The organism is Streptomyces nojiriensis (assembly GCF_017639205.1).
GTDB lineage: Bacteria > Actinomycetota > Actinomycetes > Streptomycetales > Streptomycetaceae > Streptomyces > Streptomyces nojiriensis.
Genome location: NZ_CP071139.1, coordinates 5,140,346 through 5,196,130 on the forward strand (window position 1 = coordinate 5,140,346; position 55,785 = coordinate 5,196,130).

The 55,785-nt window shown below is 72.3% G+C and carries 55 protein-coding genes (2 of these 55 only partly in view); 27 read left to right on the forward strand and 28 right to left on the reverse strand.

Annotated elements, in window-relative coordinates; all coding sequences use genetic code 11:
- Positions 1 to 39 carry the 3' end of an alpha/beta hydrolase gene (locus tag JYK04_RS23980; RefSeq protein WP_189744026.1) on the forward strand. The gene continues 1,071 nt to the left of window position 1, outside the view, so only the last 39 of its 1,110 coding nucleotides appear in the window; its start codon lies off the left edge, out of view; its stop codon occupies positions 37 to 39.
- Between the two features lie 90 nt (positions 40 to 129).
- Here JYK04_RS23980 and JYK04_RS23985 read toward each other — a convergent pair whose 3' ends face one another.
- Complete coding sequence (locus JYK04_RS23985; protein ID WP_189744028.1) at positions 130 to 1,092, reverse strand: ABC transporter ATP-binding protein; 963 nt, start codon at positions 1,090 to 1,092, stop codon at positions 130 to 132.
- A 153-nt stretch (positions 1,093 to 1,245) separates the two neighbouring features.
- On the opposite strand from JYK04_RS23985, the gene JYK04_RS23990 reads away from it, so the two are divergent.
- The 4 genes from JYK04_RS23990 to JYK04_RS24005 all read left to right on the forward strand — a co-directional run bounded on the left by JYK04_RS23990 (position 1,246) and on the right by JYK04_RS24005 (position 4,763).
- Entirely contained in the window at positions 1,246 to 1,962 is a 717-nt protein-coding gene (locus JYK04_RS23990; RefSeq protein ID WP_189744030.1) for an ABC transporter permease, read from the forward strand.
- A 4-nt stretch (positions 1,963 to 1,966) separates the two neighbouring features.
- Positions 1,967 to 2,638 carry an ABC transporter permease gene (locus tag JYK04_RS23995; RefSeq protein WP_189744032.1) on the forward strand — a complete coding sequence of 224 codons (672 nt, stop codon included), beginning with the start codon at positions 1,967 to 1,969 and terminating at the stop codon, positions 2,636 to 2,638.
- Positions 2,639 to 2,670: 32 nt separating this feature from the next.
- A complete protein-coding gene (locus tag JYK04_RS24000; protein ID WP_189744034.1) occupies positions 2,671 to 3,663 on the forward strand; it encodes an ABC transporter substrate-binding protein in 993 nt (330 codons plus the stop codon).
- A gap of 98 nt (positions 3,664 to 3,761) precedes the next feature.
- Positions 3,762 to 4,763 (forward strand): hypothetical protein, encoded by a 1,002-nt coding sequence (locus JYK04_RS24005; protein WP_189744036.1) that lies wholly within the window; start codon positions 3,762 to 3,764, stop codon positions 4,761 to 4,763.
- Positions 4,764 to 4,776: 13 nt separating this feature from the next.
- Here the strand turns inward: JYK04_RS24005 and JYK04_RS24010 are convergent, their stop codons facing one another.
- A complete protein-coding gene (locus JYK04_RS24010; protein WP_189744038.1) occupies positions 4,777 to 5,370 on the reverse strand; it encodes a TetR/AcrR family transcriptional regulator in 594 nt (197 codons plus the stop codon).
- A gap of 117 nt (positions 5,371 to 5,487) precedes the next feature.
- Between JYK04_RS24010 and JYK04_RS24015 the strand changes: the two genes are divergently transcribed.
- The gene (locus JYK04_RS24015) at positions 5,488 to 6,375 is read left to right on the forward strand and encodes an NAD(P)-dependent oxidoreductase (RefSeq protein ID WP_189744040.1); all 888 of its coding nucleotides are present in this window, start codon (positions 5,488 to 5,490) and stop codon (positions 6,373 to 6,375) included.
- 177 nt (positions 6,376 to 6,552) lie between these two features.
- Here the strand turns inward: JYK04_RS24015 and JYK04_RS24020 are convergent, their stop codons facing one another.
- From JYK04_RS24020 to JYK04_RS24040, 5 genes are all read right to left on the reverse strand, one after another.
- Positions 6,553 to 7,824, reverse strand: coding sequence for an alpha/beta hydrolase family protein (locus JYK04_RS24020; protein WP_189744041.1), 1,272 nt, complete (start codon positions 7,822 to 7,824; stop codon positions 6,553 to 6,555).
- A gap of 99 nt (positions 7,825 to 7,923) precedes the next feature.
- Complete coding sequence (locus JYK04_RS24025) at positions 7,924 to 8,241, reverse strand: hypothetical protein (protein WP_189744043.1); 318 nt, start codon at positions 8,239 to 8,241, stop codon at positions 7,924 to 7,926.
- Between the two features lie 77 nt (positions 8,242 to 8,318).
- Positions 8,319 to 8,534 (reverse strand): hypothetical protein, encoded by a 216-nt coding sequence (locus tag JYK04_RS24030; protein WP_189744045.1) that lies wholly within the window; start codon positions 8,532 to 8,534, stop codon positions 8,319 to 8,321.
- Between the two features lie 29 nt (positions 8,535 to 8,563).
- Complete coding sequence (locus JYK04_RS24035; RefSeq protein ID WP_189744046.1) at positions 8,564 to 9,415, reverse strand: arylamine N-acetyltransferase family protein; 852 nt, start codon at positions 9,413 to 9,415, stop codon at positions 8,564 to 8,566.
- Between the two features lie 37 nt (positions 9,416 to 9,452).
- Complete coding sequence (locus JYK04_RS24040; RefSeq protein WP_189744048.1) at positions 9,453 to 10,595, reverse strand: NADH-quinone oxidoreductase subunit D; 1,143 nt, start codon at positions 10,593 to 10,595, stop codon at positions 9,453 to 9,455.
- 31 nt (positions 10,596 to 10,626) lie between these two features.
- Between JYK04_RS24040 and JYK04_RS24045 the strand changes: the two genes are divergently transcribed.
- The gene (locus JYK04_RS24045; protein ID WP_189744050.1) at positions 10,627 to 11,118 is read left to right on the forward strand and encodes a PH domain-containing protein; all 492 of its coding nucleotides are present in this window, start codon (positions 10,627 to 10,629) and stop codon (positions 11,116 to 11,118) included.
- Positions 11,115 to 12,533, forward strand: coding sequence for a PH domain-containing protein (locus JYK04_RS24050; protein ID WP_189744052.1), 1,419 nt, complete (start codon positions 11,115 to 11,117; stop codon positions 12,531 to 12,533). Before JYK04_RS24045 ends, JYK04_RS24050 begins: the two co-directional genes overlap by 4 nt.
- 5 nt (positions 12,534 to 12,538) lie before the next feature.
- On the opposite strand, the gene JYK04_RS24055 is transcribed toward JYK04_RS24050, so the two are convergent.
- On the reverse strand, positions 12,539 to 13,216 hold the full coding sequence (locus JYK04_RS24055) for a response regulator (RefSeq protein WP_189744054.1): 678 nt from the start codon (positions 13,214 to 13,216) through the stop codon (positions 12,539 to 12,541).
- 17 nt (positions 13,217 to 13,233) lie between these two features.
- Positions 13,234 to 14,436 (reverse strand): sensor histidine kinase, encoded by a 1,203-nt coding sequence (locus JYK04_RS24060; protein ID WP_189744056.1) that lies wholly within the window; start codon positions 14,434 to 14,436, stop codon positions 13,234 to 13,236.
- Between the two features lie 154 nt (positions 14,437 to 14,590).
- Between JYK04_RS24060 and JYK04_RS24065 the strand changes: the two genes are divergently transcribed.
- Complete coding sequence (locus JYK04_RS24065; RefSeq protein ID WP_189744158.1) at positions 14,591 to 15,535, forward strand: SAM-dependent methyltransferase; 945 nt, start codon at positions 14,591 to 14,593, stop codon at positions 15,533 to 15,535.
- A gap of 69 nt (positions 15,536 to 15,604) precedes the next feature.
- Here the strand turns inward: JYK04_RS24065 and JYK04_RS24070 are convergent, their stop codons facing one another.
- Positions 15,605 to 17,155 carry a M28 family metallopeptidase gene (locus tag JYK04_RS24070; RefSeq protein ID WP_189744059.1) on the reverse strand — a complete coding sequence of 517 codons (1,551 nt, stop codon included), beginning with the start codon at positions 17,153 to 17,155 and terminating at the stop codon, positions 15,605 to 15,607.
- 253 nt (positions 17,156 to 17,408) lie between these two features.
- A complete protein-coding gene (locus JYK04_RS24075) occupies positions 17,409 to 18,536 on the reverse strand; it encodes a DUF5937 family protein (protein ID WP_189744061.1) in 1,128 nt (375 codons plus the stop codon).
- Between the two features lie 198 nt (positions 18,537 to 18,734).
- Here JYK04_RS24075 and JYK04_RS24080 point away from each other — a divergent pair, with 198 nt between their 5' ends.
- Positions 18,735 to 18,944: a hypothetical protein gene (locus JYK04_RS24080; RefSeq protein WP_189744063.1), complete on the forward strand. Its 210-nt coding sequence runs from the start codon at positions 18,735 to 18,737 to the stop codon at positions 18,942 to 18,944.
- A gap of 48 nt (positions 18,945 to 18,992) precedes the next feature.
- Here the strand turns inward: JYK04_RS24080 and JYK04_RS24085 are convergent, their stop codons facing one another.
- From JYK04_RS24085 to JYK04_RS24105, 5 genes are read right to left on the reverse strand one after another with little or no spacing between them, the layout of a single operon-like run.
- Positions 18,993 to 19,802 carry a type III pantothenate kinase gene (locus JYK04_RS24085; protein ID WP_189744065.1) on the reverse strand — a complete coding sequence of 270 codons (810 nt, stop codon included), beginning with the start codon at positions 19,800 to 19,802 and terminating at the stop codon, positions 18,993 to 18,995.
- A 3-nt stretch (positions 19,803 to 19,805) separates the two neighbouring features.
- The gene (gene nadC, locus JYK04_RS24090; RefSeq protein WP_189744067.1) at positions 19,806 to 20,774 is read right to left on the reverse strand and encodes a carboxylating nicotinate-nucleotide diphosphorylase; all 969 of its coding nucleotides are present in this window, start codon (positions 20,772 to 20,774) and stop codon (positions 19,806 to 19,808) included.
- 2 nt (positions 20,775 to 20,776) lie between these two features.
- On the reverse strand, positions 20,777 to 22,528 hold the full coding sequence (locus JYK04_RS24095; RefSeq protein WP_229876595.1) for an L-aspartate oxidase: 1,752 nt from the start codon (positions 22,526 to 22,528) through the stop codon (positions 20,777 to 20,779).
- Positions 22,525 to 23,517, reverse strand: a complete 993-nt coding sequence (gene panC / locus JYK04_RS24100) for a pantoate--beta-alanine ligase (protein WP_189744069.1) — start codon at positions 23,515 to 23,517, stop codon at positions 22,525 to 22,527. Before panC ends, JYK04_RS24095 begins: the two co-directional genes overlap by 4 nt.
- Entirely contained in the window at positions 23,514 to 24,425 is a 912-nt protein-coding gene (locus JYK04_RS24105) for a Rossmann-like and DUF2520 domain-containing protein (protein WP_189744071.1), read from the reverse strand. Before JYK04_RS24105 ends, panC begins: the two co-directional genes overlap by 4 nt.
- A 112-nt stretch (positions 24,426 to 24,537) precedes the next feature.
- On the opposite strand from JYK04_RS24105, the gene JYK04_RS24110 reads away from it, so the two are divergent.
- From JYK04_RS24110 to JYK04_RS24140, 7 genes are all read left to right on the forward strand, one after another.
- Entirely contained in the window at positions 24,538 to 25,668 is a 1,131-nt protein-coding gene (locus JYK04_RS24110) for a threonine aldolase family protein (RefSeq protein WP_189744073.1), read from the forward strand.
- 220 nt (positions 25,669 to 25,888) lie between these two features.
- Positions 25,889 to 26,074, forward strand: coding sequence for a DUF397 domain-containing protein (locus tag JYK04_RS24115; protein ID WP_189744074.1), 186 nt, complete (start codon positions 25,889 to 25,891; stop codon positions 26,072 to 26,074).
- Between the two features lie 98 nt (positions 26,075 to 26,172).
- On the forward strand, positions 26,173 to 26,736 hold the full coding sequence (locus JYK04_RS24120; RefSeq protein WP_189744162.1) for a hypothetical protein: 564 nt from the start codon (positions 26,173 to 26,175) through the stop codon (positions 26,734 to 26,736).
- A gap of 14 nt (positions 26,737 to 26,750) precedes the next feature.
- The gene (locus tag JYK04_RS24125; RefSeq protein ID WP_189744076.1) at positions 26,751 to 26,915 is read left to right on the forward strand and encodes a hypothetical protein; all 165 of its coding nucleotides are present in this window, start codon (positions 26,751 to 26,753) and stop codon (positions 26,913 to 26,915) included.
- A 101-nt stretch (positions 26,916 to 27,016) separates the two neighbouring features.
- Positions 27,017 to 27,469, forward strand: a complete 453-nt coding sequence (locus tag JYK04_RS24130; protein WP_189744078.1) for a BlaI/MecI/CopY family transcriptional regulator — start codon at positions 27,017 to 27,019, stop codon at positions 27,467 to 27,469.
- 11 nt (positions 27,470 to 27,480) lie between these two features.
- The gene (locus JYK04_RS24135; RefSeq protein ID WP_030727070.1) at positions 27,481 to 28,011 is read left to right on the forward strand and encodes an amino-acid N-acetyltransferase; all 531 of its coding nucleotides are present in this window, start codon (positions 27,481 to 27,483) and stop codon (positions 28,009 to 28,011) included.
- 165 nt (positions 28,012 to 28,176) lie between these two features.
- Positions 28,177 to 28,512: a histone-like nucleoid-structuring protein Lsr2 gene (locus JYK04_RS24140; RefSeq protein WP_189744080.1), complete on the forward strand. Its 336-nt coding sequence runs from the start codon at positions 28,177 to 28,179 to the stop codon at positions 28,510 to 28,512.
- 4 nt (positions 28,513 to 28,516) lie between these two features.
- Here the strand turns inward: JYK04_RS24140 and JYK04_RS24145 are convergent, their stop codons facing one another.
- On the reverse strand, positions 28,517 to 29,149 hold the full coding sequence (locus JYK04_RS24145) for an SCO3374 family protein (RefSeq protein ID WP_189744082.1): 633 nt from the start codon (positions 29,147 to 29,149) through the stop codon (positions 28,517 to 28,519).
- A 462-nt stretch (positions 29,150 to 29,611) separates the two neighbouring features.
- Here JYK04_RS24145 and JYK04_RS24150 point away from each other — a divergent pair, with 462 nt between their 5' ends.
- Both JYK04_RS24150 and JYK04_RS24155 read left to right on the forward strand, forming a co-directional pair.
- Positions 29,612 to 32,137 carry an ATP-dependent Clp protease ATP-binding subunit gene (locus JYK04_RS24150; protein WP_189744083.1) on the forward strand — a complete coding sequence of 842 codons (2,526 nt, stop codon included), beginning with the start codon at positions 29,612 to 29,614 and terminating at the stop codon, positions 32,135 to 32,137.
- Positions 32,138 to 32,548: 411 nt separating this feature from the next.
- Positions 32,549 to 33,148 carry a hypothetical protein gene (locus JYK04_RS24155; RefSeq protein WP_202186082.1) on the forward strand — a complete coding sequence of 200 codons (600 nt, stop codon included), beginning with the start codon at positions 32,549 to 32,551 and terminating at the stop codon, positions 33,146 to 33,148.
- Between the two features lie 191 nt (positions 33,149 to 33,339).
- On the opposite strand, the gene JYK04_RS24160 is transcribed toward JYK04_RS24155, so the two are convergent.
- Positions 33,340 to 36,360, reverse strand: a complete 3,021-nt coding sequence (locus JYK04_RS24160) for an NACHT domain-containing protein (protein WP_189744086.1) — start codon at positions 36,358 to 36,360, stop codon at positions 33,340 to 33,342.
- A gap of 402 nt (positions 36,361 to 36,762) precedes the next feature.
- Between JYK04_RS24160 and JYK04_RS24165 the strand changes: the two genes are divergently transcribed.
- Complete coding sequence (locus JYK04_RS24165) at positions 36,763 to 37,356, forward strand: M23 family metallopeptidase (protein WP_189744088.1); 594 nt, start codon at positions 36,763 to 36,765, stop codon at positions 37,354 to 37,356.
- A gap of 70 nt (positions 37,357 to 37,426) precedes the next feature.
- Here the strand turns inward: JYK04_RS24165 and JYK04_RS41940 are convergent, their stop codons facing one another.
- From JYK04_RS41940 to JYK04_RS24195, 6 genes are all read right to left on the reverse strand, one after another.
- On the reverse strand, positions 37,427 to 38,665 hold the full coding sequence (locus JYK04_RS41940; protein ID WP_189744090.1) for a LamG-like jellyroll fold domain-containing protein: 1,239 nt from the start codon (positions 38,663 to 38,665) through the stop codon (positions 37,427 to 37,429).
- Positions 38,666 to 38,745: 80 nt separating this feature from the next.
- A complete protein-coding gene (gene cseC / locus JYK04_RS24175) occupies positions 38,746 to 40,065 on the reverse strand; it encodes a two-component system sensor histidine kinase CseC (protein WP_189744092.1) in 1,320 nt (439 codons plus the stop codon).
- The gene (gene cseB, locus JYK04_RS24180; RefSeq protein WP_189744094.1) at positions 40,062 to 40,775 is read right to left on the reverse strand and encodes a two-component system response regulator CseB; all 714 of its coding nucleotides are present in this window, start codon (positions 40,773 to 40,775) and stop codon (positions 40,062 to 40,064) included. Before cseB ends, cseC begins: the two co-directional genes overlap by 4 nt.
- 28 nt (positions 40,776 to 40,803) lie before the next feature.
- Positions 40,804 to 41,436, reverse strand: coding sequence for a hypothetical protein (locus JYK04_RS24185; protein ID WP_189744096.1), 633 nt, complete (start codon positions 41,434 to 41,436; stop codon positions 40,804 to 40,806).
- A 35-nt stretch (positions 41,437 to 41,471) separates the two neighbouring features.
- Positions 41,472 to 42,032, reverse strand: coding sequence for a SigE family RNA polymerase sigma factor (locus JYK04_RS24190; protein WP_030010715.1), 561 nt, complete (start codon positions 42,030 to 42,032; stop codon positions 41,472 to 41,474).
- Between the two features lie 184 nt (positions 42,033 to 42,216).
- On the reverse strand, positions 42,217 to 43,146 hold the full coding sequence (locus JYK04_RS24195) for an A/G-specific adenine glycosylase (RefSeq protein WP_189744098.1): 930 nt from the start codon (positions 43,144 to 43,146) through the stop codon (positions 42,217 to 42,219).
- 347 nt (positions 43,147 to 43,493) lie between these two features.
- On the opposite strand from JYK04_RS24195, the gene JYK04_RS24200 reads away from it, so the two are divergent.
- The gene (locus JYK04_RS24200) at positions 43,494 to 44,243 is read left to right on the forward strand and encodes a hypothetical protein (RefSeq protein ID WP_308431101.1); all 750 of its coding nucleotides are present in this window, start codon (positions 43,494 to 43,496) and stop codon (positions 44,241 to 44,243) included.
- A 166-nt stretch (positions 44,244 to 44,409) separates the two neighbouring features.
- Here JYK04_RS24200 and disA read toward each other — a convergent pair whose 3' ends face one another.
- Together disA and radA are read right to left on the reverse strand one after the other, a co-directional pair.
- Entirely contained in the window at positions 44,410 to 45,534 is a 1,125-nt protein-coding gene (gene disA, locus JYK04_RS24205) for a DNA integrity scanning diadenylate cyclase DisA (protein ID WP_150258629.1), read from the reverse strand.
- Positions 45,535 to 45,738: 204 nt separating this feature from the next.
- Positions 45,739 to 47,151 carry a DNA repair protein RadA gene (gene radA / locus JYK04_RS24210; protein WP_189744101.1) on the reverse strand — a complete coding sequence of 471 codons (1,413 nt, stop codon included), beginning with the start codon at positions 47,149 to 47,151 and terminating at the stop codon, positions 45,739 to 45,741.
- A gap of 99 nt (positions 47,152 to 47,250) precedes the next feature.
- On the opposite strand from radA, the gene JYK04_RS24215 reads away from it, so the two are divergent.
- Entirely contained in the window at positions 47,251 to 47,703 is a 453-nt protein-coding gene (locus JYK04_RS24215; RefSeq protein WP_189744104.1) for a hypothetical protein, read from the forward strand.
- 51 nt (positions 47,704 to 47,754) lie between these two features.
- Entirely contained in the window at positions 47,755 to 49,521 is a 1,767-nt protein-coding gene (locus JYK04_RS24220; RefSeq protein WP_189744106.1) for a BACON domain-containing protein, read from the forward strand.
- Between the two features lie 30 nt (positions 49,522 to 49,551).
- Here JYK04_RS24220 and JYK04_RS24225 read toward each other — a convergent pair whose 3' ends face one another.
- Positions 49,552 to 50,400 carry a DUF3109 family protein gene (locus tag JYK04_RS24225; protein WP_189744108.1) on the reverse strand — a complete coding sequence of 283 codons (849 nt, stop codon included), beginning with the start codon at positions 50,398 to 50,400 and terminating at the stop codon, positions 49,552 to 49,554.
- Positions 50,401 to 50,463: 63 nt separating this feature from the next.
- Here JYK04_RS24225 and JYK04_RS24230 point away from each other — a divergent pair, with 63 nt between their 5' ends.
- On the forward strand, positions 50,464 to 51,402 hold the full coding sequence (locus JYK04_RS24230) for a Ppx/GppA family phosphatase (RefSeq protein ID WP_189744110.1): 939 nt from the start codon (positions 50,464 to 50,466) through the stop codon (positions 51,400 to 51,402).
- 448 nt (positions 51,403 to 51,850) lie between these two features.
- Here JYK04_RS24230 and JYK04_RS24235 read toward each other — a convergent pair whose 3' ends face one another.
- Positions 51,851 to 52,276: a DUF3592 domain-containing protein gene (locus JYK04_RS24235; protein ID WP_189744112.1), complete on the reverse strand. Its 426-nt coding sequence runs from the start codon at positions 52,274 to 52,276 to the stop codon at positions 51,851 to 51,853.
- A gap of 784 nt (positions 52,277 to 53,060) precedes the next feature.
- Between JYK04_RS24235 and JYK04_RS24240 the strand changes: the two genes are divergently transcribed.
- From JYK04_RS24240 to ilvD, 3 genes are all read left to right on the forward strand, one after another.
- Positions 53,061 to 53,945 (forward strand): sugar phosphate isomerase/epimerase family protein, encoded by an 885-nt coding sequence (locus tag JYK04_RS24240; RefSeq protein WP_189744114.1) that lies wholly within the window; start codon positions 53,061 to 53,063, stop codon positions 53,943 to 53,945.
- Complete coding sequence (locus JYK04_RS24245) at positions 53,942 to 54,577, forward strand: TetR/AcrR family transcriptional regulator (protein ID WP_189744116.1); 636 nt, start codon at positions 53,942 to 53,944, stop codon at positions 54,575 to 54,577. Before JYK04_RS24240 ends, JYK04_RS24245 begins: the two co-directional genes overlap by 4 nt.
- Positions 54,578 to 54,699: 122 nt before the next feature.
- Positions 54,700 to 55,785: the 5' portion of a dihydroxy-acid dehydratase gene (gene ilvD, locus JYK04_RS24250; protein ID WP_189744118.1), read on the forward strand. Its footprint extends 765 nt past the window's final position; only the first 1,086 of its 1,851 coding nucleotides appear in the window; the start codon lies at positions 54,700 to 54,702; the stop codon falls past the right edge of the window.

Below are 55,785 nucleotides of genomic sequence, written 5' to 3' on the forward strand. Positions count from 1 at the left end.
CCGATGCTGATGTGGATGAGCGGCCGCATCCAGGCCTGACCGGCCTCGCGCCGACCTTTCGGCGCCCCGACCGCCCGACGCACCCGTGACCGGCCTCCTGAGGCCGGTCACAACTGTTTCCGGGGCGGCCTACGCCTCCTGCAGCCGGGCCCGGCGCAGCGCCCGGTGGACGCCCTCCGGCGTCAGTACGCCGACCAGCGCGCCGGATTCGGGGTCCCTGACCCCGATCCGCCCCGAGTCCTCCTGCAGCAGGGCGGCGAGCGCCTCGCGCAGCGTCGACCCCAACTCCACCGAGGCCGCCGGGTCCGTCCCCTGGGACGCGGCCAGGTCGGCCGCCCCGACCGCGGTGACCGCGAGCCGCTTGAGCCCCCGGTCGGCGCCGACGAAGGAGGCCACGTAGTCGGTGGCGGGCGCCGCGAGCACCGCCGCCGGGCGGGCGAACTGCTCGATGGTGCCGGTGCCGTAGACCGCGATGCGGTCGCCGAGCCGGATCGCCTCCTCCAGGTCGTGGGTGACCAGCAGGATCGTCTTGCGGACCGTCTTCTGCAGGGTCAGGAACTCGTTCTGCAGCCGCTCGCGCACCACCGGGTCCACCGCGCCGAACGGCTCGTCCATCAGCAGCACCGGCGGGTCGGCGGCGAGCGCGCGGGCCACGCCGACGCGCTGGCGCTGCCCGCCGGACAGCTGCTCGGGGTACCGGCCCCCGTACACGGCCGGGTCAAGGCCCACCAGTTCCAGCAGTTCGGCCGCCCGGGCGCGGGCGCGCGCTTTGGGGGTGCCGATCAGCTGCGGCACGGTCGCCGTGTTCTCCAGCACGGTCTTGTGCGGGAAGAGCCCGACCTGCTGGATGACGTACCCGATCCGGCGGCGCAGCTCGACCGGATCGGCGGCCGCGATGTCCTCGCCGTTCAGCAGGATCCGGCCGGAGGTCGGGTCGATCAGCCGGTTGACCATCTTCATCGTGGTCGTCTTGCCGCAGCCGGACGGTCCCACGAGCGTGACCAGCTCACCCTCCGCCACCTCGAAGGACAGGTCCTCGACGGCTGTCGTCCCGTCGGGGTAGCGCTTGGTCACATGCTCGAATCGGATCACCGTCCCATCCTTCCGCACGTCGGCCGCTGATTTGTGAAGGGCGTGTTGCCCCCCTGCGAAGGATTCCGGCCATCGGGGGTGTTGGGGGTTAGGGTCACTGTGACGGGTGGCCGTGAATACGTACGTTCGAATGACGGGGTGGGGGTGAGGGGCGTGGCGGCGCAGAACTGCCTGGTGGCGAACGACTGGATCTGCTGGGACTACGTCACCTCCCGCTCCCGGGAACTCACCGACGCCACCCTCGAACACATCTGGATCACGGGCGTGTCGGTCCTGATCGGCATCGCCGTGTCCGTGCCGCTCGCCCTGCTGGCGCGCCGCGGCCGCCACTGGGCGGCGCCGGTCCTGGGCCTGACCACCCTGCTCTACACGATCCCCTCGCTGGCCATGTTCTCCCTGCTGCTGCCGTTCTTCGGGCTCTCGGCGGCGCTGGTGGTGACCGGGCTGGTGCTGTATTCGCTGACGATCCTGGTCCGCAACGTCCTGGCCGGCCTGGAGGCCGTCCCCGAGGACGTACGGGAGGCCGCGCGCGGCATGGGGTACGGCCCGGGGCGCCTGCTGTGGCAGGTCGAACTGCCGCTCGCGCTGCCCGCCCTGCTCGCCGGCGTCCGGATCGCCACCGTCTCGACGGTCGCGCTGACCACGGTGGGCTCCATCGTCGGCAAGGGCGGCCTCGGCAATCTCATCGCCCCGGCCGTGAACAGCTCCTTCAAGGCCCAGGTGCTCACCGCCTCGGTGCTGTGCGTGCTGCTCGCGCTCGTGGTCGACCTGCTGCTGCTCGGCGTACAGCGGCTGCTCACCCCGTGGACCCGGGCCGGCGCCCGGCCCGCGGCTCCGGCTCCCGCTCCGGCTCCGGCGAAGGGGGCCTGAAGCCGTGGGCGCGATCACAGGGGCCTGGGACTGGCTGGCGAACGGCGCCAACTGGTCCGGGGAGAGCGGTGTCTGGCACCGGCTCGGCGAGCACGTCTACGTCAGCGCGGTCGCGCTCGCGATCGCCTGCGCGGTGGCCCTGCCGATCGGCCTGTTCCTCGGCCACCTCGGCAGGGGCGGCACCCTCGCGATCAACATCTCCAACATCGGCCGGGCCGTCCCCGTCTTCGCGGTGCTGGCGCTGTTCATGGTCTCCCCGCTGCGCAACGCCGGCTATCTGCCGACCATCGCCGCGCTCGTGCTGTTCGCCGTTCCGCCGCTGCTGACCAACGCGTACGTCGGCATGCGCGAGGTGGACCGCTCGGTCGTGGAGGCCGCCCGCGGCATGGGCATGTCCGGGACCCAGCTCTTCCTGCGCGTCGAACTGCCGCTCGCCCGCGCCATGGTGATGACCGGGCTGCGCTCGGGCGCCGTACAGGTCGTCGCCACGGCCACGATCGCCGCCATGGTCGGCCAGGGCGGCCTCGGCCGGATCATCACCGCCGGCTTCAACACGTACAACACCCCGCAGGTCGTCGCGGGCGCCCTGCTGGTGGCCGCGCTCGCCCTGCTGGTCGAGGGCGCGCTGGTGGCGGCGGACCGGCTGCTGCTGCCGCGGGCCGCGGCGTCCCGCTGATTCCTGTCCATCGCCTCGAACGGAGTACCTCCATGACCAAGACCACGCGCGTCCTCGGCGCGTCCCTGGGCGCCCTGGCCCTGACGGTGTCGCTGGCCGCGTGCGGCGGCGACAGCCTGGAGAAGAGCAAGGACGGCGGCTCGGCCTCCGCCGGCTCCTCCTCGGCCGGGGGCGGCGGCAAGGGTGCCCTGGTGATCGGCGCGGCCGGGTTCACCGAGTCGAACGTGCTGGCCGAGCTGTACGCGCAGGTCCTGAAGGACGCGGGCTACAGCACGTCGATCAAGACGGTCAACAACCGTGAGCTGTACGAGCCCTCGCTGGAGAAGGGTGAGATCGACGTCGTCCCGGAGTACGCGGCCACGCTCGCCGAGTTCCTCAACGCCAAGGTCAACGGCCCGAAGGCGCCCGAGGAGAAGCCGATCGCCTCCAGCGACGTCGCGGCGACGGTGGCGGGCCTGGAGAAGCTCGCGGCCCCGCTCGGTCTGAAGGCGCTGGCCGCCGGTGCGGCGGTCGACCAGAACGCATTCGCCGTGACCAAGGAATTCGCCGAGAAGAACAACCTGAAGACGCTTTCCGATCTCGGCAAGTCCGGACTCAAGGTCAAGATCGCGGCGGGCGACGAATGCAGCGTCCGGCCCTTCTGCGCACCGGGGTTGACCAAGACGTACGGAATTCAAGTTTCCGGTATCGACCCGAAGGGCGTCGGCACCCCGCAGGCCAAGCAGGCGGTCAAGGACGGCGCCGACCAGCTCGTGCTCACCACGACCACCGACGCCACCCTCGACAGCTTCGGCTTGGTCCTGCTGGACGACGACAAGAAGCTCCAGAACGCCGACAACGTGCTGCCGGTGGTCAACGCCAAGGACGCCGGAACCCCGGAGGTCGCCGCCGCGCTCGACAAGCTGACCAAGGCGCTCACGACGGCCGATCTGGTCGACCTGAACCGCAAGGTGGACGCCGAGCGCGCCAAGCCGGCCGACGTCGCGAAGGCCTACCTGGAGTCCAAGGGCCTGCTGAAGAAGTAGCGCGGGCGGGGTTCATGGAGAAAAGTGGCTTAACTGCCCGGGAAGAGTTTGCCGGGCGGGTATCCCACTCGACCCCCATGCCCTGTAAATTTCGGGCCATGCCCCGTGGACGCCACCGCAATCCCGAACCCCTGCACCGGCTGCTCACGCCGACGACCGTGGCCGGTGTATCCGTCGTCGGAGCCGGCGCGGCCTGGCTGCTGGCGGAACCGATGGCGCTCCGGCTCCTCGTGGCCGTCACGGCGGCCGCCGGGGTCGCCGGCGCCGTCGTCATGCGCGCCTGGGACCGCTCGGCCGGCCGCCGCGTCGCCGAGCTCGCGCGCGAGCGGGTCAAGGACGAGTGGCGGACGGACGAGCGGATAGCCGAACTCGAATCCGACCTCGAAGAGGCCCGGATGCTGCGGGCCAGGCTCGACGCCAAGCTGCGCGCCAAGCGCGTCGAACTGGCGGGCCTGCGCGGCGAGCACGCGGCGCTGCTGCGGCGGTACGCGACCGCCGAGACCGAGCGCGCCAGTGCCCTGGAGGGCCGCCGGCTGCTGGCCATCGAGGCCTCCGCGGCGCCGGCCGCGCCGAAGGAACTTCCGGCCGTCACCGAGGAGCGCACCTCGGCGGGCGCGCCCACCGCGGTCGGCTACGCCCGGGCCCACTCGGCCCTGGACGCGCTGGCCCGCAGCCGGCGCGAGGCGCGGGCGCTGCCCGCGGGGCCGTCGGCCCCGGAGCCCGATTCCGGTCCCGGCCACGCTCCGGCCCACGCCGCCGCGTCTTCGGTCCCCGCGCGCCGTCCGGCGGCCGCGGTGGCCCCGTACGCGGCCCAGCGGCGCACGACCTCGCGCGTCGAGGGCGGCTTCGACTTCTTCGGGACCAAGAACGCGGCGCAGGCCCGTGCGGTGATCGAGGCGGTCCAGAACGAGGACCTGGCCGACGTGGTCGGCGCGGAGGCCCTCGCGGTGCACAAGGCCGAGTCGGACCGGGCCGTGTCGGGACCGGAGTTCAAGCCGGCCACCGACGAGACCCGCGCGGTGGGCCAGGTCATCGATCTGACGGCCCACGACGAGACCGAGCCGATCGACGTGGTCCGGCTCCGGACCGCCATCTCGTAGCAGCGGCCCGGGGTCAGTCCCGGTACGAGGCCACCAGCCGGGCCAGGTGCCGGCCCGCCACCAGGAGCGGGGTGCGGCTCATGGTGACCTGTGAGGTCGTCTCGGCGCCCTCCAGGGTGTTGATCACGGTGATCGCCAGATCGCGGGCGTCCGGCTCCGGATAGCCCGACGCCAGGAGCTTCGCGGCCACCAGGTGCTGCCAGTTGGCGAAGGCCTGGGCGCAGGCCGCCTGGAGTTCCGGCAGGCGGCCGACCGTCTCCAGGGCCGTGGCCGTCACCGGGCAGCCGTCCCGCCAGTCGGAGGCCTCCAGCGCCTGCGCGAGCGCGGCGGCCACGCCCTCGACGGCCTCGGCGGGGTCGGCGTGGGCGGCGAGTCCGGCGCGGAGCAGCTCCGCGAACTCCTCGTCGCCGAAGTGGATCGCGGCCACCGCGAGTTCCTGCTTGCCGCCCGGGAAGAAGTGGTACAGCGAGCCGAGGGTGGCCTCGGCCTCGCGGACGAGCTGCTTGACCGGGGTGTTCTCGTATCCGCCGCGCTGCATGAGGCGGGATGCGGTGCGCACCAGCCGGTCGCGCGTCCCGGGTGCCGTGGTCGTCGCTGCAGTTGCCATGGGCGTGATGTTACCGCCGAATCTAGATAGAGCGTTCGTTCTAGCCTCGTGTTACGGTCGTCCCGAGCGCTGGATAGAGCGTTCGTTCTAGACGATGCGTTGGGGGAGAACTCCGTCATGAACCAGATCCGTACCACCCGGGCCCAGGGCGCCGAGGTCACCGTCGTGGGGCTCGGCCCGATGGGCCGCGCCATGGCCGCCGCCTATCTCGACGCCGGCTACGAGGTCACCGTGTGGAACCGCAGCGCGGGCAAGGACGACGAGCTCGTCGCCCGCGGGGCCCGCCGCGCCGCCGGCATCGCCGAGGCCGTCGCCGCGAGCCCGCTGACCGTGCTCAGCCTCATCGACGTCGAGGCCATGTACGGCACGCTCGGCGACACCGATCTCCGCGGCCGCGTGCTGGTCAACCTGTCCTCGGACGTCCCGGACAAGGCCCGGGCCGCCGCCCGTTGGGCGGAGGAGCGCGGGGCCGCGTACCTCACCGGCGGGGTCAACGTACCGCCGACCGGCATCGGGCAGGAGGGGTCCTCGGTCTTCATCAGCGGCCCGCAGGAGGTCTACGAGCAGCACCGCGCCGCGCTCGACCTGCTCGCCGCCACCGACTACCGCGGCGCCGACCCCGGCCACGCGCAGCTCTACTACCAGCTCAACATGATCCTCTTCTGGACCGCCTACACCGGCTGGTACCAGGCCGTCGCCGTAGCCCGCGCCAACGGGCTGACGGCGGCCGACATCCTTCCGTACGCCGGCTACACGGCCGACACCATGCGCGGCTTCTACACCGCGGGCTCCCCGCTCATCGACGCCGAGGAGCACGGCGGCGAGCACCAGCGCCTCGCGATGTGCGCCGCGAGCGTCGGGCACATCCTGCACACGGCCGCGGACTCCGGTGTGGACACCGCGATCCTGGCCGCGCACGCCGAGCTCTACCGGCGCGGTGTCGAGGCGGGCTTCGGCGCCGACAGCAGCTCCCGCCTGATCGGCCTGCTGGGCGGCAAGGCCTAGGCGGTCTCTTCCGGATCTTGCCGGGCCCGCGACGCCCGGCACCGCACCTGGCCGCGTTGTCGGGGCACCCGAGTACGTCCAGTACACGGGCGCCCCTCCGCCTTGCCATGTACGGCACCGGACGCCGCGGGCTCGGCCGACAAGATCCGAAAGAGACGGCCTTGGCCGAAAGGCGGCCTAGCCGGTCCGGGTCTGGCGGATCGAGTCGAACCAGCGGACCACCTGGGGCGCCGAGCGGACCGCGGTGGCCGTGTGGTCGGCGTCCGGGCCCTGGTCCACGACCTTCGCCCGGACCCCGTGAGCGGCCAGATCTGCGGCGCAGGCGCGGGAGTTGGCGGCCGGGACGTCCGTGTCGGCCCCGCCCGCGTAGAGGCGTACGGGCGCGGCGGGCTTCCAGTCGCAGACGCCGTCGTTGGCCCGTATGGCCTCCAGCAGGGCCCCGCGCGGGCTGCGGATGTTCTCGGCCCACTGCGGGGTCAGCAGTTCCTGCGGCGTCGCCGGGAGCGCGGCCACGATGTCCTGCGGCTGGTGGCTCCCGTCGAACAGGCCTTCCACAGCCTGTGCATAGGGCGTGCGGAACACCTCCGCCGGGTCCTCGTAGAGCGGGTGGAGCCGGTTCTGGGCCGTGAGGAAGTAGGAGAGGTAGAAGACGCCGACGCGCGGATCGACCCGGCCGTCGGTGAGCCCGGGGAACTCGGTGCCGAGCAGGTCGTGCGGCCCGGCCATCGGGGCCAGCGCCCGCAGCCGCAGCCCGTCGCGCCCGCGGGAGAGCTCGCGGCCCAGGGCCATCGCCACCTGGCCGCCCTGGGAGAAGCCGGTGGCGTACACGTCCCGGCTGACCGGGCGTCCCAGCCGGTCGGCGGCGGTGCGGGCGGCCTTCAGCATGTCGACGGAGGCCGTGACCGAGGACCGGGTGTCCATGTACGGGTGGCTGCCCGGGCCGCCGCCCAGGCCCAGGTAGTCCGGTGCCGCGACGGCCCGGCCGGCGGAGGCGTGCAGGTAGGGGGTGAGCCGGTTGGAGCCGGCGCCCCCGGACGGGGCGTCGTCGCGGGTGGCGACCGTACCGTGGGTGTCGGAGACCAGGTCGAGGCGGTGCGGGCCGCCGCGCGGCAGGACGAGCAGCCCGGTCGCGGTGGTGGGCCGGCCCTGCGGGTCCACGGTGGCGTAGGTCAGGCGGTAGGCGCGCACGCCGTACCGGACGGTCGCCGGATCGATGCCCAGCGTGCCGAGTTCGGCGACGACCTGGTCGCGGTCGAGGGTGTCCAGCGGGACGACGGAGACCAGCGCGCCCCGGGCGGCGGACGCATCGGACGCGGCGGCCCGTGCGGCGGGCGCGGCCAGCGCCGCCGGGGCGGCGATCCCGCCGAGGACGGCGGCCAGGGCCACCGCTGCGGCGCCGCGCCGCAGCCACTGCCGGCGCTGCTGCTTGCTGTGCTGCGTGATCGTCATGCCGGGAACGCTACGGACGCCCGCCGCGCCCCGACATCCTGGCGGCACCCGTCCGTCGCGGGGGTTGTCCCCAGGCCCGCCGGGGGAGTGCGCCGGGGGTCAGGGGAAGGCCAGGACGAGCAGCACGGCCACCGCCTCCAGCGCCACCTGCGCGGCGAGCGCGATCCGTCCCGCCCGCCCGGGCGCGGCCGTCGCGACGACGAAGGACACCACCAGGGCGGCGAGCAGCGCCCCGAAGGCGCCGACCGGGAAGGGCGCGCACTCGATGTCGTCCACGAAGCACCGGCCGCCCGTGTCGGTGGCCAGCACCAGGATCTTCACGACGAACAGGGCGGGCAGGAACAGCAGGGCGGCGAGCAGCGAGCGCGACCGGATCCGGGACGCGGGGACGGTGGCGGGCTGGGGCGTACGGGTCATGCCACCACCGTGCCGCGCGGCCGCCGTACGCGGATCCGCGCGGGTACTCGGCCCGCGCGGTCCCCGTACTCAGATCCTCAGAACAGCGGGAGCTGCCCCGGGTGTTCGGACAGCACGAAGCCGTCCAGGGTCGGCGCGGACGCGCCGAGCACCACCCGGGCCCGGGACCCGGGGCAGGACACCAGGTCGCCGTGCCCCCGCCCGGAGGGCGGATCGTGGCGGGCGATCCGTCCGGCGGTGACGGCGCAGTCGCGGCCGCAGGAGGGGCAGGCCCGGCGGGGAGAGTGGGACATGCCGCCCAGTCTGCCCTGCCGCACCGACATCAGTCCTGCTGGGAGGCGAGCCACGCCTCGTGCGCCCGCTCGACCCGGGCCCACAGCGCAGCCCGGTCCGCCGCCGTCAGGTCGTCGAGCTCCCGCCCGAAGACCGTGGCCATGGCCTCGAAGAGCTCCTCCGGACCGGCCAGTTCGCGCTTGTCGCGGCCGCCCTGCGGGTCGAGGGTCAGCAGGATCTTGCCGTGCAGCCGGTTCATGACCCCGGCGTTGCGCCGCAGCATGAAGAAGGACTGCAGGAAGGGGGAGTCCTCGGCGGTGGACAGGCGCAGGTGCTCGTCCGCGAAATCGGCCATGGTCGCGGGGGCCGAGCGGAAGTTCATCGCGGGGAAGGGCGAGCTCTCGTTGAGGAAGGTCCAGCCCGCGTCGGGCCCGTCCGCGCTCCCGAGCGGCCGCAGTCCGTACCGGAAGCCACGCTCGTACGAGCCCTCGCGCAGCGGCAGCGGCTCGGGCGGGCCGTCGCCCAGGCCGACGTCCACGAAGTAGGCCTCCCCGTCGATCCGTACGGTCAGGGTGAGGTGGTCCCCGCTGACCTCCGTGGACTCGCGATCCGCGGACATGCCCCCGAGGTGGCGGGTCACGTCGTAGCCGAGGTGCTCCAGCAGCGCAGCGAAGGCGCCGTTGAGGTGGAAGCAGTAACCGCCGCGTCCGGCGGCGATGCGGCGCACGGACAGCTCGGGGTCGATGCCCGGCGGCCGGCCCAGCTGGATCTCGGTGTTCTCGAAGGGGACCCGCTCCAGATGGGCCCGCGTGAGCGCGAACAGCCCTTCGACGGAGGGGGATCCGGGTTCGGTGATGCCGATCCGCCCCAGGTACGCGGCGTATATGCCAGAGATGATCATGGGATCACCCTAGATCCGCCGTCTCCTCCCGAGCAGGCTATTTGTCGATGTCGCCGACGACGAAGAAGAGCGAGCCCAGGATCGCCACCATGTCGGCGACCAGCTGCCCCGGCAGCAGCACGGCCAGCGCCTGGATGTTGTTGTACGAGGCGCTGCGCAGCTTCAGCCGGTACGGGGTCTTCTCCCCCTTGGAGACGAGGTAGTAGCCGTTGATGCCGAGCGGGTTCTCGGTCCAGGCGTACGTGTGCCCCTCGGGCGCCTTCAGGACCTTGGGCAGCCGCTGGTTGATCGGCCCCGGCGGGAGGTCGTCCATCCGGTCCAGGCAGGCCACGGCCAGGTCGAGCGCGTTGTGGGTCTGGTCCAGCAGGCACTCGAAGCGGGCCAGGCAGTCGCCCTCGGTGCGGGTGATCACCTTCAGGACGTCCTGGAGCTCGCCGTAGGCCAGGTACGGCTCGTCACGGCGCAGGTCGAAGTCGACGCCGGAGGCGCGGGCGATCGGGCCGGAGACCCCGTACGCGTGCACCGCCTCGGCGGACAGGACGCCGACCCCGCGCGTGCGGGCGCGGAAGATCTCGTTCCCGTGGACCAGCTTGTCGTAGACGTCCATCCGGGTCCGGACGTCGGCGATCGCGGCGCGGGCCCGGCCGAGCCAGCCGGCCGGGAGGTCCTCCTTGAGGCCTCCCACGCGGTTGAACATGTAGTGCATCCGCCCGCCGGAGATCTCCTCCATGACGGCCTGGAGCTCCTCGCGTTCCCGGAACGCGTGGAAGATCGGGGTGATACCACCCAGTTCGAGGGGGTACGAGCCGAGGAACATCAGGTGGTTCAGCACCCGGTTCAGCTCGGCCAGCAGCGTCCGCATCCACACGGCCCGCTCGGGGACCTCCATGCCGAGCATCCGCTCGACGGCCATGACCACGCCCAGCTCGTTCGAGAACGCGGACAGCCAGTCGTGGCGGTTCGCGAGCATCACGATCTGCCGGTAGTCGCGGGCCTCGAAGAGTTTCTCCGCACCGCGGTGCATGTAGCCGACCACCGGTTCGGCACTGACGATCCGCTCGCCGTCCAGGACGAGGCGCAGGCGCAGCACGCCGTGCGTGGAAGGGTGCTGGGGGCCGATGTTGAGCACCATGTCGGTGCTCTCCGCCGCTCCGCCGATGCCGACCGTGGTCTCCGTCATGCGGGCATTGTCTCAGCCCTAGGGTGGACGCATGGAAACGGGGACGATGGGTGAGACGGACGGACCCGCATGGGTCGGGCTGCCCGGCGGGCTGCTCACTCTGCGGCGGACGCTGCTGCTGATATGGACGGTGCTGCTCGCCGTCGTGACCGCCGTCGTGCCCGGGCTGACGCTCGGGCCGGCGTGGGCGGCCCTCGGAGCGTTCTGGCTCGCGGTCCTGGCCTGGGGCTGGGTGCTCCTGGGCCGGAACTGGCGGTCCTGGCGGTACGCCGAGCGCGCGGACGACCTGCTGATCAGCCGGGGCGTGCTGTGGCGGGAGGAGACCGTGGTGCCGTACGGGCGGATGCAGCTGGTCGAGGTCACCTCCGGCCCGCTGGAGCGCCGCTTCGGCCTGGCCTCCGTACAGCTGCACACGGCCGCGGCCGCCACCGACGCCAAGATCCCCGGGCTGGTGCCGGCCGAGGCGGAGCGGCTGCGCGACCGGCTCACCGCCCTCGGCGAGGCAAGGTCGGCGGGCCTGTGAGCCCCGCCCCGGCCGGCGGCGCCGGCGAACCCGCCACGGGCGATCCCACGGGCGATCCCACGGCCGATCCCACGGCCGGCCCCGCGAGCGCCCCCGCCGTGGAGCGCCGGCTGCACCCCTTCACCCCGCTGCGCCGCGCCTGGGTGCCGATCGCCGCGACCGTCGGCGTGATCGCCCAGCAGGGCGACCAGGCCGGGCGGTGGGTGGCCGACCTGTCCGCCCTCCTGCGGGTGGCGGCGGTGGCGGGCCTGATCATGGTCTTCGGCGCCTACGGATTCCTGAGCTGGTGGTTCACCCACTACGCCATCACCGACACCGAACTGCGCATCCGCAGCGGGCTCTTCTTCCGCCGCACCGCGCACATCCGCCTCGACCGGCTCCAGGCCGTGGACGTCACCCGCCCCCTCCTGGCCCGGCTGACCGGCGTCGCCAGCCTCCGGCTCGACGTCATCGGCACCGAGGAGAAGGACCAGCTGTCCTTCCTCGGCGAGAAGGAGGCCGTCGCCCTGCGCGCCGAGCTCCTCGCCCGCGCGGCCGGCTTCGCCCCCGAGGAGGCCGTGAGCCTGGGCGAGGCCCCCGAGCACGAACTGCTGCGCGTGACCCCGCGCGAGCTCGTCGTGTCGCTGCTGCTCAACCTGGGCGTCTGGGCCCTGCTGGTCCCCGGGCTGACCGTGCCGGTCGTCGTGTGGTGGCTCAGCTCCAGCCCGTGGGCGGCCCTCGTCGCCGTGCTCCCGATGCTCGGCGCTGTCTGGGCGGGCACCGCGGGCCGCTTCCTCACCGAGCACGACTGGCGGGTCGCCGAGTCCCCGGACGGGCTGCGCCTGGACCACGGGCTGCTGGACCGGGCCCACGAGACCGTGCCGCCGGGGCGCGTGCAGAACGTACGGATCGTGGAGCCGCTGCTGTGGCGGCGGCGCGGCCTGGTCCGGGTGGAACTGAAGGTCGCCGGCTCGAACAACACCGTCCTGGTCCCGGTGGCCACGCGGGCCGCCGCCACCGCCGTCATCGCCCGGGTGCTGCCCGGGGTGGACCTGGCCGCCCTGACCTTCTCCGGATCCCCCCGGACCGGGTCCCGCTGGGTGGTCCCGGTGTGGTGGAAGGGCTACGCGCTGGCGCTCTCCCCGGAGGTGTTCGCCGCCCGGCACGGCCGCCTGTGCCGGCGTACGGACATCGTCCCGCACGCCAAGGTGCAGAGCGTCCGCCTCACGCAGGGCCCGTGGGAACGCGCCCGCGGCGTCGCCGACGTCCACGTGGACACCGGGGCGAACTGCACGGTCACGGCCCGGCTCCGCCCGGAGCCGGAGGCCGCGGCCCTGCTGCACGCCCAGGCCGCCCGCTCCCGCACCTCCCGCGCCTCGGCCCGCCCGGACCGCTGGATGACGGCACGGCCACCGGCCCCGGAGGCGGGGGCGTAAGGGGGCTACCCGGCTCCGCCGCCGCCTGCGCGGACCAGGCCCGTCTCGTAGGCCAGGACCACCACCTGGACGCGGTCGCGCAGCCCCAGCTTGGTCAGGATCCGGCCCACGTGGGTCTTCACCGTCGCCTCCGACAGGACCAGCCGGGCCGCGATCTCGCCGTTGGACAGGCCCTGCGCCACCAGCAGCATGACCTCGCGCTCGCGCTCCGTCAGCCGCTCGATCTCCTTGTTCTGCGGCTCCTGGGTCGTCGTCGGCAGCATCGGCGCGAAGCGGTCCAGCAGGCGCCGCGTCGTGGAGGGGGCCACCACCGCGTCGCCGCTGTGCACGGAGCGGATGGCCGCGAGCAGCTCGCCCGGCGGGACGTCCTTCAGCATGAATCCGCTCGCGCCGGCCTTCAGGCCCGAGAAGGCGTACTCGTCCAGGTCGAAGGTGGTCAGGATGATCACCTTCGGGTGCTCCTCCGGCTCGCAGATCCGCCGTGTCGCCTCCACCCCGTCCAGCCGGGGCATGCGGACGTCCATCAGCACCACGTCCACTTTCGTGGCCCGCAGCACCTCCAGCGCCTCCAGGCCGTCGCCCGCCTCGGCGACCACCTCCATGTCCGGCTGGGCGGCGAGCACCATACGGAAACCGGTGCGCAGCAGCACCTGGTCGTCGACCAGCATCACGCGGATGGACATCAGTTACCTCGTCCTCGTCATCTCTTCTTCAGGGGCAGCAGAGCGCTGATCCGGAAGCCGCCACCGGGCCGCGGCCCCGCGTCCAGGGTTCCGCCGACCATACCGATCCGCTCGCGCATGCCGATCAGCCCGTGTCCGGCGCCGTCCGCGCCGCCGTCCTCGTACAACTCGTGGGCCGCGCCCCGGCCGTCGTCCTCGACCAGCAGGCCGAGCCCGTCGTCGAAGTAGACCAGCCGGACGCTGGCCTTCGCGTCGGGGCCGCCGTGCTTGCGGGTGTTGGTCAGCGCCTCCTGCACGATCCGGTACGCCGTCAGCTCGACCCCGCTGGGCAGCCGCCGGGGCGCGCCCTCGACCTCGAAGTCCACCGCGAGCCCGGCCGTCCGCACCTGCTCGACCAGGACCTCGATCTGCTCGACGTCCGGCTGGGGCACGTAGTCCTCGGACTCCTGCGGCTCGCCGGTGCGCAGCACGCCCAGCAGCCGCCGCATCTCGGCCAGGGCCTGGCGCCCGGTGCCGGAGATGGTCTGGAGGGCTTCCTTGGCCTGTTCGGGGGCCGCGTCCATGACGTACGCCGCCCCGTCCGCCTGGACCACCATCACCGAGACGTTGTGCGCGACGACGTCGTGCAGCTCGCGGGCGATCCGGGCGCGCTCGGCGGCCACGGCCACCTTGGCCTGGGCCTCGCGCTGGTTCTCCAGGCGCTGGTTCCGCTCGACGAGCTGGGCGTAGTAGGCCCGGCGGGTGCGCAGCGAGTCGCCCAGCACCCAGGCGAGGGCGAAGGGGACCATGGCGAAGAGCGTGAACAGGACGTTGTCGCGGAAGCCGCCCTTGTCCACCTGGAAGCGCAGGGCGTACAGGGGGGAGGCGAGGAAGCCGATGGCGAGCGCGGTGCGGGACATCCGGCGCGAGACCTCGGCGGAGGCGGCGACCGTGTAGAGGATGATCAGCATCGCGAGGTCGGCGTTGTTCACCTCGGCGTGGATGATCAGCTTGTAGACGCCGGTGCCGACGGCCACCCAGAACATCGCCTGCGTCCACTTGCGGCGCAGGGCCACCACGAGGCTCATCGCGACCACCGCCGGGATGACGAGCAGCCGCGCGGTGGTGCTGCTGAAACTGTCGTCGGCGACCTGCAGCATCCCGATCCCGAAGAGGAAGACAGCCCAGAAGCTGTCGACGCCCGTCGGGTGTCTGCGGAGGAAGTCGTAGAGGCGCTGCACGTAACCCAGAGTAGGGAACGCAGATAGGTGCTGGAGTCAACCAGAGGTTCGAACCTGACACCGGGGGCGTACTCCCCAAGGTGGACGGAAGCTTAGCCTTTGTCCGGTGAGCTCTCAGGGTGAAGGTGTGACTCCGGTCCGGTGGCGCAGTGCGATGGAGGCCGCGCTGTACGGGCCCGACGGCTTCTACGTGCGGCCCGGCGGGCCGGGACCCGCCGGGCACTTCCGGACCTCCGTGCACGCCTCGCCGCTGTACGCCGCCGCCGTGGCCCGGCTGCTGCGGTGGGTGGACGCCGAGCTCGGGCACCCGGCGGAGCTGGACCTGGTCGACGTCGGGGCCGGGCGGGGCGAGCTGCTGGCCGGGGTGCTCGCCGCGCTGGAGCCGGAGACGGCCGCGCGGGTGCGCCCGTACGCCGTGGAACGCGCGGAGCGGCCCGCCGGGCTCGACCCGCGGATCCGCTGGGCCGCGGCACCGCCCGAAGGGACGACGGGGCTGCTCTTCGCCAACGAGTGGCTGGACAACGTGCCGCTGGAGGTCGCCGAGGACGGGCACTACGTGCTGGTCGCCCCGGACGGCACGGAGAGCGCGGGCGGCCCGCTGGACGCCGCGGACCGGGCCTGGCTGGAGCGGTGGTGGCCCGGCGGCGGCCGCGCCGAGATCGGCCGGGCCCGGGACGAGGCCTGGGCGGCCGCCGCCGCGACCCTGGAGCGGGGCCTGGCGGTGGCGGTGGACTACGCCCACACCCGGGGCGCACGGCCCCCGTACGGCACCCTGACGGGCTTTCGCGGCGGGCGGGAGGTCCCGCCGGTGCCGGACGGCTCCTGCGACGTCACCGCCCACGTGGCCCTGGACTCCTGCGCGGGCCCGGGGGCGGTCCTGCTGACCCAGCGCGAGGCCCTGGCCGCGCTCGGCGTCTCGGGCGCCCGGCCCCCGCTGGCCCTGGCCTCCGCGGACCCGGTGGCCTACGTACGGGCCCTGTCCTCGGCCGGCGAGGCGGCGGAGCTCACGGACCGCGCCGGGCTGGGCGCCTTCGGCTGGCTGGTCCAGCCGGCCGGCCTCGCGGCCCCGGCGTGGCCGGGAGCGCGGGCCGCGCACTGACCCGCCGAGAACGCGGAGGGCCGGGATCCGCTGCGGGATCCCGGCCCTCCTGTGCATCTGCGCGCGTGCCTACTGCGTCAGCTCGTCGTGGCCCTGGTGCAGGCCGCCGCCGCTGCCCGTGCCGCCCGTCGGCTGCGAGACGACCGGCTTCGACAGCGGGGCCAGGTCGAAGGCGTAGTGGCCGACCGCGTCCGCGATGACGTCGACGTTGACGTCGAGCGCCTTCTGGTCGATGTTGGTGATGTCGTCACCCTTGCCGTGGTAGTTCACGTCGTAGGCGACGCCCGCCTGGCCGCCGAACTTCGCGGCCTGCTCCGGGGTCTTGGTGCCCTCGGCGCCGGTGAAGGTACCGCCGGACGGGATGCCCACCTCGATGAAGGGGCCGTAGTCCGAGCGGCCCGAGAAGTCCGTGCCCTCGTGCGGGATCTTCTTCGAGTCGAGGAAGTCGTTGATCCCCTTCTCCAGCTGGGCGGAGCCCTCCGGGCCGGGGCCCGCGCCGGTCGCGTCCGAGTCGTCGCCGTCGTAGACGAAGTACGCGGCGTTCGGCGAGGCGATCATGTCGAAGTTCAGGTAGAGCTTGATCTGCTTCTTCTGCGCGTCCGACAGCCCGGCGACGTACGCCTCGGAGCCGAGCAGGCCGAACTCCTCCGCCGACCACCAGGCGAACCTGACCTTGTTCTTGATCTTCGTCTGGCTGCTCGCGAGGCGCTGTGCGACCTGCAGGATGCCGGCCGATCCGGAACCGTTGTCGTTGATTCCCGGGCCGGCCGCGACCGAGTCGAGGTGCGAGCCGAGGAAGACGGTGTTGTTCTCGTCGCCGCCCTTGGTCTCGGCGATGACGTTGTACGTCTTGCGGTTCTCGCGCAGCTGCCGGATGTCGAGGGTGACCTCGACCGGGCCGGCCGCGGCCTCGGCGGCGAGCTTCTCGCCGTCCTCCTGGGTGATGCCGCCCGTCGGGATCTTGCCGGCGTTCGGGTCGCCGAGGGTTCCGTTGAGGGCGCCCGCGGTGTTGTTGTAGACGATCGCGCCGACCGCGCCGGCCGCCGCCGCGTTGGCCTGCTTCGCCGCGAAGGTGCAGCCGCCGCGCTTGACCAGGGCGATCTTGCCGGTGAAGGTGCCGGAGGCGAAGTCGCCGGGCTCGCAGCCGTTCGTCCCGTCCGCGTCGACCGGGGCGACGGCGACGCCGGCGGTCACACCGCCCTCCGGGCTGTTCGCCGTGTACGACATCAGGTGGATCGGTACGTCGCGCTGGTTCGCGCCGCCCACCGTCAGCTTCTCCTCGATGGTCTCGACGTACACGAAGTCGAATTCATTCTTGGTGACCTGGTAACCGGCCGCCTTCATCACGGCCTCGATGTACTTGGCCGACTGCACGTGCCCCTTGGATCCGGCCGCGCGGTTGCCGTTGTTGTAGTCGGCGAGCGACTGCAGGACCTTGAGGTGGTTGTAGGCGCCCTTGCCGGTCGCTTCCTTGACCAGCTTCTTTGCGAGCGCGTCACCCCGGGCGGCGTCGCTCTGCGGGCTTGCGGTGGCTCCGGCCGGTCCGGCCAGCAGCAGCGGCGAGACGAGGGCTGCGGCTGCCAGGGCGGCGGTTGCTGCGGCTATACGGCGTGAGGGCATGAAGGTCCTTTCACGGCAAAGGCGAGCAGGGCAGGGCGGAGCAGGGCACAGCGAGGCACAGTGAGGCGGAGCGTGGTGGAGCGCGTGAGCAGAAGTGGTGCGCGTTACGTGGGGGATCGGTGGACGCACGTTAGACAGCAAGTGGCCACCATGGCCAGAGTTTTCGCCGATTCCGGTTTATGAATTCCGTATATCGGTGAGTCTGGGCCGCCCAAATCAAGCCAACCGCACGCTGGTTCGTCCCAGGGGGTGTCTAGCGCAGGATGCCCTCGATGAAGTCCGATCCGATGCGAGCGACCGCCGGCAGGTCCAACTGGTGTTGGGCGTACCGGCCCTGACGCCGCGTATGCATCAGACCGGCCTTCTTCAGGACGGCCAGGTGCCGCGACACCTCCGGCGCGGTGATCCCGTACACGGTCGCCAGCTCGCTCGTCGTGAACGGGGCCCGGGCCAGGCTCCGGCACAGCATCATCCGCATCGGATGCGCCAGCGCCTCCATCCGCCGCTGGAGCAGCTCCACCGAGCCGGGCTCGGAGGCCAGCTCGGGGGAGCCGAGCGGATAGTGCACCACCGGCCGCCAGCCCGGCGCGTGCAGCACCAGCAGATGCGGCCAGCCGAAGTTGGTCGGCACGAAGACCAGGCCGGCGCCTATTCGGGGATCGGTCGCGGTCGTCGACCCGTGGACCATCTTGTCGGCGGTGATGGTGGTGCCGGCCGCGTCCACGCTCAGCGCCGCCGAGACCTCCTTCAGCACGGTCGGCAGCCCCTTGCGGCGCAGCACCTCCGTCTTGTGCCGGGCGTCGGCGCTCTGCCCGGGCTCGACGCGCTTCCACGTCTCGGCGAAGAAGGCCTCGTCGCAGTCCTCCAGGAGGCGCCGCATCCACACCCGCACGGCGGCCGTGTCGTCGAGCAGCCGCATGGAGAAGTCCAGCTGGCGCGGGCCGCGGGCGGCGGCCGTCTCCAGCGCCTTGGCCCGCGCCGCCGGGTTCGCCAGCGGTGAGGAGGACGGGCCGCCCTCGTTGTAGAGCGCCAGCCAGCACTGCTCCAGGGCGGCCCGCACGAACCGCTCGTCGTCCAGCCGGTCGAGCACGTCCAGCGCCTCGGCCAGCGTCGCGGCCGGCTGCCCGGTTCCGCCGGGCAGCCCTGCGAACGGCATGAAGATGTCGGAGAACGAGCTCCGCCACATGAAGTCGGCCTCCAGCAGCCGGTCCGCGAGGCACGGATCGAGCGAGGCGGCGGTGGCGGTGGTCCAGGAGGTCAGCCCCGGGTGGTGCGCGGGCTGGGAGAGCGCGTGCAGGGCCATGCAGAGCTCGGCGAGCGGGGACGGCGCGAAAGTGATCCGCTCGGTGGGCAGGCCTGCGATGTCGATCGTGACGCTCATCAGGCCATTCTGTCGTTCCGCGCCCGCCGGGCACGCCGGGGCGGACCGGTCGGCCCCGCCGTACGGGTGGCCGCGGGCGGCCCGGCGCGGCGGCCGGACGAGTGATCGTTTCCGGCCGCGGGGGCGCTTTCTCGCCGTCGATTGACGGGGAACGTCAACTGTCGTGCGCGATGCCGCCGACGGGGTGAGGCTTGGGTCATGACCGCAATCGAGCAGTACATGATCGACACTTACCGGGCGTCCCAGCAGGGCGCCCCGATGCCCCCGCCGCCCGGGCGCGACGACGTCGCCGTCCTGCGCTCGCTCCGCTCGTACGAACAGGCCCGCGCCGTCATGGACGGCAGATCGGGCCGCCACCCCTGGCGCGCCGCCCTGCGCCGGATGTTCGTCCGCCCGCGGGCGTGCTGAACCGGCGAGGCCCCGAGCCCGGTCCGGCCCGGGACCCCTCCGCCCGCACTACTCGAAACTCGGCGCGTTGCGCTGGTACACCAGCCGCAGCCCGATCAGCGTCAGCCACGGCTCGTGGTCGTCGATCACCGAGGACTCGCCCAGCACCATCGGTGCCAGCCCGCCCGTGGCGATGACCCGCACGTCGTCCGGGTCGCCGTGCGGTCCGGCCAGCTCCTTCGCCATCCGGGTCACGACCCCGTCGACCTGCCCCGCGAAGCCGTAGACCACACCCGACTGCATCGCCTCGACCGTGGACTTCCCGATCACGTTGCGCGGCCGGGCCAGCTCGATCTTCCGCAGCTGGGCACCCCGTACGCCGAGCGCGTCCATCGAGATCTCGATGCCCGGGGAGATCACCCCGCCCACGTACTCGCCCCTCGCGGACACCGCGTCGAAGGTGGTCGCCGTACCGAGGTCGACCACGATCGCCGGGCCCCCGTAGAGCTCGACCACCGCGACCGCGTTCACGATGCGGTCGGCGCCGACCTCCTTCGGGTTGTCCATGAGGATCGGCACGCCCGTCTTGGTGCCCGGTTCCACGATCACCGCGGGCACGTCGCCGTAGTAGCGGCGGGTCACCTCCCGGAGCTCGTGCAGGACCGACGGCACCGCCGAGCAGATCGCGATGCCGTGGATCCCGTCGCCGAGCTCGCTGCCGAGCATCGGGTGCATGCCCATCAGCCCCTGCATGAGCACGGCCATCTCGTCGGCCGTGCGCTGCGGGTCGGTCGAGATGCGCCAGTGCTCGACGATCTCGTCACCGTCGAACAGGCCCAGGACCGTGTGGGTGTTGCCCACGTCGATGGTGAGGAGCACGGGTTACACCGCCTCGCGCAGATCGAGCCCGATGTCCAGGATCGGCGAGGAGTGGGTCAGCGCGCCGACCGCCAGGTAGTCCACGCCGGTCTCCGCGTACGCGCGGGCCGTGTCCAGGGTCAGGCGGCCGGAGGACTCCAGCACCGCGCGGCCGGCCACCAGGGCCACGGCCTGCGCGGTCTGCCCGACCGTGAAGTTGTCCAGCAGGATCAGGTCGGCGCCGGCCTCCAGGACCTCGCCGATCTGCTCCAGCGTGTCGACCTCGACCTCGATCGGGACCTCCGGGAAGGCCTCGCGCACGGCCTTGAAGGCCTGGGCGACACCGCCCGCCGCCACCACGTGGTTGTCCTTGACCAGCGCGGCGTCCGACAGCGACATCCGGTGGTTGACGCCACCGCCGCAGCGCACCGCGTACTTCTCCAGCGAGCGCAGGCCCGGCGTGGTCTTGCGGGTGTCGCGGACCTTCGCCGAGGTGCCCTCCAGCACGTCGGCCCAGCGGCGCGTGGCCGTCGCGATGCCCGACAGCCGGCACAGGATGTTCAGCGCGCTGCGCTCTGCCGTGAGCAGGTCGCGGGTGCGCGAGCGCACGGACAGCAGCAGCTGCCCGGCCGTGACGGCGTCGCCGTCCTCCGCGTGCCGCTCCACCTCGAAGGCCTCCGTGCAGACCACGGAGAACACGGCCTCGGCGATCCGCAGACCCGCCACGACGCCGTCCTCGCGCGCGACGAAGTCGGCCACGGCCTCGGCCTCCTCCGGCACGGTCGCGACGGTCGTCACGTCCACGCCGCCGTCCAGGTCCTCGGACAGCGCCATGTGCGCGATGTCCTCGACCTCGATCGGGTCCAGACCGGCGTCGGCGAGCAGCTGCGCCAGCGCCGGGTCCAGGCCGCTCTCCTCGCCGTCACCGCAGGCGCAGTCGTCGCCGCAGCCGCCGTCGTTCTGGTCGATCAGGGGAAGTTCGGGGGTGCTCACGGTCACTGCTCCAGGCTCGGGGTGCTCAGGGGGTGCACGGACGGGAAGTCCGCGGAGTCGGTGGGTACGACGACCAGGGCGCGCTTCTCGGTCGCCGAGAGCCGGACGACGAGATGGCGGCGCCAGTGGGCATCGTCCCGCTCGGGGTGGTCCTCGCGCCAGTGGCAGCCGCGGGTCTCCACGCGCCGCTGCGCCGCTGCGACCAGGACCCGCGCCACGCACAGCAGGTTCGTGGCCTCCCAGGTGTCCACGCCCGGCTCGGCGGTCTTGCCGTGCGCTTCGAGGTCGTTCAGGGCGGTGGCGTACAGCGCTTCGAGGGCGTCGGCCGCGGCACCGAGCGAGTCGGCGGAGCGGAGCACGCCCGCCCCCTCCGTCATGATCCGCTGGACCTCGTACCGGGCCGAGCCGGGCTGCAGCGGGCCGGTCGCCGGGACCGGTATGCCCGGGCCGCTGCCGGCAGCCCGCTCGGCGACGATGTCCTCGGCGATCCGCTCGGCGAAGACCAGACCCTCCAGCAGGGAGTTGGAGGCCAGCCGGTTCGCGCCGTGCACACCGGTGCAGGCGACCTCGCCGCAGGCGTACAGGCCGGGGACGGTGGTCCGCCCGTGCAGGTCGGTCCGGACACCGCCGGACGCGTAGTGCGCGGCGGGCGCCACCGGGATCGGCTCGGTCACCGGGTCGATGCCGTGGGAACGGCAGGCGGCCAGGATGGTCGGGAAGCGCTGCTCCCACATCTGCGCGCCGAAGTGCCGGGCGTCGAGGTACATGTGCTGCGCGCCCTGCTCCTGCATGCGGCGCATGATGCCCTTGGCGACGATGTCGCGCGGCGCCAGCTCGGCGAGCTCGTGCTGCCCCTGCATGAAGCGCACGCCGTCCGCGTCGACCAGGTACGCGCCCTCGCCCCGGACCGCTTCCGACACCAGCGGCTGCTGTCCCTCGGCGTCCGGGCCGAGGAACAGCACCGTCGGGTGGAACTGCACGAATTCGAGGTCGGAGACCTCGGCGCCGGCCCGCAGCGCGAGCGCCACGCCGTCGCCGGTGGACACCGACGGGTTCGTGGTCGCGGAGAAGACCTGGCCCATGCCGCCGGTCGCGAGGATCACGGCGGGCGCGTGCACGGCGCCCACCCCGTCGTGCTGGCCCTCGCCCATGACGTGCAGGGTGACACCGGCCGTACGGCCCTGCGCGTCCTGCAGCAGGTCCAGTACGAGGGCGTTCTCCACGGTCTCGATGCCCGCGGCCTGGACGGCCTCGACGAGCGCCCGCGAGATCTCGGCGCCGGTGGCGTCGCCGCCCGCGTGCGCGATCCGGCGGCGGTGGTGGCCGCCCTCGCGGGTCAGTTCTATCTCGCCGGTCTCCGTGGAGGTGTCGAAGACCGCGCCGGTGGCCATCAGCCGCCGTACCGCGTCGGGGCCCTCGGTGACGAGCAGCCGGACGGCCTCCTCGTCGCACAGGCCCGCACCGGCGACCAGGGTGTCGTCGAGGTGCTGCTCGGGGGTGTCGCCCTCGCCGAGGGCCGCGGCGATCCCGCCCTGGGCCCAGCGGGTGGAGCCGTCGTCGAGCCGGGCCTTGGTGACCACGACGGTACGCCGGCCCCCGGCGGCGCAGCGCAGCGCGGCCGTCAGGCCCGCCACGCCGGAGCCGACGACCACGACGTCGGCGTCGAGGGACCAGCCGGGGGCCGGCGCGTGCAGCCGTATGCCGGTGCCTGTGCCTGCCCCGCCCGACGGGATGCCTCTGCCTGGGGTGCTCACGAGTGTGCTCCGAATTCCAATGGGATGTTGTCGATCAGCCGGGTCGAGCCCACCTTCGCGGCGACGGCCAGCACGGCCTGCCCGGTGAAGTCCTGACCGGCCTCGGTGAAGTCCAGCGGGTCCACCAGCGCCAGGTAGTCCAGCACGAGCGGCGGCTCGTGGCGGCCCGCCTCGTCCAGGATGTGCAGCGCGGCGGCCCGTACGGCGTCCGGCAGCCCGGCGCCGGCCGCCGAGACGGCGTGCGCGTCGGCGGAGGCGCGGATCTCGCCGAGCCGGGCCAGGGCGGTGGCCCGCTCGTCGCTGGCCGGGGAGGCCTCGGCACGGGCGCGCAGCGCCGCCTGCGCGGCGAGCCGGTCGCGGCCGGCGAACAGGGCGCGGGACAGCGCCAGGGCGGTGTGCCGCTCCGCCGCGGAGAGGTAGCGGTTGCGGGACGACAGCGCGAGCCCGTCCTCCTCGCGGACGGTCGGTACGCCGACCACCTCGACGGGGAAGTTCAGGTCGGTCACCATCCGCCGGATCAGGGCCAGTTGCTGAGCGTCCTTCTGGCCGAAGAGGGCCAGGTCGGGGCGGGTGAGGTGGAGCAGCTTGGCGACGACGGTCAGCATTCCGTCGAAGTGCCCGGGGCGGGTGGCCCCTTCGAGGCGCCCGCCCATCGGGCCGGCGCTGATCCGCACCTGCGGGTCGCCGCCCGGGTAGACCTCGTCGACCGCCGGGGCGAACACCGCGTCGGCGCCCGCCTCTTCGGCGATCGCCAGGTCCGCGTCGAGGGTGCGAGGGTAGCGGTCGAGGTCCTCGCCCGCCCCGAACTGCAGGGGGTTGACGAAGACGGTGACCACGACCTGTCCCTCGGGCCCGGCCTGTTCACGGGCCGTGCGGATCAAGGTGGCGTGGCCCTCGTGGAGGGCGCCCATGGTCATCACCACGGCCCGGCGGCCGGTGCGCGGCAGCTTGTGCAGCTCCTCCGCGGTGTGCAGCAGCAGGTCGGTCACTGGTGGCCCCCGTCGGACTCCGTGTCGGCGAGCACACCGAGCAGGTCCTCGGCGAGTTCGGGCTTGAGCAGACCGTGCGCCAGGGCCCGGTCGGCGGTCGTGCGGGCCATCGCCAGGTACCCGGCGACCGCGGCGGGCGCGTGCCTGCGCAGCTCCGACACGTGCGCGGCGACCGTACCGGCGTCCCCGCGGGCCACCGGCCCGGTCAGGGCGGCGTCACCGGAGCGCAGGGCGTTGTCGAGGGCCGCGCCGAGCAGCGGGCCGAGCATCCGGTCCGGGTGTTCCACCCCGGCCTTGGCCAGCAGCTCCATCGACTGGGCGACCAGCGTGACCAGGTGGTTCGCGCCGAGGGCCAGGGCGGCGTGGTAGAGCGGACGGTTCTCCTCCGCGATCCACTCGGGTTCCCCGCCCATCTCGATGACCAGGGCCTCGGCGGCCAGGCGCAGCTCCTCGGGGGCGGTGACCCCGAAGGAGCAGCCGGCGAGCCGCTGCACGTCGACCTCGGTGCCGGTGAAGGTCATCGCCGGGTGCAGGGCCAGCGGCAGCGCGCCCGCGCGGCGCGCGGGGTCGAGCACGGAGGTCCCGTACCGGCCGGAGGTGTGCACCAGGAGCTGTCCGGGCCGGACCGCGCCGGTCTCGGCGAGGCCCTCCACGAGGGACGGCAGCGCGTCGTCGGGGACGGTCAGGAGCACCAGGTCGGCCAGCTCCAGCACCTGCGCGGGCGGCACGAGCGGCACATCGGGCAGCATCCGCGAGGCCCGGCGCACGGACGTGTCGGAGACTCCGGAGACGGCGACGGGCCGGTGCCCGGCCTGCTGGAGCGCACACGCCAGCGCGGGACCGACGCGGCCGGCTCCGACGACGCCGACGGCGAGCCGGGCAGGGCGTGGCTGCTGTGATGGATTCACGCGGGGAGGGCCCTTCCGTTCCAGTCCGCGGGGGGTACCGGACGATACGCCGCCATGCTAGCTCCTGGGGCAGTTGGCCCGTCGGCGGCGACAGGAGCGAGGATCTTTCCCCATGAGTGACGACAGCGAGGAAACAGAACGTACGAAGCGGCTGGTCGCGGCCTGGCGGGGGGCGGAACGGAAGCTGTCCCGCAGCCTGCTGGAGCCCACCGTGGGGGAACTGCTCGGCTCGCTCGCCGAAGCCCCGTACGACATGGACGGGCCGGCCGACGTCTACGGCGACGGGGTGGTCACCGCGCTGGAACGCAAGGTCGCAGACCTGCTGGGGACCGAGGACGCGGCGTTCTTCCCCACCGGCACGATGGCCCAGCAGATCGCGCTGCGGTGCTGGGCGGGCCGGACCGGGAACCCGGTGGTGGCGCTGCACCCGATGAGCCATCCGGAGCGGTGGGAGGGAGAGGCCCTGACGGCCGTCTCCGGACTGCGGGTGGCGCACCCGACCACGGAGGCCCGCCCGCCGTCGGCCGCGGACGTAGAGGCGCTCCGGGAGCCCTTCGGCACGCTGATGGTCGAGCTGCCCCTGCGGGACGCGGGCTTCCTGCTGCCCACCTGGGAGGAGCTGGAGGCGCTGACGGACGCGGCCCGGGAGCGGGACGCGGTCGTGCACTTCGACGGGGCCCGGCTGTGGGAGTCCACCGTCCACTTCGGCCGCACCCTGCCCGAGATCGCGGGCCTCGCGGACTCCGTCTACGTCTCCTTCTACAAATCGCTCGGCGGCCTCAGCGGGGCGGCCCTGGCGGGGCCGCGGGAATTCGTGGAGGAGACCCGGGTCTGGCGGCACCGCTACGGCGGCCAGGTCTTCCGGCAGTTCCCGCAGGCCCTCTCGGCGCTGGCCGGACTGGACCGGGAACTGCCCCGGCTGCCGTCGTACGTGGCCCAGGCGCGGATGGTGGCCGGGGCGCTGCGTCCGGCGTTCGCGGATTCGGGCGTCCCGTGGGCCCGGATCAACCCGGAGGAGCCGCACACCCACCAGTTCCAGGTGTGGCTGCCGTACGAGGCGGACCGGCTGACGGAGGCGGGCCTGCGGCAGGCCGAGGAGACGGGCACGGTCCTCTTCCGCCGCTGGTCCGCCGACGGCCCGCCGGGCCTCGCGGTGACGGAACTGGAAATCACGCAGCCGGGCCTGTCCTGGACGGAGTCCGACGTCCACGAGGCGGTCTCGGCCTTCGTGGCCCGTATCTAGGCGCTCCGATCCGGCCCCGCCGACAACCCTCGCGCGGGGTCCGGGGCGGAGCCCCGGGAAACGGCGAAAGGGCGGGGCGGGGAGGGGGTCCGCGCAGCAGCACGCGCCCCTCGGAAGGCAAGGGCGAAACACCGAATTCCCGAAAGGTACCGGCGCAAGCCGGCCACGGCGTTACCGTCATTGACGGCAATTACCGGCCACCGTGCCCGGAGGAGACACCATGACCACTCAGCCCGCGTGGCAGAAGTCCTCGTTCTGCAGTGAGGGCGACGCCTGCGTCTACGTCGCCACCGCCCCCGGAGCCCTCGTCAAGGTCGCCGACCGCGCCGACCCCGCCCACCTGGTGCTCGCCACCACCCAGGCCGCCTGGGCCGACTTCCTGCGCGCGGTCAAAGAGACCGGCTGAGGGACCCGCCGAGCGCGCCGCGCCCGCGATCAGGGGATTTTGTCCGATTAGCGCGTACCTTCGGCCCCATGCCCACGCCCTACGGATCCCGCGGCGGCATGGCGTTCAGCGCCGCTGAGCTGCACCTGCTCAGGCGCCTCCTCGCCCACGCCCTTCAGTCCTCCTCGGCCCCCCTGGCGGCCGAGGAGGTCCAGGACTGCCTGCGCCTCGCGCGGTCGGTGGACGAAGCGGTCCAGGAGGCGGGCCGGCTCAGAGCGTTCCTCCTCGCGGACCTCGCCCGCTACCGCGGCGCCCTGCCCGGCAGTCTCTCCGGCTACCTGGAGCTGCTGCAGGACGCCCTGGCCGCCGGGTACGAACCGGAGCCCGACGACCTCGCCGCCCTGCGCGCGCTGCGCGCCAATCCGGTCGCCGCCGCGCTGCTGGAACGGGTCCGGACGGTCGCGGAGCGCTCCGTACGCAGGCGGCTGTCGACGGCCCCCGCGCCCCGGACCCGGCTGCTGGCCCTGGCCGGCGGCAAGGAGAAGGAGGAGCCGCCCGCCCGCCCGGCGCCGCACCCCAAGGAGCCGCCGCGCCCGGAGCGGCCGATTCCGACGCCTGGCGAGGTGTTTCCGCCGCGCCGCAAGCCCGGCCCGCCCCCCGCGGCCGGACGGGCCGTCGGGTAGCTACGCTGTGGGGCATGGACTACGTCTCCGCGCTCGTGCCCCCCTTCGTGATGGCCGTGTTCTTCATCGCTCTCGTCATGACGATCGTGAAGAGCCAGGGCGGTGCCAACAAGGCCAAGGAGGACGCGGCGGTCGACGCCGTGCTCGCCCGGGCCGAGGCCACCCAGCAGCAGAAGTAACCCTCAGGGCGTGCGGCTCCACGGGCCGCACGCCCGATTTTCTTGCGCGTTGCCGAGCGAATAGTCGGGCAATTCAGCACAAGCCGCACTATCGTGCTGCTGTGCCTCGCCCCTTGGGAGAACTCGAAGACGCCGTCATGACACGGGTGTGGCAGTGGAACCGCCCGGTCACCGTGCGAGAAGTACTGGAAGACCTCCAGCAGGAACGGTCCATCGCGTACACCACGGTCATGACCGTTATGGACAATCTTCATCAGAAGGGCTGGGTCCGCCGGGAAGCCGAAGGCCGCGCCTATCGATATACGGCGGTCTCCACCCGCGCCGCCTACTCGGCCGCACTGATGAACGAAGCCTGGTCGACGAGCGACAACCCCGCGGCCGCCCTCGTGGCCTTCTTCGGCATGATGTCCGCGGAACAGCGGGAAGCCCTCCGGGACGCCGTGCGGGTCGTCCAGTACGACGACGAGTCGGGCGCCGACGCCGCCCCCGAACCCGCCGCTCCGCCCGTGGCCGAGGGGGAGTCCGCCGAGCGCCCGCAGGAGCCAGGGCGATAACGTCCGCAGCCATGGGAGAGTTTTCCACTGCACATGCAGAAACAGTGACGATCCGCCGTGCCCGGACGCGTGATGTTCCCGCGCTGCGCCGCCTCCTCGACCAGTACGTGCAGCAGCGGATCCTGCTCGACAAAGCTCCGGTCGTCCTTTACGAGGACATCCAGGAGTTCTGGGTCGCGGAACGCGAGTCCGACGGCCAGGTCGTCGGCTGCGGCGCTCTCCACGTGATGTGGGAAGACCTTGCCGAAGTACGCACTCTCGCCGTCGACCGGGGCTTGAAGGGCGCCGGAGTCGGGCATCAGGTGCTGGAGCAGTTGTTGCGTACCGCCCGCACCCTCGGGGTGAGCCGGGTTTTCTGCCTCACCTTCGAAGTCGAGTTCTTCGCGAAGCACGGCTTCGTCGAGATCGGTGAGACCCCGGTCAAGACCGATGTCTACATGGAGCTGCTGCGTTCCTATGACGAGGGTGTCGCCGAGTTCCTCGGTCTCGAACGAGTGAAGCCGAACACCTTGGGCAACAGTCGGATGCTTCTGCACCTCTGATCGATGGCCTCAGCTTTTCCGGCGCTCCGCGCACCTGTGGCCTATGTCCGAATCGCGTACGTTTCCCGCCCTGTTGCGGTCTCGAACCTCTCACCGGGGGTTTGTGTTTTCCAGGCAAAAGCGGTTTCCTTTCCGCGTACTGCTTTTCGATGAAAGGAAATCCCGGTGGCACAGAAGGTTCAGGTCCTTCTTGTCGACGACCTCGACGGCGGCGAGGCGGACGAGACGGTGACGTTCGCTCTGGATGGCAAGACCTACGAGATCGACCTCACCACCGCCAACGCTGAAAAGCTCCGCGGTCTGCTCGACCCGTACACGAAGGGCGGCCGGCGTACCGGCGGCCGCGCGTCCACCGGCCGTGCCAAGGGCCGTGCGGCCGTGGCGTCCGGTAACCCGGACACCGCGGAGATCCGCGCCTGGGCGAAGTCCCAGGGCCTCAGCGTCAACGACCGCGGCCGCGTACCGCAGGACATCCGCGACGCGTACGAGAACCGGGGCTGACCCGTCAGGGACTGACCCGGCCGGCCCGCGAGGGAGGTCCGGCCACGGCGCTCCGCGGGGGCGTACGGCGCCGGAGCCGCGCGCGGTGACATTCCGTCGCCGCCGCGGAAACCAGGCGCACGAGATCGGGCCCGGCGCTCACCCGCCCGGGACCGGCGCCCTGTCCGGGACCGGACAGGGCAGGCAGAAGTGCCTCGCACCCCTGCTCGGGGGGCCGTAGCCACACGGCGGCCCCCCGGGGACTCCCGTCCCGTACGCAATGCCCCGGCGGCACCGGGGCGGTGATCCGGCCACCCGCACCCAGGGCGGCGAGATCGAGGGCGACCCCGCCCCACTCCAGCCAGTCGAGCAGTCCGTCGAGCTCCTCTGCGCTCCCCGCGGCCACCAGGAACCGCATCCGGCGCCCCATCAGGGCCACCGGGCCCGTGGCGACCGGCCTGCGCAACAGCGCGGCCCCCGCGTCGGACGGCAGCTCCAGCACGTCGAACCGGATCCCGGTCGCGAGCTGGGCGGGCGGCCCGCCCAGGACGGTCCAGCCGAGCACTCTGCGGTACCAGGAGGCGTACGCGTCCTCCTCGGGCGCCGGGCGGGGCGGCGGCACGGTCGGCGGGGCGAGCGGCGGGAGTGGCACGGCCATGTCCGGAGCAACTTCCGAAACGCCCCGGGGTTACGCTCGATGTGACACACCGCACTCACCGGCATGCGGAACGTAAAGATCCGTGGAGTGGGGAGTCCGCATTCGGGACGCAACTGTGTTCGCCCTTAGCGGAGGGAACCGGTGGCACCGGCATGGAGTGTCAGTCCTTACGGGTAAGACATTCCTAGTGGATCGGGGCGACACGCTGATTTGACGGGCATCCGTTCGCCGTCGGCGTACACGCATGACGGGTATCTGCCTGGCCTGCGGGAACATCGTCTCGCACCATCGAGTTGGAGCAGTTGTCGGCTGTTCGGGCCGGTTTTCCCGCTGATGCAGGGGTGAGCCGCGGACGGATGTCGGCAGTTGGAATGAGCTGTCCCGCCCCGCGGGACTAGCATGCGGAAGGACAGGGCGGGGACCGACCCCGAACTGCCCGACCGCTCTGAGGAGCGATAAACGATGTTCGAGAGGTTCACCGACCGCGCGCGGCGGGTTGTCGTCCTGGCTCAGGAAGAAGCCCGGATGCTCAACCACAACTACATCGGCACCGAGCACATCCTCCTGGGCTTGATCCACGAGGGTGAGGGTGTCGCCGCTAAGGCCCTGGAGAGCCTCGGGATTTCGCTCGAGGCTGTTCGCCAGCAGGTTGAGGAGATCATCGGTCAGGGGCAGCAGGCCCCGTCCGGCCACATCCCCTTCACTCCGCGGGCGAAGAAGGTCCTGGAGCTTTCGCTCCGAGAGGCCCTCCAGCTCGGCCACAACTACATCGGCACCGAGCACATCCTGCTCGGCCTGATCCGCGAGGGCGAGGGCGTCGCCGCCCAGGTCCTCGTGAAGCTGGGCGCCGATCTCAACCGAGTCCGGCAGCAGGTCATCCAGCTGCTCTCCGGCTACACCGGTGGAGGCAAGGAGTCGGCCACGGCCGGCGGCCCGGCCGAGGGCACGCCCTCGACCTCGCTCGTCCTGGACCAGTTCGGCCGCAACCTCACCCAGGCGGCCCGCGAATCCAAGCTCGACCCGGTCATCGGGCGCGAGAAGGAGATCGAGCGGGTCATGCAGGTGCTGTCCCGCCGTACGAAGAACAACCCGGTCCTCATCGGCGAGCCCGGCGTCGGCAAGACCGCCGTCGTCGAGGGCCTGGCCCAGGCGATCGTCAAGGGCGAGGTTCCCGAGACGCTCAAGGACAAGCACCTCTACACGCTTGACCTCGGCGCCCTGGTCGCGGGTTCCCGCTACCGCGGTGACTTCGAGGAGCGCCTGAAGAAGGTGCTCAAGGAGATCCGCACCCGCGGCGACATCATCCTGTTCATCGACGAGCTCCACACCCTCGTGGGTGCGGGTGCCGCCGAGGGCGCGATCGACGCCGCCAGCATCCTCAAGCCCATGCTGGCCCGTGGTGAGCTCCAGACCATCGGTGCCACGACGCTCGACGAGTACCGCAAGCACCTCGAGAAGGACGCGGCCCTCGAGCGCCGCTTCCAGCCGATCCAGGTGGCGGAGCCTTCCCTCCCCCACACGATCGAGATCCTCAAGGGCCTGCGCGACCGCTACGAGGCCCACCACCGCGTCTCCATCACGGACGAGGCCCTCGTCCAGGCGGCGACGCTGGCGGACCGGTACATCTCGGACCGCTTCCTCCCGGACAAGGCGATCGACCTGATCGACGAGGCCGGCTCCCGGATGCGCATCCGCCGGATGACCGCGCCGCCGGACCTCCGCGAGTTCGACGAAAAGATCGCGGGCGTGCGCCGCGACAAGGAGTCGGCCATCGACTCCCAGGACTTCGAGAAGGCGGCGTCTCTCCGTGACAAGGAGAAGCAGCTGCTGGCGGCGAAGACCAAGCGCGAGAAGGAATGGAAGGCCGGCGACATGGACGTCGTCGCCGAGGTCGACGGCGAGCTCATCGCCGAAGTCCTCGCGACCGCGACCGGCATTCCCGTCTTCAAGCTCACCGAGGAGGAGTCCTCGCGACTGCTCCGCATGGAGGACGAGCTCCACCGTCGGGTCATCGGGCAGAAGGACGCCATCAAGGCGCTGTCCCAGGCGATCCGCCGTACCCGTGCGGGTCTGAAGGACCCGAAGCGCCCGGGTGGCTCGTTCATCTTCGCCGGTCCGTCCGGTGTCGGTAAGACCGAGCTCTCCAAGACGCTCGCCGAATTCCTCTTCGGCGACGAGGACGCGCTGATCTCCCTCGACATGTCGGAGTTCAGCGAGAAGCACACGGTTTCCCGTCTCTTCGGTTCGCCCCCCGGCTACGTGGGCTACGAAGAGGGCGGCCAGCTCACCGAGAAGGTGCGCCGCAAGCCGTTCTCCGTCGTCCTCTTCGACGAGGTCGAGAAGGCCCACCCGGATATCTTCAATTCCCTTCTCCAGATCCTGGAGGACGGTCGTCTGACCGACTCCCAGGGCCGGGTCGTGGACTTCAAGAACACGGTCATCATCATGACGACCAACCTGGGTACCCGGGACATCTCGAAGGGCTTCAACCTCGGCTTCGCGGCCGTGGGCGACACCAAGACCGGCTACGAGCGGATGAAGGCGAAGGTCAACGAAGAGCTCAAGCAGCACTTCCGGCCCGAGTTCCTCAACCGTGTCGACGACACGGTCGTCTTCCACCAGCTCACCGAGGAAGACATCATCCAGATCGTCGACCTCATGATCGCCAAGGTCGACGAGCGCCTGAAGGACCGCGACATGGGCATCGAGCTGAGCGGTGACGCGAAGCTCCTGCTCGCCAAGCGCGGCTACGACCCGATCCTGGGTGCCCGGCCGCTGCGCCGGACCATCCAGCGCGAGATCGAGGACGTCCTGTCGGAGAAGATCCTCTTCGGCGAGCTGCGTCCCGGTCACATCGTGGTCGTCGGCAAGGAGGGTGAGGGCGAGGAGGCCAAGTTCACCTTCCGCGGCGAGGAGAAGTCGGCTCTGCCCGACCTCCCCCCGATCGAGGCCACGGGCTCCGGCCCGGACCTGTCGAAGGGCGCGTAACGCGGATCAGCACCAAGGGGCGGCCCCGGAACCTTTCGGTTCCGGGGCCGCCCCTTTTCCGGCGGCACGGCCCTGAGAGCAAGTGCCGCGCGTTGGCCACGACCGGCTGGTCCCACCTGCGGCCCGGCGCTTGTTGGTGCGTCTGTCAACTGTCAGCGCCCTATGAGCGCCCCTTACGGAAACCGCGGGGACTTGCCGATCAACGTCGGTGGCGGAGCGGCCTGGTCGGCGGGTTGATCCAACTGCTGCCTGCGACGACGCTGTTCGCGCTCTGGCCGATCTGCCAGATGGCCATGGTGGGGTGTCACCCCTGCGAGTCGTGTTTCCTGAATCGGCGTTTCCCTCCCTTCGCGGCGTCATCCCGGTCGGGCAAGATCCTCCCCTCGGTACACCCCTACAGAAAGGAAGCCCGTGACGCACCACATGCTGACCGGTGCCAAGCGCCTGGCACGGCACCGTAGCCGGATCGCCCTGGTATCAGCGACCGCTGTCCTGGGAACCTTGCTCGCCGGCGGCCTGGCATCGGCTGCGGCAGGACCCGACATCGCCGTCTCCCTGGCCCTGGACTCGCCGCGGCAATGGGAGCCAAACACCGTCCTCGGGGGGTCCGGCCGCGGCTGGATCACGAACACGGGGGACACCACCATCCCCGCAGGCGTCAAGGTGTACTTCACCGTCCGCAATCTCGCCGTACCCCCCTTGATCTGCGCACACGGCGACTCCAGCCGGATGTGCAGCGAAATCCACGCCGTCGGTGTGCTCGGCGGGGACGGAACCACCGCGGTGCCCACCCCCGTCATTGACAATGCCGTCCCTCCGTGGATGATCATCACCACCAGGGACCTCGCCCCCGGCGAAGCAGTCACGTACCGCTGGACCGTTGGCCACTACGCGCCGTGGCACCGCGTGGCAGGGACCGCAACGGTCACCTCCTTGCCCCCGGGGATTACCGACGTCGACCAGAGCAACAACACCGCCACCGTCGCAAGGCAGGACGGCACTGGCTTCTGACTGGACCTACGCCGGCAGCCGCCGTGCGGCGTGCGATAGGCCTCCGGCAGGCATCGACCACGCTGAGTGCCTGAGAACCAGCAGGCCAAGGGTTGCCGGTCCGCAATAGGCGCTTTGCGTAAGCGTTCGGGGAGCGGTCACGGTGACCGTTCCCCAAGCGCGAGCGACTGCGGCTGGAGTGGCACGGGCACTTACGAACGGGTCACCAGGATGTGGGGCGGCAGCGCGCCGACGGCCGACTCGTCGAAATCCCCGGACACGGACCTCAGGCCGGGGAAGACGCCGGGCAGCCGGCGGGTGATCTCCGGGCCCAGGCTCATGCTCCGGGGCAGGTGGAGCTGCTCCACCGAGGGCATGCGCAGGCCGTCCGGGACGAGATCGAGGGACGGGCCCGGTACGGCGAGCTCGGTCAGCTCGGTGAGCAGGGCGAGCTCCTGCCACTCGGCCGGGTCTCGCGGGGCCCAGCACTCCCCGAGGGACACGGACCGGAGCCCGCGGTGGCGGGACAGCCCGACGGGTCCGGCGGCGTCGGGCGTCACCGAGTAGACGTTCACGCTGTCCAGCCGGACGCGGGGGGCGAACCCGTCCAGCGACCAGTTGGCGTGGGTGCCGCGGAGCACGAGGCCGCGCAGGGAGGTCCAGCCGGCGAGCACGGGGCCGATGGGGAGGAGGTCGCCGCGCAGGTCGAGCACGGCCGACCGGACCGGCAGCCCCCTCAGCCCTTCCAGGTCCCGGATCCCGGAACAGCGGGAGACCTCGATGGCGAGCAGCGCGTCCTGGCCCTTCAGGAAGCCGAGGTCGGTGATCAGGCCGTTGCCGCGCACGGCGAGGTACTGGGCCCGGACCGCGCCCAGATAGGCGGCGAGGGCCTCGCCGGTCACGTCACCGACCACGTTCAGGTCCCGGCGGGGCGAGAACTCGGCCAGGGCGGCCAGCTCCGCGTCCGACACGACCGTCACGTTCTGGTCCGCGGGCAGCGAGGAGATGACCTCCGCGGCGTACCGGCGCGTTTCGAAGCGCGGCCAGAGCCTGGCCAGCTCCGCGCGGACCTGGTGGGAGGGGTGGCCGGTGTAGCGGACGAGGAAGGGGATCGCGAGTTCCGACAGCACCCCGCCCGCGGCCTGGACCGTGTGCAGGGCCGCCGGACCGGCGGGGGCCCGCTCCGGCGTCGGGAGCAGTTCCAGGACCAGCGGCCCGATGCGCCCGAGCTCGCGAGCCATGCCCACGCTGGTGGGCGGAACCAGTCGGCCCGCCTGCTGCTCGACCTCCGCGCGCAGCACGGGATCGAGCTCGGCGGCGTATCCCAGGCAGGCCAGGGCGAGCAGGACCGACCGCTGCGAGTCGCGGGCCAGCAGGCTCCGGATGATCTCGGTGCGCTCGCGCGGGCGGCCCTGGGCGACCGCCATGCGGATGACGTCCTCCCACTGGTCGTCGTCCGCGTGGCCGGTCAGCTCGCCCAGGCTGCCCTCGTCCAGGGCCGCCCGGGCCCCCAGGAAGTCCTGGAAGGTGCGGTGGACGAACTGGACCGTGTCCTCCGTCGGGGCCCGCAGCAGGCCGGTGCGCTCCAGGAAGTGGCCGAACACGGCCTGTGCGTCGCCGAGGGCACCGGCGGCCGGTACGGCGGGCAGCGCGTCCGCGATCAGCGCCTCGGCGCGGGAGCGGTCCATCTCGGTGCGGCCGTTACGGATCAGCCAGTACGCGAGCCGCTGGAGCAGCTGGAGCTGGGGCTCCTCGGCCAGGTACGGCAGGCGCACCCCCCGCTCGCGGTCGCGGCGGTCCAGCAGCATCGACAGGGCGGCGGCGTACAGCTCCTTGCGGCCCGCGGGGAGGAAACCCCGGCGCTCGCGGTGCAGCGCGCAGATCAGGCCGCACAGCAGCGGATTGGTGGCGAGCCTGGCCAGGTCCGGTTTCCTGGCGACGGAGTCCAGCAGCTGCTCCCGGTATTCCGCCGGGGCGTGGTCCGCGGCCGCGTGCCAGCGCTCGACGAAGGCGCGTACGTTCGCCCGGCTCATCGGGGCCAGGGTCACCTCGGAGAAGTCCACGTCGGCCAGCCAGTCCTGCCGGACCGCCGAGGGCCGTGAGGTGACCAGCCAGCGGTTGCCGGGACAGGCGGTGATCAGGTCGGCCAGCCACTCCCGGGCGCGGTTGCGCTCGGTCTCCGGGATCTCGTCGATGCCGTCGACCAGCAGCAGGGCGCGCCCGTCGCGCAGGACCCGGCTCTCCCAGCCGCCCGGGGCCTCGCCGGCCAGCGGGGTGCCGGCGAGGAAGTCGCGGGGCGCGGGGAGCCGTTCGCCGTGCCGGGTCAGGGTGCGCAGCGGCAGGACGAACGGGACGACCCCCGTGCCGGGGTTCCGGGCGGCGGAGACGGCCAGCCACTGGATGAGGGTGGTCTTGCCGGATCCGGCCTCGCCGCGCAGCAGGACGCGGTGGTGCTCGTCGAGGAGCCGGTCGGCGGGCAGGGAGCAGGGGGAGGAGGGCGCGTCGGCTCCGGCCCCGCCCCCGGCCCCGGGGGCGGCGGAGCCCTCCAGGCTCACGTACGCCGCGTCCAGCGGCCAGCGGGAGGAGCCGGGGGCCAGGTCGAGGCCGAAGATGGTGAGGGTGCTGTGGCGCCCGGCCAGGTACTCCAGGTAGCGGGCCTCGAAGGCGGTGTCCCGGCCGTCCTGGCGGGGGACGCGGGTCAGCAGCTCGTCCACCTTGGTGATGGTCTCGGCGTGCAGCCGGCTCTGTTCGACCAGGGTCGCCGCCACGAAGGTGGAGCGCTGGGTGAAGAAGTTCAGGATGTGCAGGCAGGCCAGGTCCACCAGGCGGGAGTGGAAGAGTTCGGCGTCCCGGGAGAGGCCGGGGTGCGGTGCGGCGGCCCGGAGCTTGCGGGCGAAGGCCTGCGGGCCGAGGCGGACGGCGTCCACGTCGGAGAGGGCGAGGTCGCCCAGCGCGTGCAGGGTGGCGGCGAGCGCGGCGGACACGCCGGCCTCCTCGCCGGGCGGCAGCGGGCGTTCTCCGGGGGCCGCTAACGCCTCCTTCACCAGGCGGTCGGCGAGTCTGCGCAGGTCGGCGGCGTCGAGACCGCGTTTCTCGCGCCATGCCACGTAGGAGGAGAGGCGGTGCGGCCGGTCCACCAGCCCCGCGCCCGCCCCCTCCTGCCGGAAGAGCTTCCTGACGAGGGGTGCCACGACCCCCGAGGCCAGCCGGATCCCCACCACCGATGCGTCCACGGCATCGGAGCTTAGGGGGTGTCTTGCCGATCGGGCCGGATCAGGGAGCGGTGCCAGACCCCGCGAGCCCGGCCTGATCGGCAAGACACCCCCCAGTGACCTGGGCCTCAGGCGGGGGTGGGGGCCGGTGACAAGGCGCACAAGACAAATCGGACGTACTAGGTCGTTTCGTAGATCCAAAAGGCCCTGCCGCGGGACCTTCGTCCCTGGAGAGGGGCCGTCAACGGGGCACGTCACAGGGGTGCCGCTACGAGTTCCGCTAGTAATCGGGACATTTGGGGAAGTCCCGGGGCACGGGTTACCAAAGATGAGCCAGCCCGGCACTCGCTCGATCGTGCCGGGTCACTTCATGCCTCTTACAGGTGTGAAACCCCCCTTGTCCCCGGCCCCGGAGGTCTGCACATGTTCGCGAAGCGCGTCTACACCCGTCGTACCCGTATCGCTGTCGGCACCACCGCTCTCGGTGCCGTCCTGGCCCTCGGGGCGGGCACGACCGCCGCGTTCGCAGACGCCCCGCAGACCGCCGTCTCCGCCAAGGCCGCCGGCGCCGCCGGTGCCGCGGGCGCCTCGAAGACCGGTCTCTGGGGCAAGCCGCTGGAGAAGTACACGCTGTCCGCGACCTTCGGCAAGGGCGGCAACATGTGGTCCCACAAGCACTCCGGCCAGGACTTCGCCGTCCCGGTCGGCACCCCGGTCAAGGCCGCGGCCGCCGGTGTCGTCGTCAAGGCGGGCCCGAACGGCGGCGGCGACGGCCCCGCGTACGGCAACGCCATCGTGATCAAGCACGCGAACGCCACGTACTCGCAGTACGCGCACCTCTCGAAGATCCAGGTCAGGATCGGCCAGAAGGTCGACGCCTCGCAGCGGATCGCCCTGTCGGGCAACACCGGCAACTCCAGCGGCCCGCACCTGCACTTCGAGATCCGCACCACGCCGAACTACGGCTCGGCCGTCAACCCGGTCGCCTTCCTGCGCAGCAACGGCGTCACCGTCTGACCCGTCCCGACCGCAGCACCCGCCGCATCCGCGGCACCCGTCGTACCGGCCGACCCGCCCTGCTCACCGATCAGGTGAGCAGCCAGGCATGGGTCGGCTTCGGCGATGGTTCGAGCTTCCCCTCCTTGTACCCGGCGGCCTGCTCCTCCGTGAAGGCCATGTCGTAGGTCTTCACGCTGTGCAGGGCGCCCTGCCACGCACCGGTCCAGATGTTGTGGTGCTTGGACCGGCCGAGCTGGAGCGGACCGGGGGCCTGCCAGATCGGCGGCACCGGGGTCTCGCCGGCCTTCTTGCCGTCGACGTAGAGCGCGATGGCCTTCTTCTCGGCGTCGTAGGTGGCCATCAGCAGCGTGGGCGTCTTCACCATGCTGAGCCCCTCCGCGGTGACCGTCCGCGTGGTGGCCGCGGCGCCCTTGTCGCCCGTCTGCACGCGGAAGATCCAGGCCTGCTTGCCGTTCACCTCGTTCACGCCCAGCTCGAAGGAGAACGACTCCCCGTCGCCCTGGCTCATGACGATCCGCGAGCCCTTGGCGGCGGAGTTGTAGGCGCGGGCCGTGACGGTGAAGCTCTTGGTCACGTCCACGACCGGCTCGGCGGACTGCCCCCACGAGTTCCCGTTGCCCTTGCCTATGACCTGGAAGCGCTTGCCCAGCGGGCTGACCTTGAGGTCGGGGCCGAGCCGGATCCCCATGCTGCCGTAGCTGTCCCGCAGCAGGGTGTCGTCACCCGCGACGGTCGCGGTGTAGGCGGCGGGCTCCTTCGCGTCCTCCGGCTCGGGCGAGGCGGAGGCCGAGTTCGAGGGCTGGGCGTCCTGTCCGTCCTCGTTGCCGCCGAGCAGGAAGAACGTTCCACCGCCGGCCAGCAGCGCGAGCACGGTCACCCCGCCGCCCAGCATCCACAGCCGCTTCCTGCGCCGCTCGGCCGCGGAGCGGTCCGCCATGGCCTCCCAGTCCGGCTGTGACGATCCGCCGGGCAGGTCCGGACCGGCCAGCTTCGTGAAGCCCGGCTGGGCCGGGGCCGCCGGAGGCCACTGACCGCCCGCCGGGTCCTGCGGGTAGCCGCCCGGGTCCTGCGCGTAACCGCCCGGGTCCTGCGGGTAGCCGCCCGCCGGGTCCTGCGCGTAACCGCCCCCCGGGTCCTGCTGGTACGGGTTCGGCTGCTGCCCCGGCTGCGGGTAGCCGTAGCCGGCGGACGGGGTCGGGTAGCCGTAGCCGCCCTGCGCGGGCGGTCCCGGCGGGAACCCGTATCCGCCGCTCCCGGGAGCGGGCTCGGGCTGCGGGTGGCTCGGGGGATTCGTACCGTCGGTCATGCCACGGATGCTAAGTCACGGACCCCCGGGCGGATACGGCCCGGTACCCGTCCCGCCCGACCTGCCCGCCCCGCCCCGCTTCAGCCCTGCGGCAGTTCGAGGATCGGGAAGCTGCCCGTCGTCGTCGGCGCGTGCTCCGGCAGCCACAGGACCGCCACCGCACCCGCCGCCGCGCCCTCACGCTCCGAGCCGCCCCGGGCGGCCACGTTACGGAAGGTCAGCCGGGCGCCCAGCACCCGCGCCTGGCCCTCCGCGATGGTCAGCCCCAGCCCGTGCCCCACGCCCGCGCGGTCCGTCGACCCGGTGCGGAAGCGGCTCGGCCCCTCGCGCAGCAGCGCCTCGGGGAAGCCCGGCCCGTGGTCCCGGACCCGTACGACCCGGCCCTCGACGTCGACCTGGATCGGCGGCTGCCCGTACCGTGCGGCATTGGCGAGAAGGTTCCCCAGGATCCGCTCCAGGCGGCGCGGGTCGGTGCTGACGATCTCGTCCGCGACGACCCGTACGGTCGCCTCCGGCATCAGCGACGCCACCCGCCGGCTCACGAACTCGCCCAACGCCACGTCCTGGAGCTCCGCCCGCTCCGAAGCGCTGTCCAGCCGGGCCACCTCCAGCACGTCCTCGACCAGCGCGCGCAGCGCCTGGGCGCGGTCCCGCACCAGCTCCGTCGGCCGCCCCGGAGGCAGCAGTTCCGCCGCCGTGAGCAGGCCCGTCACCGGAGTCCGCAGTTCGTGCGCGATGTCCGCGGTCACCCGCCGCTCGGCCTCCAGTCGCTGCTGCAGGGCGTCCGCCATGGCGTCCACGGCCCGCGCGAGGTCGTCCGTCTCGTCCCGTACGACACCGCCGACCGCGTCCCGTACGCGGACGTCGGGATCGCCGTGCGCCACCCGCTGCGAGGCGGCCGCGGCCTTGCGCAGCCGGCGCGAGATCTGCCCGCCGATGAGCACGCCGAGCGCCGAGCCGCCGATCACGGCGGACAGGCCGCCGATGACCAGGGCCCGGTCCAGGTCGGGGAGCAGATTGGCGCTCTCCCGGAACGGGGTGTGCAGCGACAGCACCATCCCGTTGCCGAGCGGTACGGCGGCCCACACCTCGGGCAGCCCCCCGCCCGGCCGCTCCTGGACGTAGGTCCCGCGCCGCCCCGACTGCGCCTTGTGCCGCAGCTCGGCGGGCAGTTCGGGATCGTTGAGCTTGGCCCCCATGGGCGGCTTGCGTCCGGCATCGGCGTTACGGGAGATGAACTGCACGCGCTCCAGCTGCACTTCGCGGGCGCTCTCCAGCATCGACACGCGGGCAGCACTGTGCACCACCAGGCTCAGCGCGATCGTGACGAGGACGCCCACGGAGGCGATGGCGACCGTGATCTTCCAGCGGATCCCCGTGCGGAAGGTGAACCGTCTCATGCCTTGAGCTTGTATCCGAAGCCCCGGACCGTTTCGATCCGGTCCTGGCCGATCTTGGTGCGCAGCCGCTGGACGTGGACGTCCACGACGCGGGTGTCGCCGCCCCAGTCGTAGTCCCAGACCCGCTCCAGCAGGCGGTCGCGCGACAGCACGGTGCCGGGCGCGGAGGAGAACTCCAGCAGCAGCCGCATCTCGGTCGGGGTCAGGGCCACGGCGGCGCCCGCCCGGCGGACCTCCATGCCCTCGGTGTCCACCTCCAGGTCGCCGAAGGAGAGCACCCCGCGCTCGGGGCCCGAGCCGTTGTCGGCCGCGTTCGCCGCGCCGTTCTGCGGGCCGCCGGAGTGGTCGAAGCGGCGCAGCACCGCGCGGATCCGGGCCACGAGCACGGATCCGTCGAAGGGCTTGGTGACGTAGTCGTCGGCGCCCGCCTCCAGGCCCAGCACCACGTCGATGGAGTCGGCGCGCGCGGAGAGCATGATCACCGGGACGGTGGACTCGTCGCGGATGCGGCGGCACAGGCTCACGCCGTCCATGCCCGGGACCATCACGTCCAGCAGGGCGATGTCGGGCCGGTTCGCGCGGAAGGACTCCAGTCCGGACAGGCCGTCGGGCATGGCCGTGACCACGAACCCGTCGCGCTCCAGCGCCAGGGTCGTGGCCTCACGGATGACGTCGTCGTCCTCCACGAACAGGACATGGGTCTCGGCCATGCGGCAGCCTCGCTCGGTTCTTCTGTGCTCAGTTCTTCTGACTCGTGACCGGGGCGGGCTGGACACCGCCGTCGACCACGTTGCTGTACTCCGAGTGAACTCGGTCCTGCTCGGTGAACTTCTCCCCGTTCCAGCGGTACGTGATCACGTCCTCGCCCGACGGATAGGCGAGCGCGTCGCTCTTTCCGTAGACCTGCTTCGTGACCACCAGGTCGCCCCGGTCGATCTCCGAGTAGACGGGTGGCTGTTCGTCCGAGAACACATTCTCGTACGCGGTTCCGTCCGACCGGTACACGTAGGTACCGCGGCCCAGCGCATCGGCGCAGGACAGGACGTTCACCACGATGTCCACGACGGGGCCGCCGGTGACCTTCCCGTAGCTCACGTCCACCGGGTACTCCTTGCCCGAGCAGGGCTTGAGGTCCCGTTTGACCTCGGTGCTGACCTTGGGGTCCTTCATCAGCAGCCCGACGGGATCGACCTTCTTCAGCGGCCGGCCGGACGAGGCCGAGGCGGAGTCCTCCGGGGTGGGCCCCGAAGGCGTGGCCTTGGCCACGGCCTCGGTGCGGGCCGGGCCGCCGTCGCGCAGGCCGGTGCCGCCCGTGGCGCACCCGACCGCGAACACGGCTGTGCCGACGAGGACGACCGTCCCCGCCGACATCAGCACCAGAGAACCTCCGGACAAACCTTGGCCGTTCAGGCCGCGCACCGCTCACGCCCCTCGTACCGCATGGTGTGGTCACCGCGCTCCAGCGCGCGCATGTCCAGATCCCGGCTCTCCAGCTCCTGCCGGAGGCGGGCCAGCGCGCGGTGCAGAGTGCTCTTCACGGTTCCCGCCGACATTCCGAGCGCCGCGGCCGTTTCCTCGGTGCTCATCTGCTCCCAGTGTCGCAGCACGACAACGCTGCGCTGCTTGGGCGCGAGAACCTTGAGGATGTCCATGAGGAGGGCGCGGTCGGCGCGCTGGTCGGAGCCGTCCTCGACGGAGGCGTCGGGGAGCTGCTCGGTGGGGACCTCTTCCAGCTTGCGGGCCCGCCACCACTCGGTACGGGTGTTGATCATGACCCGGCGCAGATAGGCGTCGGCCAGGGACTTGTCGGCGATGCCGTCCCAGCGGCCGTAGGTGCGTACGAGCGCGGTCTGCAGGAGGTCCTGCGCGTCCGTGGGGTCCGGGACCAGGCGCCGGGCACTGCGCAGGAGCGCGTCCTGCCGTGTGCGTACGTACTCCTCGAAACCGAGCACCTCACCGTGCGCCATCTGAGACCGCCTCCACCCGTCCGACCGCTCATCCCCGTGTCCTACGGATTCGAAGGTACGGAGGGGTTGTCACGGGCCTGTGCGAGCCAGCCTTCGGTGGGCGCACGGACACCCATAGGTTGTGTAACAACCCCCGTGAGCTGCGGTTTACCGGCCCTAAGCGGAATCCCGGAGTCAGTTTCGGTCAGGCCCCCGGGAGGGTCTGCGGAAGCCGGTAGGAGCCTCCGTCCAAGGGCTCCACCAGCCCGTCGGCCACCAGCCCGTCCAGCGCCCGGGCCCGCTGCACCGGCTCGTCCCAGACCGTGTCGAGCACCGCCTGCGGAACCGCGCCCACCGCCTCCCGGAGCACGGCGAGGAGCTTGCCCCGCACCTGCCGGTCGGTACCGGCGTACGTCTGCCCGCGCCGCGGCGGACCCTCGTGCGCCGGCTTCCCGGCGAGCCGCCACGCGCACAGCCCGGCCACCGGACAGCGCGCGCAGTCGGGGCTCTTGGCGGTGCACACCAGCGCCCCGAGCTCCATCGAGGCCGCCGCCCAGCGGGCCGCGGTGCCCTCGTCCTCGGGCAGCAGGTCCCGGGCGAGACGCCGTTCGGCGGCGGTCGTCGCGTTCGGCGGGTACTCGACCCCGGTCGCGGTGCGCGCGAAGACCCGGCGGACGTTCGTGTCGAGGACGGCGTGCCGCTGCCCGTACGCGAAGGAGGCCACGGCCGCCGCGGTGTACTCGCCGATCCCGGGCAGCGCCAGCAGCTGCGCGTGGTCCCGCGGTACGTCGCCCCCGTGCCGGTCCGTTATCGCGACGGCCGCGCCGTGCAGCCGCAGCGCGCGGCGCGGGTAGCCGAGCCGGCCCCAGGCCCGTACGGCCTCGCCGGGGGCCTCGGTGGCCAGGTCCGCGGGGCGGGGCCACCGGGCGAGCCACTGCTCGTAGACCGGCAGGACCCGGCTGACGGGCGTCTGCTGGAGCATGAACTCGCTGACCATGACCCCCCAGGGGCCGGCCTCGGGGCGGCGCCAGGGCAGGTCGCGGGCGTGCTCGTCGAACCACGCGATGACGGGGGAGTGCAGCGCGTGGGAGGAGTCGGGGGATACGGCCGTGGAGGAAGCTGGGGATGCAGTCATGGCAGACGGCATCCTGGCACGTTTCCCTTCCCGCGGCGCGCCGGACCGCGGCCGCTGAACCAGACGACGGCGGGTACGTCACCCGCCCGCGCGGCGGTGACCGCCGCACGTGTCGGACTCCGGCGCGCCGCACGCGACGACGGTCGCCACCGGCGCGAGCAGGAACCCTTTGGCCGGATCTCGATGCCTCCGATTGCGCCCGCAGGATGATCATCGGCAAATCGAGTCCTCTGCCCGGCATGTGGGGCACGGATCGGGTCGCGAACTCTCGTAAAGTTCCGTCCGTGGGATCTCTGCGCAATCCGGTCGGGCCGCTCCCCTCCTCCATCTACTGGCGACGGAGGGCTGTGCTGGCTTCCGTTGTCGCGCTCCTCGCGCTCCTCGCCGTATGGACCGTCAGCTCCGGCGGGGGGAGGACGAGTACGAACGGAAAGGGCCAGGACGGCCCCGACCCCGTCACCTCGATCACCCCCGGCCCGGCCGGCACCGGACCCGCGATCAGCGCGGCCCCCGGAGGGCGCCCCGAGTCGGGCAGCGGCGGGAACACCGGCTCCGGGGGCGGCTCCACGGGCGGCGGGGGCAAGAACGGCGAACCGGGCGGCGGTACGGGCTCGAACGGCGGCTCGGGCTCCGGTTCCGGTTCCGGCGGCGCCGCGGGCGGCCCGGCTGCGGTCCCGGCGGACTCCCCGCTCCCCACGTGCGCGCCGGGTGCGCTGCAGTGGGAGGTCAAGAGCGTGAAGAACGAGTACGAGGCGAACGAGAAGCCGCGCCTCGAACTGGTCGCCCGCAACACCTCCGGCACCACCTGCAAGATCGACCTCGGCCCGAAGCAGGCCGTCCTGACCATCCTTCAGGCGAGCAGCAGCAAGGCGGTCTGGTCCTCGGCGGACTGCCCGGCGGGCGCGGGCAACGCCTACTTCCGCCTCCCGGCGCAGGGCGAGACGAAGCAGTCGCTGGACTGGGACCGCAAGTTCAGCGCGGCCGACCAGTGCCAGACGCCTCCGGCGGGGTCCGCGGCTCCCGACACCTACGTGGTCGAGGTCAAGGCCCCGGGCATGCCGGTGGCCCGCACCTCGTTCGTCCTCAAGCAGGACTAGGCCGTCTCTTTCGGATCTTGTCGCCCGGCAAGATCCGGAAGAGACGGCCTAGGCGCTTCCAGCCCCGCCGGCGTTTGAGGCGCGGGGTCCGGGGCGGGGCCCCGGCAGGGGCGCGCACGCCGAACGGGCAGCGGAACCAGGACAGTCGGCCGAGCAGGGCCGCAGGCTAGACGTACCGCTCCAGGATGGACGACTCGGCCAGCCGGGACAGGCCCTCGCGGACGCTCCGCGCACGGGCCTCGCCCACGCCGTCCACCGTCTGCAGGTCGTCGACGCTCGCGGCGAGCAGCTTCTGCAGCCCGCCGAAGTGCTCCACGAGCCGCTCGATGATCGCGCCCGGCAGCCGCGGCACCTTCGCCAGCAGCCGGTACCCGCGCGGGGACACCGCCGAGTCCAGCGTCTCCGGCGAGCCCGTGTACCCCAGCGCCCGCGCCACGATCGCCAGCTCCAGCAGCTCCGGATGCGTCAGTGCGTCCAGCTCCGCCAGCGCCTCGTCCACCGTGCGGGAACGCTTCGCCGTCGGCTCCGGCACGTAGTCCCGGATGACGAGCTCCCGCTCCTGCTCGATGCCGACCGTCAGCTCGTCCAGCTGCAGCGACAGCAGTCGCCCGTCCGTGCCCAGTTCGACCACGTACTCGGCGATCTCGGTCGCGATCCGGCGGACCATTTCCAGCCGCTGCGCGACCGCCGTCACGTCGCGGACCGTGACCAGGTCCTCGATCTCCAGCGCCGACAGCGTGCCCGCGACCTCGTCGAGGCGCAGCTTGTACCGCTCCAGCGTGGCCAGCGCCTGGTTCGCCCGCGACAGGATCGCCCCGGACTCCTCCAGGACGCGCCGCTCCCCGTCCACGTACAGCGCGATCAGCCGCATCGACTGCGACACCGACACGACCGGGAAGCCGCACTGCTTGGAGACGCGGTCGGCCGTACGGTGGCGCGTGCCCGTCTCCTCCGTCGGGATCGACGCGTCCGGCACCAGCTGCACACCGGCCCGCAGGATCTTGGTGATGTCCTTGTCGAGGATGAGCGCGCCGTCGAGCTTGCACAGCTCGCGCAGCCGGGTCGCGGTGAACTCCACGTCCAGGACGAAGCCGCCGGTGCACATCGCCTCGACGCTCTTGTCCATACCGAGGACGATGAGCCCGCCGGTGTTGCCGCGGACGATCCGCTCCAAGCCGTCACGCAGCGGCTGACCAGGTGCGACCGCGCTCAGCGAGGCGCGCATCATGGCCTCCTGCTTGGAGCTCGCGCCCGACTTCCCGGATGCTGCTGCCCCGTCCTTGGCTGCCACTGCACTCCTCCGGTCGCGGGTTGCGCCGCCCCGCGCCGCGGGCACGAGGGCGTGCGTACGGCCGGGCGGACCAGCACAAAGTCTACCGGCGCGCGCCACGGCCCCGCCGTGGCTTGGCCAGGTACGGCCCGGGCAGGCCTCGTAAGGACCCCCTGACCAGGGGATCGTCCCCCTGGTCGGCCCCTGTTCCGACCCCCGGGCCGGCTACTGCGCGGAGCGCTCCTTGGCCGGCGTACGGGAGCGGCCGCGCGGCAACACCCGTAGCGCGTCACCCATGTCGGCCACCTCGATGACCTTCATCCCGGCCGGCACCTTCCCCGGATCCGCCGGCACGAGCGCATGTGTGAATCCCAGCCGGTGCGCCTCCGCGAGCCGCCGCTGCACGCCGGTCACCCGCCGCACCTCGCCGGCCAGGCCGACCTCACCGATCGCGACGAGGTTCTTCGGCAGCGGGACGTCGCTGGCGGCGGAGGCCAGCGCGAGCGCGATCGCCAGGTCGGCGGCCGGCTCGGTGAGCTTCACCCCGCCCACGGTGGCGCTGTAGATGTCGCGCTTGCCGAGCGCGGTGATCCGGCCGCGCTGCTCCAGCACCGCCAGCATCATCGACACGCGCGAGGTCTCCAGGCCGGAGGTGGTCCGCCGGGGGGAGGGGATCTGGGAGTCCACGGTCAGCGCCTGCACCTCGGCGACCAGCGGGCGCTTCCCCTCCAGAGTCACCGTCAGGCAGGTGCCCGGCACGGCCTCGGCCCGCCGGGTCAGGAACAGTCCGCTCGGGTCGGCGAGCCCGGTGATCCCCTCGTCGTGCAGCTCGAAGCAGCCGACCTCGTCGGTGGCCCCGTACCGGTTCTTGACGCCGCGCACCAGCCGCAGCCGGGCGTGCCGGTCGCCCTCGAAGCTCAGCACCACGTCGACGAGGTGCTCCAGCAGGCGGGGACCGGCGATGGCCCCGTCCTTGGTCACGTGGCCGACGAGGAGGGTGGCCATCCCGCGCTCCTTGGAGGCCCGGATCAGTGCTCCGGCCACCTCGCGCACCTGGGCCATGCCGCCGGGCGCGCCGTCGATCTCGGGGGAGGCGACGGTCTGTACGGAGTCCAGGACCAGCAGGGAGGGCTTCACGGCGTCGAGATGCCCGAGGACGGCCGACAGGTCGGTCTCGGCAGCGAGATAGAGGTGATCGTTGAGGGCGTTGATCCGGTCGGCCCGCAGGCGCACCTGGCTGGCCGACTCCTCGCCGGTCACGTACAGCGTGCGGTGCTCGTCGCTGGCCGCCTTCGCCGCGACGTCCAGCAGCAGGGTCGACTTGCCGACGCCGGGCTCGCCGGCGAGCAGTACGACGGCACCGGGCACGAGCCCGCCGCCGAGGACGCGGTCCAGCTCGTCCACGCCGGTGCTGCGGGCGGTCGCGGTCCGGCCGTCGACCTGCGCGATCGGCAGGGCGGCAGTCGAGACCCGGCCGGCGGCGGTGGTCCGCACGGCGGGTGCGCCCATCTCCTCGACGGTGCCCCAGGCCTGGCATTCGGGACAGCGGCCGAGCCACTTCGCGGTCGTCCAGCCGCAGTCGGTGCAGCGGTAGGACGGCCGGTCCTTGGCGGATGAACGAGCGGTGCGGGCAGCCATGGCGTTCACGGTAGCCGCCCGCACCGACAGACCGGACCGGGGCACCGTTCGCGGGGTACCGGTCGCGGTCCGCGGCCGCCGCGCTGCGAGGGTGTCCTCATGGACCTGTCCGACGAGGGATCCCCCTTCGACACCGACATGAGCGGCGCGCCCGTCGCGGATGTGGCGGGGCTCTACCCCGGCCACCGCTCCGCCGCAGACCTCGCCGCGTTCTTCGTCCGCGCGGGCTGGAGCTCGCGCTCCTCCTCCTGGGAGGGGTACGAGGTGGAGAGCCCGCTGGCCCGGCTGGAGATCGAACCGGTCGACGACGGCGTCCTGATCCACGGCGAGGCGGACGCGGGCCGGCTCGACGCGCTCACCGCCGTGCTGTCCGCACGCGGCCTCCCCTTCTCCGCGGAGTTCCTCGGGGAGGACGGCGCCCTGCTGCGCGAGGTGCGTGTGGGTCCCGCGGGTCCAGCCGGTCCTGCGGATCCACGGCGGCAGGGACCGCCGGTCCGACCACGTCAGGGCCTGCGTCAGCGCCTCACCGATCTGTTCACCCGTAAGGGCTAAAAGTGGCGAAGGCTTCCAGGGCGTCACCGGAGCGCCGCCTACGGTCGCCAGGTGAACAGCAGCAACCAGGCACACTCCTCAGCGCGCACCGGCGCACACCGGGCGCACGGGCGCACGCCCCACGCGGCCGAGCAGCCGCCGCCGTTCCGGCACGAGCCCTACCTGGACGGCCTGTTCACGTACTGCCTGTCGGTCCTGTGCGACCACGACACCGCGACCGACGTGCTCGGGGACGTCCTCGCCGTCGCCGAGCGGCATCCCGGCCGCTGCCCCGACGAGGGGGACCGGCGCGCCTGGCTCTACGCGCTCGCCCGCTGGGGCTGCCTGCACCGGCTGGCCGAGCAACGGCGCGCGCGCCAGGGAGCGCATTCCGCTCGGCGTGCGCCGGAGCACGCCGGCCGTGACCGTGCGCCGGGTGATCCGGGTGATGACACGCGAGACGACCGCGGCCAGGACGCCCACCGGCCCCTTGACGTGAGCGCCTACCGCCGTACGGAGCTGGCCCGGCTCGCCTGGCCCGAAGCCGCAGGCACCACACCCGAGCAGCGCGAGGCCCTCGAACTCGCCGTCCGCCACCGCCTCGGCGTCCCCGAACTCGCCGCCGTCCTCGGCACCCCCGCGGCCGTCGCCCGCGAGCTGCTGTCCGGCGCCGCCTGCGAGGTGGAGCGCACCCGCGCCGCCCTCGCCGTCGTCGAGACCGGCAACTGCCCCAGCGTCTCCCGGCTCACCGGCGACGACGGCGACGGCAACGTCCTGCTCTCCAGCACCCTGCGCGCCGAGCTCGTCCGCCACGTCGACGACTGCCCCCGATGTCGCCGCGCCGCCGAACGCGTGGGGGCCGCAGGCCCCTGGCCCGGCTCCGGCGGCATCAACACCGCCGCGCTCCCCCTCGTACCCGCTCCCCGCAGCGCCGTCCACGCCGCGATGCTCCGCTCCGGCCGGGGCCGCGGCCGAGGGCCCGCCCCGCGCTTCGACCGCACCGGCTTCCCCATGGACCCCAAGGACCGCGCGGCCCGCCGGGACCGGCTGCGCGCCCGGGTGGTGACCACCACCGTCGTCGCCACCGTCGTCGCCGCCCCGGTCCTGGCGCTGTGGGCCGCGTACCGGGGCGGACCCGACACGGGCGAGCCCGGCGGCGACGCCACCCGTATCTCCGCCAGCGAGTCCGAACTCCCGACCGCGCGGACCGACGGCCGCCCGCTCACCGCCTACGAGAACGCCGGGAACGCCACCACCACCGGCGGCCCCGGCTTCGCCCAGAGCGACACCACCTCCGACGTCTCCGTCGAGGTCATCAGCACCGGCCCGCCCGCGACCCCCGACCACCCCGGCGGCGCCGGCCGCCTCACCGTGGCCGCGTCCGCCCAGGGCGCCGTCACCCTGCTCACCCTCACCGCCTCCGGCGGCGCCCCCGTGGACTGGCGGCTCTGGTCCGACGCCCCCTGGCTGCGCGCGAGCCGGACCGCGGGCACGCTGGCCCCAGGAGAATCGGTCACCCTAAAGATCTCCGTGGACCCGGAAGGCCAGCCCGTCGGCGCCTGGACGGCCCGGGTCGGGGTCGATCCGAGCGGCGCGGTGGTCTCCATCCAGGGCCGCGGCCGCCCCGCGGCGACGCCCGCGCCCACCCCGGACCCGACCCGACCCACGCCCCCGGCGCCCTCGCCGGACCCGACGCGGCCGTCCACTCCGCAGCCGTCCCCGACGGAGCCGACGATTCCGCCGCCGTCCCCGACGCCCGAGCCGTCCCCGACGGAGGGCTCAGGCGGAACGGTTTCCCCCGCGCCGGACCCGGCCCCGTCGCCATCGACGGGACCCTGAGAGGTCCTGCGGGGCCTGCGGGGTCTGCGGTCAGGCAGGATCCGCAGGGTGCGGGGCCATCGGCAGCAGCGAGGCCAGCCGCGCCTCGCACAGCTTCACGAGCTCGTCGTAGCCCTCCTTGCCCATCAGCTCCGTCAGCTCGGGGCGGTACGACACGTACACCGGCTCGCCGGCACCGTGCGCGGAGGTGGCCGACGTGCACCACCAGTGCAGGTCGTGGCCGCCCGGCCCCCAGCCGCGGCGGTCGTACTCACCGATCGACACCTGCAGCACGCGCGTGTCGTCCGGCCGGTCGATCCACTCGTACGTCCGGCGGATCGGCAGCTGCCAGCAGACGTCGGGCTTGGTCTCCAGCGGCTCCCGGCCCTCCTTCACCGCGAGGATGTGCAGCGAGCAGCCCGCACCGGCGGGGAAACCCGGCCGGTTCAGGAAGATGCACGCGCCGTCCCAGCGCCGGGTCTGCTTCTCCCCGTCGTCGTCGTGCTGCGTCCACCCGCTCTCGCTGCCGACGTCGTGGAACTGCCACAGCTCGGGCGTCAGCCGGGCCACGTGCTGCGCGACGCGCTTCTCGTCGTCCTCGTCGGAGAAGTGCGCGCCGAGCGTGCAGCAGCCGTCGTCGGCCCGGCCCGCCTGGATGCCCTGGCAGCCGCTGCCGAAGATGCAGGTCCAGCGGGAGGTCAGCCAGGTCAGGTCACAGCGGAAGACCTGCTCGTCGTCGGCGGGATCGGGAAACTCCACCCAGGCCCGGGGAAAGTCGAGCCCCTTCTCATCGGCCGCGACCGCGGCCTTGCCCTTGCCACCCTTGGCCTTGGCCTTGACGGTGTCCTTGCCCGTGTCCTTCTGCGACCGGGTCTTGTTGGCCTTCTTCGTATTTGGCACAAACCCAAGCCTATGCGCCCCTTACTCAACCCCCGAGTCTTCCTCGCAGTAGCGTTTCCCCCTATGAGACTCGGTGTGCTGGATGTGGGTTCGAATACGGTCCATCTGCTGGTGGTGGACGCGCACCCTGGCGCGCGCCCGCAGCCGGCGCACTCGCACAAGGTGGAGATGAGGCTGGCGGAGCTGCTCGACGAGCGCGGCGCCGTCACCCCCGAAGGCGTCGAGCGCCTCGTCTCGGTGATCGCCGACGCGGTCCAGGCCGCCGAGGACAAGGGGTGCGAGGACGTCCTCCCCTTCGCCACCAGCGCCGTACGCGAGGCCACGAACGCGGACGAGGTCCTCGCGCGGGTCAAGACCGAGACCGGCGTCGACCTGCCGGTGCTGAGCGGCGACGACGAGGCCCGCCTCACCTTCCTGGCGGCCCGCCGCTGGTTCGGCTGGTCCGCCGGGAAACTGCTGGTCCTGGACATCGGCGGCGGCTCGCTGGAGATCGCGTACGGCATCGACGAGGACCCGGACGCGGCCGTCTCCCTCCCGCTGGGCGCGGGCCGCCTCACCTCGGGCTGGCTCCCGGGCGACCCGCCGGACTCGCTGGACATCCGGGCGCTAAGGCGCCACGTCCGGGCGGAGATCGCCCGGACGGTCGGCGAGTTCAGCCGCTTCGGGACGCCGGACCACGTGGTGGCGACCTCGAAGACGTTCAAGCAGCTGGCCCGCATCGCCGGCGCGGCCCGCTCGGCCGAGGGCCTGTACGTGCAGCGGGATCTGAGCCGCAAGTCCCTGGAGGAATGGGTCCCGCGCCTGGCGGCGATGACCACGGCCCAGCGCTCCGCCCTCCCGGGCGTCTCGGAGGGCCGCGCGAACCAGCTCCTGGCGGGAGCGCTGGTCGCGGAGGGCGCGATGGACCTCTTCGGCGTGGAGGAACTGGAGATCTGCCCGTGGGCCCTGCGCGAGGGCGTGATCCTGCGCAGGCTGGACCACATGCCGGCACCGGGGGCGTAGGGGCGGGGTGTGGCGGGGCGGGGGCTGGGGTGGTCGGGAGCCTCTCGGTCGGTATCAGAGTGGCGTGTGGGGGTTTCCCGTCAGTCCGATCGTCTCCGGGTCGGGCCGGTCCCTCAAGGGCGCTCCTTCGTCGCGTCGCTTCGCGATGTCGCTGCGCTCCACCCTTGACCGACCGTCCCGCCCCGGAGGAACGAAGACTGCCGGGAAACCCCCAAAGGAACGGGCCGGGCGTTCAAGGATCAGGACGGGGCGATCAGAGATGCCCAGCCCTGTCCCGGCGAGCATGTTCTTGAGACGGGACCCATCCGGACCAGGGCCCGGGTCGGTGGGGCGCGCCAGATCGCTACGCGCTCCTCATCTCTCAGCGTCTCCACCCCGCCCTGGGCTGGACATAGGCCGCCCACGAGCTCGGTCCGGCGCTCGACCTGCGTCCGACGACCGGCCGTGGTCAGAGGGTGAGCAGCCGTACGAGCACCACCGTCACCGTGCCGGCAGTGAAGATCGACCCCAGCACTGCGGCGAAGAGATCCATCTTCTTCATGTCCCAACCCTCGATCTCGAACCGGTCCGGCTTTCCCGGGTCGTACCGCACCATGACGCACGCCCCCACACGGAAGGCGTTTCCGACCGTTCCACGGCCGAACCGGGAGGAGTGTTCGTGGGCGCGCCCATCCCGGTCCGTCCAAGCGGCAACCGGGTGGTAGAACTTGCCGCCCTCATCGTTGCGTGAAACCTGGTGACGGACGATCCGAGCCTCGGCATTCACGCCGTGGTGGCGAAGCAGACGGGCGTAGCGCAGGCCGTAGATGCCGAAGGTGAGGAAGGAGACGCCGATCGTCAGGGGGATGAGAGAGAAAAGCCATTCGCGTCCCATGATCTAAGCGACGCCGGCGGGAAAGTGTTGGTTGCGGCCCCAATGTCAGACCTCGACCTGACGTCTGACAGCGGCTCTTCCGAAGTGGACCCGGGTCAGCGGGAGCAACCCACCCAAAAGACCGGCCCTTTGCCCCAATTGCGGCCATTCGAGTATCCATTCGCGGACCGCAGCTCTCACTGACCCGGCCCCACTACGGATCAGGCGAAGTGCCGACGGTCACCCCCTCCCATCCGTTCTCCTCAACCCCTGGCGGCCGTCGGTCGCGGTCATGGAGAAGCGCGTAGCGATCTGGGGCGGCCTATGTCCGGCCACAGACGGTCGTCGGACGCAGGTCGAGCGGCGGACCGAGTTCGTGGGCGGCTTATGTCCAGCCCAAGACGGTCGTCGGACGCTGAGAGATGAGGAGCGCGTAGCGATTGGACGCGCTTCCCCCAACACAGGCCATGGTCTCGATGGCCCCGCCTGCCGGACATGCCCCACCGGAACCGGGTTGGGCATCTCTGACGGGCCCGTCCCTGGAAAGGAACGCCCGGCCCGTTCTTTTGGGGGTTTCCCGGCAGTCTTCGTTCCTCCGGGGCGGGACGGTCGGTCAAGGGTGGCCGAAGGCCATCGCGAAGCGACGCGACGACGAAGGAGGAGCGCCCTTGAGGGACCGGCCCGACCCGGAGACGATCGGACTGACGGGAAACCCCCACACGCATCCCTGATACCGGCCGAGAGGCTCCCGCCCCCGTGGCCCGCGTCACGGTCACCGCCGCTTCCGGGCCCGTACCCTGTCCTCGTGGCAGAACCAGTCCGTGTCCCGACCGCGAAAGTCGCCCTATCCACCGCCTCGGTCTATCCGGAGTCGACGGCGACCGCCTTCGAGATCGCCGCGCGCCTCGGTTACGACGGCGTCGAGGTGATGGTCTGGACGGATCCGGTCAGTCAGGACATCGAAGCCCTGCGCCGGCTGTCGGATCACCACGGAGTGCCGATCCTTGCCGTGCACGCGCCGTGTCTGCTGATCACCCAGCGGGTCTGGTCCACCGATCCGTGGACCAAGCTGCAGCGCGCCCAGGCCGCCGCCGAGCGGCTCGGGGCGAGCACCGTGGTCGTGCATCCGCCCTTCCGCTGGCAGCGCCAGTACGCGCGGGACTTCGTCAGCGGTATCTGGCGGATGGCCGACGAGACCGACGTCCGGTTCGCCGTGGAGAACATGTACCCGTGGCGCTACCGCGACCGCGAGATGCTCGCCTACGCCCCCGAGTGGGACGTGACGAAGGACGACTACCGCCACTTCACCGTCGACCTGTCGCACACCGCGACCGCCCGTACCGACGCGACCGCGATGATCGACCGGATGGGCGATCGGCTCGCGCACATCCACCTCGCCGACGGGAACGGATCGGCCAAGGACGAGCACCTGGTCCCGGGCCGCGGCACGCAGCCCTGCGCCGAGCTGCTGGAGAGCCTCGCGCGGACCTCGTTCGACGGGCACGTGGTGATCGAGGTCAACACCCGCCGGGCGATGTCCTCCGCCGAGCGCGAGGCCGATCTCGCCGAGGCGCTGGCCTTCACGCGCCTGCACCTCGCCACCACCGCCACCACCCCCACCCCCACCCCCGGCCCCACCACCCCCGGCCCCGCCACCCCCACCCAGCGCGACAAGGCCCGCCGGCCGTGACCGGCACCCCGACCCCGGACGCACCCAAGCCGCGCCGCCGCGGCCCCGGCCGGCCCCGGCAGGACGAGGCCGACGACGGCCCCGGCACCCAGGAGCGCATCCGGCTCGCCGCCCGCGAGGTGTTCGCGGAGCGCGGGTACGACAAGACGTCCGTGCGCGGCATCGCGAAGGTCGCCGGCGTCGACCCGGCGCTCGTGCACCACTACTTCGGCACCAAGGACGATCTCTTCGCCGCCGCCATCGAGGTCAGCATCGAGCCCGCCCTGGTGGTCCCCGCGATCATCGGCGAGGGCCCGGACGGCATCGGCGAGCGCCTCGCCCGCTACTTCCTGGGCGTCTGGGAGAACCCGGTCACCCGGGTCCCGCTGCTCGCCGTGATCCGCTCGGCGCTGACCCACGAGGCCGCCGCGAAGGTGCTGCGCCAGCTGGTGCTGCGGCGGCTCCTGGAGCGGGTCGCCGCCGACCTCGACGTCCCCGACCCGACCTTCCGCGCCGAGCTCGCCGCCTCCCACATGGTCGGCATCGCGATCCTGCGCTACGTGGTCCAGGTGGAGCCCCTCGCGTCCGCCGACCCGGAGAAGATCGTGGCCCTCGTGGCGCCCACGCTCCAGCGGTACCTGACCGAGGAATGAGCCCGCCGTCCCGGCATCCGGACGTGTTGTCCGGATCGCGGGCGGTGGGCGTAGCCTCGTATCTGAGCCATATCCGCAGTCGCGGCTGACCGTACAGCCGCACTCATGGGGAGTGAAACCGCATGCCCGAGCTGAGGTCCCGCACCGTCACCCACGGCCGCAACATGGCAGGCGCGCGTGCGCTGATGCGCGCGTCGGGCGTAGCGAGCGCGGACATCGGCAAGCCGATCGTCGCGGTCGCCAACTCCTTCACCGAGTTCGTCCCCGGTCACACCCACCTGGCGCCGGTCGGCCGCATCGTCTCCGACGCCATCCGTGCCGCCGGTGCGATCCCGCGCGAGTTCAACACCATCGCGGTCGACGACGGCATCGCCATGGGCCACGGCGGCATGCTGTACTCCCTCCCCTCCCGCGACCTGATCGCGGACTCGGTCGAGTACATGGTCGAGGCGCACTGCGCCGACGCGCTGATCTGCATCTCCAACTGCGACAAGATCACCCCCGGCATGCTGATGGCCGCCATGCGCCTCAACATCCCGGTCGTCTTCGTCTCGGGCGGCCCGATGGAGGCCGGTCAGGCGACCCTCGTCGACGGCACCGTCCGCAAGCTCGACCTGATCGACGCGATGGTCGATGCGTCCAACGAGAACGTCTCCGACGAGGACGTGCTGCGCATCGAGGAGAACGCCTGTCCCACCTGCGGCTCCTGCAGCGGCATGTTCACCGCCAACTCGATGAACTGCCTCGCCGAGGCCATCGGCCTGGCCCTGCCCGGCAACGGCTCGGTCCTCGCCACGCACACCGCCCGCCGCGCCCTGTACGAGGACGCCGGCCGCACGGTCGTGGAGATCACCAAGCGCTACTACGAGGACGGCGACGAGTCCGTCCTGCCGCGCAGCATCGCCACCCGCGAGGCCTTCGAGAACGCCATGGCCCTCGACATCGCGATGGGCGGCTCCACGAACACGATCCTGCACCTGCTGGCCGCCGCGCAGGAAGCGGGCCTGGACTACGACCTCACCGACATCGACGCCGTCTCGCGCCGCGTCCCGTGCCTGGCGAAGGTCGCGCCGAACGTGGCGCCCGGCGGCACGTACTACATGGAGGACATCCACCGCGCCGGCGGCATCCCCGCCATCCTCGGCGAGCTGCACCGCGGCGGTCTCCTCAACAAGGACGTCACCACCGTCCACTCGGACGGCCTGGAG

Excerpts from the sequence above, each read along its gene's own strand:
- JYK04_RS24000 (WP_189744034.1), top strand. The coding sequence starts at position 2,671 with ATGACCAAGACCACGCGCGTCCTCGGCGCGTCCCTGGGCGCCCTGGCC.
- JYK04_RS24005 (WP_189744036.1), top strand. The coding sequence starts at position 3,762 with ATGCCCCGTGGACGCCACCGCAATCCCGAACCCCTGCACCGGCTGCTC.
- JYK04_RS24010 (WP_189744038.1), bottom strand. The coding sequence starts at position 5,370 with ATGGCAACTGCAGCGACGACCACGGCACCCGGGACGCGCGACCGGCTG.
- JYK04_RS24015 (WP_189744040.1), top strand. The coding sequence starts at position 5,488 with ATGAACCAGATCCGTACCACCCGGGCCCAGGGCGCCGAGGTCACCGTC.
- JYK04_RS24020 (WP_189744041.1), bottom strand. The coding sequence starts at position 7,824 with ATGACGATCACGCAGCACAGCAAGCAGCAGCGCCGGCAGTGGCTGCGG.
- JYK04_RS24025 (WP_189744043.1), bottom strand. The coding sequence starts at position 8,241 with ATGACCCGTACGCCCCAGCCCGCCACCGTCCCCGCGTCCCGGATCCGG.
- JYK04_RS24030 (WP_189744045.1), bottom strand. The coding sequence starts at position 8,534 with ATGTCCCACTCTCCCCGCCGGGCCTGCCCCTCCTGCGGCCGCGACTGC.
- JYK04_RS24035 (WP_189744046.1), bottom strand. The coding sequence starts at position 9,415 with ATGATCATCTCTGGCATATACGCCGCGTACCTGGGGCGGATCGGCATC.
- JYK04_RS24040 (WP_189744048.1), bottom strand. The coding sequence starts at position 10,595 with ATGACGGAGACCACGGTCGGCATCGGCGGAGCGGCGGAGAGCACCGAC.
- JYK04_RS24045 (WP_189744050.1), top strand. The coding sequence starts at position 10,627 with ATGGAAACGGGGACGATGGGTGAGACGGACGGACCCGCATGGGTCGGG.
- JYK04_RS24055 (WP_189744054.1), bottom strand. The coding sequence starts at position 13,216 with ATGTCCATCCGCGTGATGCTGGTCGACGACCAGGTGCTGCTGCGCACC.
- JYK04_RS24065 (WP_189744158.1), top strand. The coding sequence starts at position 14,591 with ATGGAGGCCGCGCTGTACGGGCCCGACGGCTTCTACGTGCGGCCCGGC.
- JYK04_RS24070 (WP_189744059.1), bottom strand. The coding sequence starts at position 17,155 with ATGCCCTCACGCCGTATAGCCGCAGCAACCGCCGCCCTGGCAGCCGCA.
- JYK04_RS24075 (WP_189744061.1), bottom strand. The coding sequence starts at position 18,536 with ATGAGCGTCACGATCGACATCGCAGGCCTGCCCACCGAGCGGATCACT.
- JYK04_RS24080 (WP_189744063.1), top strand. The coding sequence starts at position 18,735 with ATGACCGCAATCGAGCAGTACATGATCGACACTTACCGGGCGTCCCAG.
- JYK04_RS24110 (WP_189744073.1), top strand. The coding sequence starts at position 24,538 with ATGAGTGACGACAGCGAGGAAACAGAACGTACGAAGCGGCTGGTCGCG.
- JYK04_RS24115 (WP_189744074.1), top strand. The coding sequence starts at position 25,889 with ATGACCACTCAGCCCGCGTGGCAGAAGTCCTCGTTCTGCAGTGAGGGC.
- JYK04_RS24120 (WP_189744162.1), top strand. The coding sequence starts at position 26,173 with ATGGCGTTCAGCGCCGCTGAGCTGCACCTGCTCAGGCGCCTCCTCGCC.
- JYK04_RS24125 (WP_189744076.1), top strand. The coding sequence starts at position 26,751 with ATGGACTACGTCTCCGCGCTCGTGCCCCCCTTCGTGATGGCCGTGTTC.
- JYK04_RS24135 (WP_030727070.1), top strand. The coding sequence starts at position 27,481 with ATGGGAGAGTTTTCCACTGCACATGCAGAAACAGTGACGATCCGCCGT.
- JYK04_RS24145 (WP_189744082.1), bottom strand. The coding sequence starts at position 29,149 with ATGGCCGTGCCACTCCCGCCGCTCGCCCCGCCGACCGTGCCGCCGCCC.
- JYK04_RS24150 (WP_189744083.1), top strand. The coding sequence starts at position 29,612 with ATGTTCGAGAGGTTCACCGACCGCGCGCGGCGGGTTGTCGTCCTGGCT.
- JYK04_RS24165 (WP_189744088.1), top strand. The coding sequence starts at position 36,763 with ATGTTCGCGAAGCGCGTCTACACCCGTCGTACCCGTATCGCTGTCGGC.
- JYK04_RS41940 (WP_189744090.1), bottom strand. The coding sequence starts at position 38,665 with ATGACCGACGGTACGAATCCCCCGAGCCACCCGCAGCCCGAGCCCGCT.
- cseC (WP_189744092.1), bottom strand. The coding sequence starts at position 40,065 with ATGAGACGGTTCACCTTCCGCACGGGGATCCGCTGGAAGATCACGGTC.
- cseB (WP_189744094.1), bottom strand. The coding sequence starts at position 40,775 with ATGGCCGAGACCCATGTCCTGTTCGTGGAGGACGACGACGTCATCCGT.
- JYK04_RS24185 (WP_189744096.1), bottom strand. The coding sequence starts at position 41,436 with ATGTCGGCGGGGACGGTCGTCCTCGTCGGCACAGCCGTGTTCGCGGTC.
- JYK04_RS24190 (WP_030010715.1), bottom strand. The coding sequence starts at position 42,032 with ATGGCGCACGGTGAGGTGCTCGGTTTCGAGGAGTACGTACGCACACGG.
- JYK04_RS24195 (WP_189744098.1), bottom strand. The coding sequence starts at position 43,146 with ATGACTGCATCCCCAGCTTCCTCCACGGCCGTATCCCCCGACTCCTCC.
- radA (WP_189744101.1), bottom strand. The coding sequence starts at position 47,151 with ATGGCTGCCCGCACCGCTCGTTCATCCGCCAAGGACCGGCCGTCCTAC.
- JYK04_RS24215 (WP_189744104.1), top strand. The coding sequence starts at position 47,251 with ATGGACCTGTCCGACGAGGGATCCCCCTTCGACACCGACATGAGCGGC.
- JYK04_RS24230 (WP_189744110.1), top strand. The coding sequence starts at position 50,464 with ATGAGACTCGGTGTGCTGGATGTGGGTTCGAATACGGTCCATCTGCTG.
- JYK04_RS24235 (WP_189744112.1), bottom strand. The coding sequence starts at position 52,276 with ATGGGACGCGAATGGCTTTTCTCTCTCATCCCCCTGACGATCGGCGTC.